The organism is Halorarum salinum (assembly GCF_013402875.1).
GTDB lineage: Archaea > Halobacteriota > Halobacteria > Halobacteriales > Haloferacaceae > Halorarum > Halorarum salinum.
On record NZ_CP058580.1, the window covers coordinates 168,345 to 224,986 of the forward strand.

Genomic DNA, 56,642 nt, shown 5'->3' on the forward strand with positions numbered 1-56,642 from the left:
GCTGTACTCGTGGTCCCGGAAGTCCGCGACCTCGTCGCCGGCCATCGCGACCGCGTACGCCTCGATGGACCGCTCGGTGGCGCCGAAGCACAGCTCCGTGACCGCCGTGTGGTAGCCGTCCCGTTCCCGGAGGACCGCGACCACCTCGAGGAGCCTGCACGCCTTCGTGAGCTGCGTCTCCCAGTCCCCGCCCGGTTCGATCCCCGCCTCGTAGCTCGGGACGCCGTGGCCGACCTCGTCGAAGGCATCCTCGGCCCGTTCGAGCGCGTCGAGCACCGCCCCCGGGTCCGACCCGCTAGGCATCGTCCTCGGCCCCGTTCACGAGCAGTTCCTCGACGGTCCCGAACGCCGTCGTCTCGTACAGGGGGATGCCCGACAGGACGATCTCCCGGACGCTCCCGGCGTACCGCGGAACCGACGAGACGGCCTCGACGTCGACGTCGAAGCCGTACCGCTCGCCCTCGAACTCGCGCTCCTCGAGGTCCCGTTCGAGTTCGTTGACCGTCCGCTGGCTCCCCGCGCGGTCCTCGTCCACGAGCACCCACAGGTCGACGTCGCTCCGGCGGTCGGCCTCCCCGCGCGCCACGCTGCCGTACAGGACGACCCCGAGGAGGCCGTCGAGGCGGTCCCGCAGTTCGTCGACGGCCGCCTTCACCGGCGCCTGAAACTCCCGCTGGGGGATGCGGAGGAACGGGTCGTCCGGAACGAAGAGCCGCCGGCGGTCGATCCGGACGAGCCGTCGGTTCCCGTCGGCCTCCTCGACCACCAGACCGTTCCCGGCCAGCACGTCGACCGCCCGCCCGACCGTCGGTTTCGTGTGCCCGGTTCGTTCGGCCAGCGTCGCGACGGCGAACTCGTCGAACCGGTGGCGCGACAGGAACAGGAGGACGTCGTCGGTGGCCTTGTTCTTGAACAGGTTCGGGTCCCCGGCCGGGACCGGCACGGAGACGGCGACGCCGGTGGACGGGTCCCGCTTCATCTCGCGTTCCATGTAACACGCCACGTAACGGTTATATAAAAAGTTTATAGTGAAACGGAGGGCCGCTTATCTGAACGAGCGGGACGGATCGGCGGCTCCCGACCGGGACGGGCGCGGTCGTTCACATGTTAACCCTGCAGTATTTGCCGGTCCGTTCGAGTGGCAGGGACGTATGAGCCAGCGTATCACGCGACGTCGGGCCATCGAGGCGCTCGGCGCCGCCGGCGTCACCGGCCTCGCCGGCTGTTCGAGCGAGTCCGGCGACGGTACGGGCACGCCGGCGGACGGCGGGAGCACCGACGCGGGAACGGACGGGGAAGGAACGACGATGGGTGACTCAACGAGCGCGTCGGGCACGGTGACGATCGGGGTCCTCCAGCCGATCTCGGGGGACCTCCAGTACTACGGCCAGCAGGGCGTCTGGGGGTTCACCTCGGGGCTCGCGTACAAGGCCGGCGTCGAACCCGGCGCGACCGCCGAGTCGGGGACCCACACCGTGACCGTCGGCGACGTGGACTACGAACTCGTCGTCCGCGACACCGGCTTCTCGGCCGACGAGGCCCAGTCGCTCGCGACGAACCTCGTCACCGACGAGGAGGTCGACATGCTGTTCGGCTGTGCCTCCTCGGGCGCCGCGACGCGCGTGAGCGAGACGGTGGCACAGCAGGCGGGCGTCCCCTACATGATCGGGCCGGCCGCCTCCGCGGCCGCGACCGCCGAGGAGTCGACGTGTAGCGACATCGTGTTCCGGGCCTCCGAGAACACGGCGATGGACGCCCGGTCGGGCGGGAAGTACGTCGCCCAGGAGTCGGACGTCTCCTCGGTGTTCCTGTTCGGCGCCGACTACTCGTTCGGCCGTGCGGTCGTGAACAACTACGAGCAGGTGCTCCAGCAGGAGGGCGTCGACATCGTCGGCAAGCGCTTCGTCCCGCAGGGGTACAGCGAGTGGGAGGGCCTGCTCGACAACGCCGAGGAGGCGGGCGCGGAGGGCATCGTCGGCGGCTTCACGGTCGCGACCCTGCCCGCGCTGTTCACGTCGTTCCTCAACGGCGACTACTCCTACCGGGTGTTCGGCGGCTTCGCCACCGAGATCACGAACGCGGTCGTCGGCTCGACGCTGGAGAACTCGCTCGGCACGCCGCTCTCGGCCGAGGGGATCGCCGACGTGAAGATGGGGCCGTTCACGACCCGCTACCACTGGAACCAGTACGACAACGAGATCAACGACGCGTTCGTCGACGCGTACACGAGCGCCTACGGCAAGGTGCCCGACCTGTTCACTGCCGGCTGTTTCACCGCCGCCTCCGCCATCGTGCAGGCCGTCGAGGCGAGCGGGTCCACCGAGGGTGCCGACGTCGCCGCCGAACTCCGCGGCATGACCGTCGCGGACACGCCGAAGGGGACGGACGCGTACACGTTCCAGGAGTACAACGGGCAGGCGCGCTCGGAGATGACGGTCGCGAACGTCGTGCCGACCGCTGACGAGTGGAGCGACTCGTGGGGGGCGTCCGTCCAGCCCAGCGAACCGGTCGCGCGCATCCCCGCCGACGAGACCACCATCCCGTCCGACGGCGACGGGATGAACTGCTCGCTGTAGATGCTGCGGACCCGAGGGCTCACCAAGCGGTTCGGCGGCCTGACCGCCGTCGACGACGTGGACTTCGCGCTCGGGGAGGACGAACTCTGTTCGCTCATCGGCCCGAACGGCGCCGGCAAGACCACCTTCTTCGACCTCCTCACCGGGGCGCTCGAGCCCACGGCCGGGACGGTCGAACTCCGGACCGACTCCGCGGCCGGCTCGGCCGACGGCGGCGCCGGCAACCGCGACGGTGCCGGCGACGGCGTCGACGGCCGGGCGGACGCCGGTACCCCCGGCGCAACCGGCCCGGACGGCTGGACCGACGTCACCGGCGCCGCCCCCCACGAGGTGGCCTCGATGGGCGTCCACCGCTCCTACCAGGTCACGAACGTCTTCCCCGGGAGCACAGTGCTCGAGAACGTCCGCGTCGCCGCGCAGGCCGCCGGCCCCGACGCCTCCACGTTCTGGCGGAACGCCGGCGAACTCGACCGCTACCTCGAGGAGGCGTACGCCGTCCTCGACCGCGTCGGGCTGGCCGACAGGGCCGAGGAGCCGGCCTCCGCGCTCTCCCACGGCGCCAAGCGGCAACTGGAGGTCGGGATCGCGCTCGCGGGGGACCCGGACGTCCTGCTGCTGGACGAGCCGAACGCCGGCGTCTCCTCCGAGAGCGTGAGCCGCGTCGTCGACCTCGTCGAGGACGTGGCGACCGACCACGCCGTACTGCTGGTCGAGCACAACATGGACATCGTGATGGAGGTGTCCGACCGGGTCGTCGTGCTCAACCAGGGCGCGGTCATCGCCGACGACGAGCCCGCGGCGGTCCGCGCGGACCCCGCGGTGCAGGAGGCGTACCTCGGCGGCTACGAGCCGGGGAGCGCCGGAACCGGCGCGGACGGGTCGGACCGATCGGCCGACGACGGGGGTGAACTCGCGTGAGTTCCGACGCCGGCCCCCCCGACGACGCTACCGCGTCGGCCGTCGGCGGTGCGTCGCCCGCGGTCGACGCCGACGCTCGATCGGCCGACGACGACGTTCGACCGGACGCCGATGACCTCCTCCTCGCGGTCGAGGGGGTCGAGACGTACTACGGCGACAGCCACGTCCTCGAGGGCGTCGACCTCGAGGTGTACGAGGGCGAGGTCGTCGCGCTGATGGGCCGGAACGGCGTCGGCAAGACGACGACGCTCCGGTCGGTGCTCCAGCTCACCCCGCCGCGCGAGGGCTCGGTGCGCCTCCGCGGCGAGGAACTCGTCGGGCGCGGCACCCACGAGGTGGCAGACCGCGGCGTCGGCTGGATCCCCGAGGAGCGACGGATCTTCGCACAGCTCACCGTCGAGGAGAACGTCCGCGTCGCGGTCCCGGACGCGGACGACGCCGGGGCCGGGCTCGAACTCGCGTTCGGGACGTTCCCGGACCTCGCGGAGCGCCGGGACGCCGACGCCGGCGACCTCTCGGGCGGGCAACAGCAGATGCTCGCCATCGCCCGCGGGCTGGTCGGCGACAACGACCTGCTGCTCGTCGACGAGCCGAGCGAGGGGCTCGCCCCGCTGATCGTCGAGGCGGTCGCCGACGCGCTGGCCGACGCCGCCGCCGACACGACGATGCTGCTGGTCGAACAGAACCTCCCGCTCGCGCTCGACGTCGCCGACCGCTTCTACGTCCTCGACCACGGCGCGGTCGTCGACGAGGGCGGGACGGCCGAGGTGGACGCCGACTCCGAGCGGCTCAGGAGGTACCTCTCGGCATGAGCGCCGTCGCCGCCCTCCCCGTCGCCGCGTCGCTGGGCGACGTCGCCGTCGCGCCGCTCCTCCTCGACGCGCTCGTCGAGTTCCTCTCGCCGACGACCCTCGCCGAAGTGCTGCTCCGGGGGCTCGCCGAGGCGGGGCTGTACGTGATGATCGCCGCCGGGCTCACGCTCGTGTTCGGGCTGATGGGCGTGCTCAACTTCGCGCACGGCTCGCTGACGATGCTCGGCGCCTACCTCGGCGGCCTCGCGCTGGTCGCCACCGTGAGCCAGTCCAGCGGGCCGGTCGCCCGACTGCTCACGTTCGGCGTCGCGCTCGTCGTCGCCTTCGGCGCGCTCGCCGCGCTCGGTGGCGCCCTCGAGGTCGGGCTCATCCGGCCGATCTACGATCGGCCGCCGCTGTACCAGATCCTGCTCACCTTCGGGCTCACGCTGATGCTCGACGAACTGGCACGCATCGTGGTGCTGTTCTACGGGCTCCAGCCAACCACCGTCTGGCAGGGCGTGCTCGGGACGAAGCCCGCCTTCCTCGCCGGGTCGGTCGGCCTCGCGGGGGCGTCGGTGCAGGGGCTCGAGCTGTTCCAGATCCTGTTCGGGGCGCTCACCGTCCTCGGCGTCCACCTGTTCCTCACGCGCACGCGCTACGGGCTGTTCGTCCGGGCGGGCAGCGAGGACGGCGAGATGCTGAGCGCGCTCGGCGTCGACGTGCGCCGCGTGTTCACCGTCGTGTTCGCGCTCGGCACCGGCATCGCGGGCGCCGCCGGGGTGCTGCTCGCGTGGGACCCCGCCTGGGGCGCGTCGGTGCCGCTGGCGGCCGAGACCCTGCTGCCGGCGTTCGTCGTCGTCATCATCGGCGGGCTGGGCACCTTCCGCGGCACGGTCGTCGCCGCGCTGCTGGTCGGGTTCGTCGACTCGACGATGACCTGGTGGTTCCAGAACTACGTCGACTTCACCGGACTCCCCGAGATGACCATCTTCCTCATCCTCGTGGCGATGCTCGTCGTGAAACCGCAGGGGCTCTACGGCGTCTCGGAGGTGGGGGGCCATTAGCGACCCCGACCGCGACCCGGCCGGGGACGCGCCGTGCGACGGCCCCTCCGCGACCGACGGCGGCGAACCAGCCGACGGCAACCCGAACGTGACCGACGCCGCGGGCGCGGACGCGGCCGACCCCGCCTCGTCCGCCCGCGCCGAAGTCGGAACCGGCGACGCGGGCGAGGCCAAAACCGGGGCGACGGGCCTGCCGACCGAGGCGGACCCGTGGTACCGGCGGTACGCACGCGATCACCTGGTCCACCTCGCGGTGGTGCTGGCGTTCGCGGCCTACCCCGGACTATACCGCGTGCTCGTGAACTCCCCGCTCTCGGCGGAGTTCGTCGCGCTGCTCCCGCGGGTGGAGACGCTCGTCGTCGTGCTGTTCTTCGCGCTGTTCGCGATGTCGTTCGACTTCGTCAGCGGCTACACGGGCTACCTCTCGTTCGGCCACGCGGCGTTCTACGGCACCGGAGCGTACCTCGTCGTGCTCGCGGCGAACGGCGTCCTCGCGTTCACCGTCCCCGGGACCGGCGTGACGCTCTTCGGCCCCGAGACGCCGTTCATGCTCCTGCTCGTGCTCGCGGGGGTCGCAGCCGCCGCCCTCGCGCTCGCCATCGGGAGCGTCTCGTTCCGCCTGTCGGGGGTGTACTTCGCGATGATCACCCTCGGCTTCTCGCAGGTGCTGTACGTGTTCGTCCGCGACTGGGACTTCGTCGGCTCGGCGCCCCGGGACGGCGTCGCCGTCACCGGGTCGCTAGAGGGGTTCGAGATCGGCGTCCCGTACGTCGACTCCCTGACCGTGTCCATCGGCCAGCTCACCGGGGACTCGGTCGAGGGGCTGTTCGGCTTCGTGAACCTCGGGCCGACGGAGGTGTCCTTCTACGCGGTCGGCGCGGTCGTGCTCGTCTGCTATCTCGCGATGCAGCGGCTCGTCCACTCGCCGTTCGGCAAGGTGATGATCGCCATCCGGGAGAACGAGGAGCGCGCCCGCGCGGTCGGCTACGACACCTACGCGTACAAGCTGGGCGCGTTCGTGATCTCGGGCTTCTTCGCCGGGGTCGCGGGCGCGCTGTTCGCGGGGTTCCGCCGGTCGGTCACCCCCGAGAACGGCTTCTACTTCCTCGTCGCCGGCGACGCGCTGCTGGCCTCCATCATCGGCGGCTTCGGCACGCTCGCCGGGCCGCTGTACGGCCGGCTGTTCGACGAGGGCGTCCGGGAGTTCCTCTCGAAGGAGGGCGGCGGGGGCGGCCTGCTCCCGTACCTCCGCGCGAACCTCGGGGAGGGGACGATGGCGACGGAACTGTACAACGGGCTCACCTTCGGCGAGGCCATCGACACGTTCCTCAACGGCCACGCAGCGCTGTACGTCGGCCTGCTGTTCGTCCTGTTCGTCCTCTACGTGCCGAACGGCCTGCTCGGGACCGTCCGCGATCGGCTCGGCGGCCGAGTGGCGACGGTCGCACCCGCCCACGTCCGGCGGTGGTTGAAGTGAACGGGCCAGGCCGGACGGCACGCGGGCGGGACCGGATTCGGCTCCGCGACGTCGGCCTCACGGGGCTCGGGACGTACGTCCCCGAACGGACCGTCACCGGCGCGGAGATCGCGGCCGAGAGCGGGGTTCCGGAGGACGTCGTCGTGGACAAGATGGGCGTCCGCGAGAAGCACGTCTGTCCCCCCGACGGGGACCACGTCACCGACATGTGCGTGAAGGCGGCGGAAGCAGCCCTCGAGGACGCCGGAACCGACGCAGCCGACCTCGATCTCGTGCTCTACCACGGGAGCGAGTACAAGGACCACGTCGTCTGGTCGGCCGCGGCCGACGTCTGCGACCGGGTCGGCGCCGAGGACGCCTACGCCCACGAGTCGTACGCGCTCTGTGGCGGCGCGCCGGTCGCCGTCCGACAGACGACCGCACAGCTCCGGGTCGGCGACGTCGACCGCGCGCTGCTGGTCACGGCGAGCCGCGAGGAGGACCTCGTGGACTACGGCGACGAGGACGCGAGCTTCACGTTCAACTTCGGCTCCGGGGCCGCGGCGACGGTGCTGGAGGCCGACCCCGCGCCCGACCGCACCCGCGCGCTCGTCCGCGGGTCGGCGGCGTACACCGACGGGAGCTTCTCGAGGGACGTGGTGATGCCCGCCGGCGGGTCGGTGCGGCCGGCTTCGGCGGACACGGTCGGCGGGGGGCTCCACTCGCTCACCGTCCCCGACCCGGAGGACATGAAGGAGCGACTCGCGGAGGTGAGCGCCCCGGCGTTCCTCCGCGTCGCCGACGAGAGCCTGAGGAAGTCCGGCTACGACCGGTCGGACGTCGACTTCGTCGCGCTCACCCACATGAAGCGCTCGTTCCACGACCACCTCGTCTCGGAACTCGGCCTCGACGAGGACGGCCACCGCTACCTGGACGGCTACGGCCACGTCCAGAGCGCCGACCAGGCGCTCGCGCTCCGGGAGGGGCTCGACCGCGGCCTCGTTCGAGCGGGCGACGTGGTACTGCTTCTCGCGGCCGGCACCGGCTACACGTGGGCGGCGACCGTGCTGGAGTGGCGGGACTGATCGGGTTCGCCGGTCGACACGGAAGGGTGGAACCCCCTCGACGATCCCCGCCGAAAGCACTCGAAAACCGGTGTGTTCGCGTCGGGCTATCCTCCGCTCTCAACCGCTCGACCGCCCGTTACCTCGTTATCGTCGTCGTCCGCGACGGCGCCGTCGACCGGCACCGCCCGCGTCGCCGTCGCCTTGAAGCTCGCGACGACCTCCCGGCCGGGTTCGAGCCCGAGGCGGTCGACGCTGTCCCGCGTGACGAGCGCGACGAGGGGGGTCGAGTCGCCCACGTGGACGGTGACGTGGGAGACGGCGACTCCCTCGTCGATGGCCTCCACCCGCCCGACGAACCGGTTTCGGGCGCTCGTCGCCGCGCCGGCCGGGGCGTCGTCCGGGTCGTGGAGCGTGACGGCGCTGGCGCGGACGCTGACCTCCACCCCGACCCCCCCGCCGTTCGTATAGCGCTCTTCGGTGTATCCTTCCGGCCTGACCACGAGCGCGCGAAGCCTGCCGGCGCCGGTCTCGACCGTCCCGAGTTCGCCCGTCGTCCCGACGAGTCGTCCCGGAAGGACGCTCTCGGCGACGCCGGCGGTGCCGTCGAGGTTCGCGCGGAGGCGGTCGAACCGGGCGAGGAGGGCGGTCGCGGCGTCCGTGAGCAGGCTCCCGCCCCCGTCGCTCCCGCCGCGGCGGCGAACGACCAGCTCCCCGAAGGCCGATTCGAGGTCCTGAAGGCGCGTCGTCGCCCGGGCGCGCGACCGTCCGAGCTCGCGCGCGGCGCCACTGACCGACCCCCGAGCAGCGATCGCCCGGAGCAGCGCCGCGTCCTCGCGGCCGAACGCGACGTCGTCCCGCTCGACGACCGCGCTCGCGTCGGCGGCCGACTCCGGGCCCTCCCCTCGTGACATGCCACATCCTCACGCCCGAGTCGGCATAACGATTGGCGACGCCGATCGGACGCACCGTCCGGGCCAACCCGCCGAGATGGTTCGGCAGGTTGGTCCGGACGATACCACCGAATCCGGCGAACTGGATCTCCCTATTGGTATAGTACAACCAGCCGATCCCGCCGAACGATCAAACGGATCCAACTGGTGCGACTCGTCCGAAGTAGGAGAACCCCACTAACCATCTCGTTTGTACAAACTATCCAAATTATCCAAACTATACGATTCCACACAACTGTATAAACAATCCAAACTGTACGAGTGACCCGAACCGTGTGATCCGAATCGCCGTTCAGAGCCGCACGAACCCGGCGATCCGGAAACCCCATGCGAACGACCGGGATCGTACCGACCATCCGAACCGTACAAACCGTCATACTGCGGGAGGATCACCGTCCGCGGCGTGGATCGGCCGGTGAAGTTTTGATGTGTTTCCCGTCCAATCCTCCCCTGACGGCCGAACCGACTCCTCGACTCGAACGAGTTCGACGAGGAGTACCGTGCGAACCGTGAAACCAGGGTCGGCCGGGAGAACCATACAAATGGTCAAAACTCGTTTGTACGGATTTCCCAGTTCGTCTGACGGACGTCTCACAAAGGGCTAAACCGGATGGGCGGGACAAACCGGTTTGTATGACCGATCCGTCCCGGACGCCGACGGTGGCCGTCTCGAACCAGAAGGGGGGCGTGGGCAAGACCACGACGGCGATCAACGTGAGCGGCGCGCTAAACGAGCTGGGCAACGACGTGCTGTTCGTCGACCTCGACCCGCAGGGGAACGCGACCGAGAACCTCGGGATGATGGAGGCGTACGACGCCGAACCGCCGACGCTGTTCGACTGTCTCACGGACCCCGAGCGGCGAGACTCGGTCCACGACATCGTTCACGATCACGCCGAGATGGACGTCCTCCCGTCGAACATCGACATGACGGCCGCGGAGCCGGAACTGACGCTCTCGCGGCGGAGCGGCGAACAGCTCGCGCTGCTCTTGGAGCGCGTCGACGACGACTACGACTTCGTCGTCGTCGACTGCCCGCCGAACCTCGGGAACCTGATGGACAACGCGCTGTACGCCTCGCGGAACCTGCTCATCCCGGCGCTCGCGGAATCCACCAGCAAGCGCGCGTTCGAGCTGCTGTTCGACCACGTCGAGGCGCTGGAGCTCGACTACGACATCACGATCAGCGAGCGGGGCGTGGTCGTGAACCGCATCGACGTGCGGAAGAACCAGGCGACGGAGATGGTCGACTGGATCAACGAGGCGTTCGACGGGGTCCCCGTCTGGGAGGTCCGCGAGCGGGCGGCCGTCCAGAAGGCCCTCGAGAACGGCTCCTCGCTGCTCGAGTACGACCCCGAGTGTGACATGTGCGAGGTGTTCCTCGACGTCGCCGCCGACCTCGAGGAGCAGTTCGCGGCCCGGGAGGTGGAGGCATGAGCGGCGAGGACCGCGCGAGTCGGCTGAGGAACCGCCGTCAGCAGGCGAAGAACAGGGCGACCGGGAGGGACGAGACGGACGAACCGGGCGAAGGAGCCGAACAGGGCGAAACGTCAAAACCGTCCGAACCGTCAGAATCCGACGAACCTGCCGAAACGGGCGAACCGGATAGCCCGAACGAGGCGGACGAACTCGACGGGGAGGGATCGGTCAAGGAGGAGCAGGTCGGGACGTACATGTACCTCCCGCGCCAGCAGAAGAAGGAACTCGAGCGGACGTACAACCTCCTGAAGGCGGAGTACGAGTTCGAGTACGACGAGGAGTTCGAGAAGAACCGCCACTTCTTCCCGCTCGTCGTCCGCCACGGTCTGGACACGCTGGCGGCGGCGGACGCCGAGGACGTCCCGGACCTGCTGGAGGACGCGTAGGCGGCCCCGCCGATCCGCGCGGAACGGGTCGTGATGAACCCTATTTCGCAATACGGACGATTGCTGATCGCGGGCCAGCGTTCGAACCGTCGTTCGGTCCTTCGCGGGGATTCGACGGTCTTCGAGCGCGGCGGGTACGACAAGCGCGACGTGCTCACCATCGCGACCTGCTTCTCGACGGTGAGCATCGGCTTCGTCGACGTCGTCGCGGCCACGGTGGAGATGCTGGCGCTCTTCCCCGTCATCTTCGGCGCGTACTTCGTCTGCGTCGTCGTCACGGCCGCCATCCTCGTCCGGCCGCCGCCGATCAGCACGACCCCCGAGGGGTACATCGCCGAACCGGACCCGGAGGTCCCGTTCACCGGCTCGATCGCCGAGTACCTCCGCTTCGCGGCCAGCGAGGCGGTCGGGAAGGCGGCCGAGGGCGAGACGCTCCTCGGAGCAGCGAAGCGGGGGTTCCTCGACGGGCTGAAGCTCACCGCCCTCATCCTCGGCACCATCCTTGCGGTCGGGCTGGCCGCGACCCTGCTGTCGGCCAACACGCCGACGTTCGACGTCCCCGGCGCGCCGCTGGTCCCCCTCATCGCCGCCCTCGGGATTCCGAACCCCGCGGTCGTCGCCCCGGCGACCATCGTCGGCATCACCGAGATGTACGTCCCCGTCCTGCTCGTCGCGGAGGCGGAACCGATGGCGCGGTTCTTCGTCGCCGTGCTCGCCGTCTCACAGCTCATCTTCTTCTCCAGCGTCGGGCCGGTGACGATGGACATGTTCTCGGACGTGCCCGTCCGGTTCCGGGACCTCGTCGCGCTGTTCGTCATGCGGACGATCATCCTCGTCCCGCTCGTCGCGGCCATCACCCACCGGTCGCGGCGATGGGGCTGCTCTAGGCGACCACGTCGACGAGCGAGTCGACCAGCTTGTTCTCGGCGCGGCGGAGGTGCTCCTCGGCGGTGCGGCGCTCCACGCCGACCGCGTCGGCGATCTCCGCGGTCGTCACGCCCCGCGGGATCTCGTAGTAGCCGTTCTCGTGGGCATACCGGAGGACGGCGGACTGCCGATCGGTCAGGTCCGGGACGACGCCGTGGGGGTCGAGGAGCGGGCTCCGCGGTCGGACGGCGTCGATCTCGCGTTTCGCCTCGACGGTGACGGGCGCGCCCGCCTCGACCAGGTCGTGGAAGCAGTCGGTGAGCGCCCCGGCCGAGAGCGAGAGCACGCGACAGACCTTGTCGCCGCCCTGGTACTCCAGCGGGTACAGGAGGAGACAGCCGTGTCGGTCGAGCACCGACTCGATGAGGTCCCCCTCGTGGTCCCGGAGACAGTCCTCGGTGACGAGCACGGTCTCCCCGCGGCTCCTGAGCCGCTCCCGAACGCCCACCGTCCCCTCGACCCGGGCTTCCACCTCCGCCGCCGCCTCCTCGGTCACGTGGAGCAGGTCGCAGTGGCGGTTACACCAGAGTTCGATGGTTGCGGACGTTCCCGCGGTCGCGTCCGCATACGCGGAGTGGCCGGTGATCCGCAGGGTGGCCTCGTACATGGAGGCAACCGGGGGGCGCTAATTTATAAATGATGCTCCGTACGGAGGGCGGGCTCGTATTGGGCCGCGGGGGCAACTAGCACGAGATGGCAGGCCAGCAGGAGCGCGGCGACGCCGCGCAGCGCATCGGCGAGCCGAGCGAGCAGTGGCGCGAGTACCGGGGCGCGCCCACCGGCACCGACATCGAGTGCGGGGGGTGGCGACAGGAAGCCGCGCTCCGCATGCTGAACAACAACCTCGACCCGGAGGTCGGCGAGGACCCGGAGAACCTCGTCGTCTACGGCGGCACCGGCCGGGCGGCCCGCTCGTGGGACGCCTACGACGCAATCCTCGACCAGCTACGGGACCTCGCGGACGACGAGACCCTCCTGGTCCAGTCCGGAAAGCCGGTCGGTCGGTTCGAGACCCACGAGATGGCCCCGCGGGTGCTCATCGCGAACTCGAACCTGGTGGGCAAGTGGGACGACTGGGAGCACTTCCACGAACTCGAGGCCGAGGGGAAGATCATGTACGGCCAGATGACCGCCGGCTCGTGGGCGTACATCGGCACGCAGGGCATCATCCAGGGCACCTACGAGACGCTCGCGGAACTCGCCCGGCGGGAGTTCGACGGGAGCCTCGCGGGTCGGACCGTCGTCACCGGCGGCCTCGGCGGGATGAGTGGCGCCCAGCCGCTCGCGGTCACGATGAACGGCGGCGTCTGCGTCGTCGCGGAGGTGAAGGGCGACCGAATCGACCGCCGAATCGGGACCGACTACCTGATGGAGCGCGCCGACGACCTCGACGAGGCGATGGCCCGCGCCGCGGAGGCCGCCGAGGCGGGCGAACCGTACAGCGTCGGCGTCGAGGCAAACGTCGTGGACGTGCTGGAGACGATGCGAGCGGAGGGGTTCGTCCCCGACGTCGTCACCGACCAGACGAGCGCCCACGACGAACTGGAGGGGTACTACCCGGCCGGCTACTCGGTCGCGGAGGCGGACGATCTCCGGGAGTCCGACCCCGAGCGGTACGTCGCGGAGAGCCTCGACACGATGGAGCGGCACGTCGACGCCATCCTGGCGATGCAGGCGGACGGCGCTGTCGCGTTCGAGTACGGAAACAACCTCCGCGGGCAGGTGCGCGAGCACCGCGGCCGCGAGGACGCGTTCGACTACCCCGGCTTCGTCCCGGCGTACATCCGCCCCATGTTCTGCCGCGGCCGCGGCCCGTTCCGGTGGGCCGCCCTCTCGGGCGACCCGGCCGACATCCACCGCACGGACGAGGCGGTGAAGGAACTGTTCCCGGACGAGGAGGCGCTCCACCGCTGGATCGACCTCGCCCAGGAGCGGGTGTCGTTCCAGGGGCTTCCCTCACGGGTCTGCTGGCTCGGCTACCAGAGCAACGAGGACGGGCTCACGGAGCGCGCCGAGTTCGCGCTCCGCATCAACGACCTCGTCGGCGAGGGGGAGATCCGGGCGCCGGTCGTCGTCACCCGCGACCACCTCGACGCCGGGTCGGTCGCCAGCCCGAACCGCGAGACCGAGTCGATGAAGGACGGCACCGACGCGGTCGCGGACTGGCCGATCCTCAACGCCCTGCTGAACTGCGCGGCCGGCGCGGACATCGTGTCGGTCCACGACGGCGGCGGCGTCGGCATCGGCAACGCGCTCCACGCGAACAACCACGTCGTCCTCGACGGCACGGATCTCGCGGCCGAGAAGGCCCGCCGGGTGTTCACCACCGACCCCGGGATGGGCGTCGTCCGCCACGCCGACGCGGGCTACGAGGACGCCGTCGACGAGGCCGAGGAATCGGACGTCACGATCCCGATGCGAGGGGGGCGATGAGCCTCCGCGCACCCCCCGACTGGCTCGGCCCGTCGGACGACCCGAACGACGTCCAGTTCGGCGACGTCGTGGAGCCGACGACGCTCGACGACGCCGGCGAGTACGACGCGGTCCTCGTCGGCGAGCCGTACGACGGCGCCGTCATCGGCCGGCCCGGGGCCGCCGAGGCGCCCGCCGCCGTCCGCGACTCGCTCGCCGGCGTGAAGGCCCACCACTACGAGACGGGTCCCGTCGCGGGCGTCGGCGACCTCGGCGACGTGCCGCTTCCCGACGACGAGGAGGACGTCGCGGCGGTCCAGGACGCGGTCGCGGAGACGACTCAGCGGGTCCACGAGGCCGACGCGTTCCCGGTGTTCCTCGGCGGCGACAACTCGCTCACGGTGGCGAACGTCCGGCCGCTGCTGGGCGGAGCCGGCGGCGGCGAGGGGCGAGGCCACCGCCGCGGGGGCGGCGCTAGCGGCGCGGATGGGGGAGGGGATGGTGGGGGAGAGGGGGGTCCAGGGGGGAGAGGGGGAGGACGGGGAGGGGGCGACGGGCGCGTCGGCGTCGTCAGCCTCGACGCCCACCTCGACTGCCGGGAGCCGACCGACGGGCCGACCAGCGGCACCCCGTACCGACGGCTGTTCGAGGCCGGCCTGGACGCGCTCTCGGTCGTCGGCGCCCGCCACTTCGAGACCTCGACCGCCTACGCCGACTTCCTCGCCGAGCGCGGCGGGACCGCGTTCACCCCGGCGGACGTGCGGGCGGACCCCTCCGGAATCGCCGCGGCCGCCGTCGAGGCGCTCGGCGACGTCGACCGCGTGTACGTCAGCCTCGACGTGGACGTGCTCGACGTCGCCGCCGCGCCGGGCGTGAGCGCGCCGACGCCCGGGGGAGTTCGGACGTCCGAACTGTATGAACTGGTTCGGAGCGTACTGCGGGACGAACGCGTCGTCGGGTTCGAGGTCGTGGAGTGTGCGCCGCCGCTGGACCGCGGCGGGCGGACGGTGGCGGCCGCCTCGCGTGCGGTCGCCCACGCGCTCGCGGGGGTGACCGCGCGTGCGTGAGGAACGAGGTTCAGGCGAGCGGGGGTCGGCCGCCGGCGCGTCCGCCGGCGACGGGCCGCGACCCGTGGACGACGGCCCGCCGGGGCTCACGGTCGTCCACGGCGCGTCGGAACTCGTCGTCGGGCCCGACGGCGGGGTCGGCGTCGAGACGATCCCGGACGGCGCGTTCGCCGCCGAGGAGGGCCGGGTCGTCACGGTCGGCGCCGCGGACGAGGTGCTGCGCGAGTACCCGGCCGAGAACGCCGACGTCGCGGTCGACGCCGACGGACGCCTCGTCGCGCCCGGGTTCGTCGACCCCCACACCCACGCCGTCTTCGCGGGCGACCGGACCGACGAGTTCGCTGCCAAACTCCGCGGGAAGTCCTACGAGGACATTCTCGCGGAGGGCGGCGGCATCCTCCGGACCGTCCGGGCCGTGCGGGAGGCCGACGAGGCGACGCTGACCGCGAACCTGCTTGACCACCTCGACGTCATGCTCGCGCACGGGACCACCACCGTCGAGGTGAAGAGCGGCTACGGGCTCTCGACCGAGTCCGAGTTGAAACTGCTCGGCGCCGTCGACGCGGCCGACGAGCGGCACCCGGTCTCGGTGGTTCCGACGTTCATGGGCGCGCACGCGGTGCCCGAGGACGACGACGCCGAGGAGTACGTCCGGGAGGTCGTCGACGAACAACTTCCGGCCGTCGCGGACCAGGGCATCGCCGAGTTCTGCGACGTGTTCTGCGAGCGCGGCGTGTTCTCGGCCGACCAGTCGCGACGTATCCTCCGCGCCGGGGCGGAGGCCGGACTGACGCCGAAGATCCACGCCGACGAGTTCGCGGACGTCGGCGCCACCGGGGTCGCCGCGGACGTCGGCGCCGCCAGCGCCGACCACCTCCTGCGGACCGACGACGAGGGTGCCGACCGCCTCGTCGACGCCGGCGTGACGCCCGTGCTCCTGCCCGGAACGGCGTTCGCGCTCGGGGAGGCGTACGCCGACGCGCGCCGGTTCCTGGACGCGGGGACGCCGGTCGCGGTCGCAACCGACTTCAACCCGAACTGCTTCGCCCGGAGCATGGGCTTCGTCGCCACGCTCGCCTGCGTCGGGATGCGCGCGACGCCGGGCGAGGTGCTCCGCGGGGCAACCCACGCGGCCGCCGCGGCGCTCGATCGGACCGACGGGACGGGGACGCTCCGATCGGGCGCGCCCGCGGACGCGGTCGTCCACGACGTGCGCGAGCACGTCGAGGTCCCGTACACCCTGGACGTGAACACCGCCGACGTCGTCCTGGCGGGCGGGAACCCCGTCGTCGGGGACGGGGGGGCCGTCCATGAGTGAGACCGCCGACGGGCGGCCCGCGGAGGTCGTCCTCGACGGCGAGTCGCTGACCCCGGAGGAGGTCGCCGCCGTCGCGCGGGACGGCGCGACCGTCCGGATCGCCGAGTCGGCGCGCGAGGCGGTCCGGGCGTCCCGCGACCGCGTCGTCGCCGCCGCCGAGTCCGGCGAGGCGGTGTACGGGCTCAACACCGGCTTCGGCCACCTCGTGGACGCTCGCATCGACCCGGAGGACGTGACGGAGCTCCAGACGAACCTCGTCCGGAGCCACGCCACCGGCGCCGGGCGACTGCTGGCGACCGAGGAGGTCCGCGGGATGATGCTCACCCGCGTCAACGCGTTAGTCAAGGGCTACTCGGGCGTCCGCGAGGTCGTCGTCGACCACCTCGTCGCGATGCTCAACGAAGGGGTCCACCCGGTCGTCCCCTCGCGGGGCAGCCTCGGGGCCAGCGGCGACCTGGCGCCGCTCGCACACGTCGCGGTCGTCCTGCTCGGCGAGGGGCGGGCGACGGTGGACGGGCGGCCGGACGGCGGATCGTGGGGCGTCGACGCGGCGGGCGCGGGCGACCGGGAGACGGCGGGCGTCGCCGGAACGAACGCGGGGGTGGACGACGGCCCGAGCGGCGGGGCGGACGAGGCGGTGCCGGGCGACGAGGCGCTCGCGGCCGCTGACCTCGACCCCCTCAGGCTCGCCCCGAAGGAGGGGCTCGCGCTCATCAACGGGACGCAGCTCACCCTCGCGGTCGCCGCCCTGCTCGTCGTCGACGCCGAGCGGGTGCTCGACGCGGCCGACGCGGCCGGCACGCTGACGACCGAGGTGACGATGTCGACGACGGCGAACTGCGACCCGGCGGTGACCGACGTCCGCCCGCACGCGGGCCAGGCGGAGAGCGCCGCGAACGTCCGTCGGTACGCGGCCGGGTCGGAGGTGATCGAGTCCCACCGGAACTGCGACCGGGTGCAGGACGCCTACTCGATACGGTGTCTCCCGCAGGTCCACGGCGCGGTCCGGGACGCCGTCGGGCACCTCCGGGAGGCCGTCGAGGTCGAACTGAACGGCGCGACCGACAACCCGCTCGTCTTCCCGTCCGACGCGGTGGCCGGCCGGGCGAGCGGGGGCGAGGACGCCGCGGTGCTCTCGGCCGGCAACTTCCACGGCGCGCCGCTGGCCCACCGGCTGGACTACGTCGCCGGCGCGCTGACGGACCTGGCGGCGATCTGCGAGCGCCGGGTCGACCGGATGCTCAACCCCGAGATCCAGGAGGAGCACCTGCCGCCGTTCCTCACCGAGCGGAGCGGCCTGCGGTCGGGCTACATGATCGCCCAGTACACCGCGGCCGCGCTCCTCAACGACTGCCGGGCGGCCGGCCGACACGCGACGGACTCGACGCCCGTCAGCGGCAACCAGGAGGACCACGTCAGCATGAGCGGCGGGGCGGCGCTCACCGCCCGGACCGTGCTCGGGAACGTCGCCACGGTCGTCGGCGTCGAACTCGTCTGCGGCGCGCAGGCCGCGGAGTTCCTCGACCCCGACCTGTCGCTCGGCGACGGCACCGCCGCGGCGTACGACGCCGTCCGCGAGGTCGTCCCGAAACTGGTCGAGGACCGGCCGCTGGACGCCGACCTGCGCGCCGGCGAGCGGCTGGTGAGCAGTGGCGCCGTTCGGGACGCGGTGGAGGCGGCGGTCGCCGGGGAGGGGGACTGAACCGAGGGCCGGCCGGTCCCGTCGGTCAGCGATGCGGGAGCGAGAGTTCGGTGTTCCAGCGGAGTTCGCCCTCGTACTCGACGAGGACCGGTTGCAGGTCGAGGAACGACTCCAGGGCGTCGGCGTCGAGAGCGAACTCCGGGGTTTCGCCGACGTTCACGAAGCACTCTGGAACGCCCGCCAAATCAAGCGTGGTAATGCTCCCGATCCCGTACTCGGGCGACCGAAACGGGCGGATTCGGACGCCGTACTCGTCGTCGCCGGCCCTTCGAACGTCCACCACGATGGGGACGCCGCCATCCCGCTGTGTCAGCGTGAAGCGCCCGTCCCCGACGACCGTGTACTGCCCGCCGACCACCGAGAGACTGCGAGCCAGCCGCATCGCGGCGCCGAACGGGAACCCGTCGTTCAGCAGCCGGGCAAGCAGCAGGCCCACGTCGACGGCGTCCCCGTTCTCCACGTCGCTCAGCGCGACCGCTCCCGCGACCGCGCCGTCCTCGACGAGTCGGACGCCCTGCCGGTACGACTGGCAGGCGTTGAGGACGAACGCGCCCACGCCGTGCTCCTCGAGCGAGGCCACGTCGAGGGTCCCGTCGGCACACTCCAGGCCCTCGGGGGTCGCGTGACCGACGAAGTGCAGCAGGTCCACCGTCTCGGCGAGGCGGTCCGCCAGTTCCGTCCGCGTCAGGTCCGTCGCGGTCCACACTGCGAGGTCGGCCGACGAGTCCCGGCCGTACACGGCCTCCACCTGCTCGACCTCGGGCGCCATCGCCGGGTCGTTCGCGACCAGCAGCACCGAGAGCGGGCCGGCGCGCGGCCGACGCGCGTGCCGGTGGACCGCCCCCTCGCGCAGGAACGTGTCCGCGCCGATCGGGATCCCGTCGCCGACGTAGACGACGTTCCCGGCGTCCGCCGGCGGGACGAGCGCGAACGTCTCCTCCTCGGCGAACACCTCGGCCGCCGAGCGGGTCGACTCCCCCGCCGCGGGGGCCGCCGGGGACCCCGGAGTCGTCGCCTGCCCGTCCTCGAGGAACGCGTTCAGCGCGACCGGCCGGGCCGCCTCGCCGCCGACGCGTTCGGGCGACCCGACGCGGACGGCGGCGAGTTCGTCGACGAACGCGGGGAGCGCGGTGACGTGTTCGGGGTCGGGTTCGACGTGCGCGCAGGTGGGCCACGGCGGGGTGACGGCCTCGACCGCCTCGTCCGGGACGTCGACGTACGCCCGCACCCGCTCGGCGAGCGGTCGCTCGTACAGGTCCGCGGGGTCCAGCGCGTCGGGCGCGGCCCCCTCGAACCGTCGGCGGAGCGATAGCTCGATTGGATAGATCCCCTCCGTCCTGACGACGCAGTCGAGCAGGAACGTCCGGGCGAGGAGGTCCGTCACCGCGTCCGCGTAGCCGGCCCCCGTCGGGAACTCGACGAGCGGATCCGACTCGTCGACGACCGAAAGCAGGGGCGACTCCCCGGGGACCGTGCGTGCGCCGAGGTAGGCTGCCAGCGGCGCCGCCGGGAACGCGTACTCCGGCGTCGGCGGGAGCGTCAACCGGAGGCCGGTGTCCGGAAGCGAGAGCCCGTCGGGCGGCCGGAACGAGTCGCCGAGTTCGACCGACGGCGGGTGGCCCCGAAGCGTCGGCCACGCGCGTTCGGGCGACCCGGTGACGAACGGGGCGCCGAGCCACTCGATCGCCCGGAGGAGGTCCGGCCCGTCGGTCGTGGTGCGGAGCGTCTCGTGGGGCTCCCGTCGGCGGGCGCGGCCCCCGACCGTGAGCGCCGTCGACCCGTCGAACGTGACCTCGGTCCGCCCGTCGACGGTGACGAGATCCAGGGAGGCGGTCGCCGTGAGGTACACCTTCAGGTCGGCGTCGACCTCGATCACGTACGCGTCGCGCGGGAGCGTCGCGTCCACGTCGAAATCGAACCGGTCCACGAACGAGTAGTCGGCCTCGCGGACGCAGATCAGCACCTCGCCGGGGAGGCTGACGCGGTCGGTGTGCACCCGGACCGCCCGTTCGACGGGGAGCGTGCCCACGTCGGGGGTGCCGGGGGCCACCGTCGCGTCCGACGGGAGGCCGACGAGCACCGACTCGGACCGGACGTTGTCGACGAGCTCGAGCCCGTCCGGCGTCCGGCCGATTCCCATCGCATCCATCACCGGCGGGTGGTCGGGGGGACCCTTGAATGGTGCGACCGTCGCGGCGGTTGCGCCGGCGAACGGGGTTCCCGAGGGCGGGTGGTCCGTCGGAAGTGGGAGGGTATTTGTGGTCGGCCCCCCGAGAGGTTGGAAATGACCCTCGAGACGGCCGCCGGGCCCCTCGACGAACTGCTTCACGCCGCCGTCGGGCGGTCGGGGGACGGGACCCTCGTCGTCTCCGGACACCAGGACGTCCTCCGCGAGGCCGTTCTCGCAGTGGCGGACGCCGGGGGGGACGCTCCCGGACGCGTTCGGCTGCTCGGGACCGAACCGGCCCTCGAGGAGGCGACCGACGACTTCCTCGTCGCCTCCAACGCCGCGGACCTCGTCCGTGACGGCTCGCTCGTGCTCCGGGCGAGCGACGAGGACTACCTCCCGGCGATGGTCGTGGGGTTCGGGGAGGGCGACGACTCGGTCACGACCGTCTCCCCGCTTCCCGGCGGCGACGCGGTGGCGGTGCGGACCGACGCCGCGGAGTCCGTGACGACCGTTCGGGAGGCGCTCGAGCGGTCGTTCGAGCGGGCAGCGCCCTACGAGGTGACCGCGCCGGGGTACGATCGCCTGCTGTCGTCGCTCGAGTCGGCCGTCGGCGACGGCGTCGGTTCCGACGTGGCGGCCGTCCTCGAGGCCGAGGTGACCGTCAGGAGCTCCGACTCGACGCTTGACGAGCTCGACACGGTGCTGCTGATGGGCGGGCGGAACGGCGCTCAGCTGTACGAGCTCTCCGCGTGGGCCGAGGAGCTCGGGCTCGCCAGTCGGGCGACGATGTCCGCGCGAAAGCGTCGGCTGGAGTCGGCCGGCCTGCTCGCGACCGAGAAGGTCAGCACGGACGTCGGGCGTCCCCGCCAGCGCCTGCTCCTCGCCGCCGAGGGGCTCCGGGACGCCCCGCCCGCGGACCTCGTCCGCGCGGCCCGGAGCGTCCTCGTCGGAGAGTGATCGGCCGGCCGGAGGGCGGCGGGTAGCCGGCGGGGACGCGACGGGGGCGGCAGGAACGCGAACGGGGAGCGGGACGCCTGCCGCGCACGGAATCCCCCGAGCGCTGCCGGTGGGCGACGATTTATGCGCCGACGACGACGCCCGTTTCCCGTGACCGACTCCCCGCCCCCCACCGACCGCCGGCCCGTCACGGAGACCCTCCACGGCCACGAGGTCGCGGACCCGTCGCGACGGGAGCGACCGGTACACTCAAGTCGATTTTGGCCCGATTCCACCCGAACAGGGACCTACTGATGGATGTTTCCGAGGAGATACGCTGCTTGTTCGCCGCCAGAGTGGAGGAACGCCGCGACTCGTTCGTCGTCGAGGTGCCGAAACGGGAGGTGGAGATCGGGGACGTGGAGGTCGGGGAGGTGTACCGCGTCCCGTTGCTCGCCGCACGCGACGCGTCCGGGGCCGGAAGCGGAGGGGACGCTGCCGGAGGGGAACCCGGGCGGACGTCGGCCGGGGGCGACGGATCGAACTCCGGCCGAACGGCGGAGTGGTCGGCCGGACGCGACTCCGGTCGGGGGGCAGGTCGGTCGGGGGGCGCGCCAGACCAGCCCGTCGAGGTGGGCGAACGGCGCACCGTCGAGATCGAGGACATCGGCGAGCAGGGCGACGGGATCGCCCGCGTCGACCGGGGGTTCGTCGTCATCGTCCCCGACACCGAGGTGAGCGAACGCGTCACCATCGAGATCACGGACGTCGGGGGGACGGTCGGGTTCGGCGAGGTCGTCGAGCGGAAGGACTACTACGAGTGAGTCGGGGACCCGTTCCGCGCGCCGTCGGCGAGCCCCGCCCCGGGTCGGTGGAACGTCGCCGCGGCTACTCGTGGCTGTGGACGTTGGTGCTCCCGCACTCCGGGCACCGCGTGAGCGTCCCCAGCGGCGGGTGAGCGACCCGGTCCCACGCCTCGCCTACCGGGGCCGCGAACCCACAGCCGAGACAGGTCAACCGCGTCGCGTCGACGGATTCGTCGGCCATCGACTGCTTCCACTCACGCACGGGTAAAAGAAGTTTCCCGGGAATCGTGCCGCCCGAGAATCGTGCCGCCCGAGGAACCCTGCTCCCCGGGGGAGTCGTGCCGGCGATCGGGGGTACCCGGCGGCGAGGGATACACGAAACCGGCGTGTGGGACGGGCGTATCGAACTGGTACGCACGCGCGGACGATCGGCCAACGTTTCCGTTACCTGCAAAGGAAGGCAGGGTACCCATGCCGTCGACGGTCGAACTTGCTCCGGAGGCACCATGAGCGAACGCGACAGGAACGACGAACGCGATAGAACCGTGGACGGCTCCGGCCGGGGGGTGGACGACGACCGCTCCCCGTCGCGCGATCCGAACGTGACCGGCGAGCGCGACCCGGCCGAGGGTCGGGACAGGGCCGGCGAGGGCGACGTCGCCGGCAGCCGGAACACGACCCACGAACGGGACGTGACCGATGACCCCGACCGGACTGGCGGTTCCAGCACGTCCGGGAGCGCTGGCCGGACCGGCGACCGGGACCCCGCCGCCGGCTCGACGACGACCGACGACCCCGACGTGGCGGACGACGCCGCCACGGCCGACGACCCCGGTATGGGGGGCGACCCCGACACGACCGGCGGGTACGACGCGAACCCCGGCGGGCGCGGCAAGTGGATCTCGGCGATCATCGGCCTCCTCGGGCTCTGGATGATCCTCCAGGCCGTCCTGTTCGAACTCACGCCGGGACAGTTCTGGAACGACGTCATCGTGGGCGCGCTCCTGCTCGCGGTCGGCGGGTACAACTACTACCGCCGCGCGGACGAGCGCCTGGGGAACATCGGCGCCGCCGCGCTCGCAGCGCTGATCGGCCTGTGGCTCGTCGCGTCCCCGTTCGTCTTCGGGGCCGGCGACACGGCGAGCGGGTTCGCCTTCTGGAACGACGTCCTCGTCGGCCTGTCGGCGCTCGTTCTCGGCGCCTACAGCGCCTACAAGGGCCGCTCCCGGCGCCGTGCGACGGCCAGAACCGCGTGAGGTGATGAACGGCCGGGCGGTCGGCCCGTCCGCCTTTCCGTTTTTTTTTTTTCGCGCAATCGACCCCCGAGAAACGTTCTACCGACGGCGTTCGGGGCGCGTCACCAGTCGCTCGCGAGGTCGCGCGACATCGTCTCGCGCCGGTAGGCGGCGACGTGGTACCTCGTGATCAGTACCGAGTACGCCGTCACTAGCACCGAGAAGAGGCCGATGTACGGAAGCGAGCCGTCGTGAACGAGCCCGTTCACCAGTTGGAGTAGCGCGAACGCCGGGAGGCCGAAGGTGAAGATGCCGGTTCGCACGGGGAACTCGCTGGCCATCCGCAGGAACGTCTCCCTCTCGTCCGCCGCGTGTGTGCCCGGTATGCTCATCGTATCTGCTCTTGTAGAGTGCCTACCGAGCACAGGTATAGGGGCTTCGAAACTGGGCGACCGACCGTGCCGTCGCCGAGCCCGGCAGGTGGTCGCCGACGGTCGACTGCCGTCGGCGGTCGACGGCGATTACAGCCCCGTCGGGAACAGTTCGGGGACGCGGTCGCGGTCAGGGTGGACTTCGACCGGGTGAAGCGCCGTCGTCCGGTCGAGATGCACGAGCGCGTCGTACCGGTCGGGAAGGTCCGTCGGGACGTAGTTCCCGACCTCCCGGTCCGGGTGGTAGACGACGCCGATGGCCCGGTGGCCGCGGGGTTCCGCGAGCCGGTCGTCCTCGTCGACGGCGTCGGTGAGGAGGAGCCGATCCGCCCCGCCCGCGCGACGGAAGACGTCCTCGAGGCTCCCCTCGACCGCCGCCGGAACGGTCATCTCCTCCGTCGGCGCGCCCCACTCGTCGCCGGCGACGGCGCTCCCGGCGTGGGAACCGAATCCGACCAGTTCGACGTCCTCCGGGGGGTTGTCCTCCCGGACGAGTTGCCCGACGTTGAGCCGACCCCTCGCCTCCATGTCGGTCGCCCGAGCGTCGCCGACGTGGGTGTTGAGCGCCCAGACGACCGCCTTCGCGTCCCCGCCGTATGGTTCGAAACACCGGTACGCCTCCCGGGCGTGCTCGGCCGCCTCCGGGTCCTCGTCCGACAGGTAATCGACGACCGCTCCCATCGACTCGAACAGGCCGTACACGTGGAGCCCGTAGACGCCGACCGCGTCGGACGGTCCCCGTTCGTGCTCGGACGACTCCCGGTTGTGCCGTTCGAGCCACTCCAGGAACTGCGCGGTCTCCCAGTTGGCCCACATCCACGTCGGCCAGCGATCGAACGAGTCGAGGACCTCCCGGACGGTCCCGTCCGCGCCCGGCAGGCCCTTCACGAGGCGGTTCGGCTCGTAACGGCTCGTCCAGTCGCCCTCGACGGCGACGAAGTCGAAACCGTGGTCCCGAACGAGGCGTGCGGTCAGGTGCGCGCGCCACCGGTAGGACTCCGAGGTCCCGTGGGGCGCCTCTCCGAGGAGGACGAACCGCGCGTCGGCGCACCGATCGAGGAGCGCGTCCGCGTCGGCCGGCCCGTCGACCCGCATCGCGTACCGTTCGACCTCCCGTGCGGCCCGATCGACGGCTCCCGGTTCGTTCCGGGTGGTGCGGTCGCTCAGCGACATCCGTGTGAACGGATGGCACGTGGACGGGGTAAGTACTGGCGGCTCGGCCGTCGACGTGGCCACCCGTTCGCCCTCGAGCCGTCCACTCCGAGCGTGAACGACCACGGCCGGGCGGCGAGGACGGTCGAAAAAATCCCGGCGAAGTGTCCGTGGCTTCCCTCGGGGTCCCGCTGGACCGCGTGGGAACCGGGTACAGCGTCTCCGGGTGAGCGGAGTTCGAAAGGTGCCGGATGGGGTGGATGCCGGGTTCGGCACCTGGTGTGGGGTCGTCGACGGTACAGGGGGGAACGACCGTCGAATCTCGCTCCGCAGGTCGCCACCGAGCCCTCGGGTGATCGCGTCGCGTTCCGGGCCAGGCACGCGACGCCCTCCGACGGCCGGTAGCAACTACTCGTACACGGGATTCTTCCATTGTTATTCAGGTGGTACCAGAACGTAAGCAGTACCCATAGCCGGGGGCGTTTCCCGCCGGGAGACCCCACGGTCGGTCCCGCGCGTTCGGTCGGCCCGCCGATGCCGGCGACGGGGACACCGGTTTGCGAGTGCTCGGCCGACGTCGATAGCGCGCGGATCGACGATCGCGAACCTGCGGAGCACTCGCAAACCGGTGTGTGTTCCCGGCGAGCGCGTCCGTTCCTGTTGGCGATTCTACCCGACACACCGGTTTGCGAGTGCTCGCGCCGGCGCTGTCTCGAGTAGGGGATCCGTACCGGGAGATAATCGATCGCTACCGTCCGGTAAGCACTCGAAAACTGGTGTGTCCGGAGCCCCTTCGTCCCGGCCCCATACCGGAGTACGGAGTGTGGCTCGCCGAGCACGGCCCACCGTCCGTCGGGTACGGCCCGCGGTTCGCCGAAGGACGGAACTCGGAGAAACGTGGAGCGGCCGCCGGGCCCGTCAGTCCTCCGAGAGACCCGCCCGAACCAGAATGCTGTCGAGGTCGAGTTCGACGTCGGCGGTCGGGAGTTCGGAACTGTCGATCGCGTCCTCGACCTGCCTGACGGTGAGCGCCTCCGAGAGCTCGTAGGTGTTGTACTGGCCGCCGCGGAGCCCCTCGTTGTTCTGGAACGACTGGAGGAACCCCAGCATGTCGAGCCGGGTGAGGTGGTTGTACATCCCCCGCTGGCTCAGTGGGTCGTCGCCGGCCGCCGAGGCGAGCTGCTCGTAGATGGCGTGGATGGCCTTCGTCCGGACCGGCGTCCGGCCGTCCGTCTCCAGCCTGGCGACCGCGTCGATGATGAGCTGTTTGTGCTGGTCCTGGTCGATGATGGACTCGACCATGTCGCCGTAGTCGAGTTCCTCCTTCGCGGCGTACACGTCGCTCGGCTTGATCGGCATGTTCCCGACGTTCTCGGCGTGTTCGGCGGCCTGCTTCAGCAGGTCCATCGCGCGCCGGGCGCTCCCCGAGGAGTTGCGCATCGCGAGCGCGGCACACAGCGACAGCACCTCCTTGTCGTACGTCTCGTCGTGGAGCGCGTTGTTCGCGCGGGCGGCGATGATCTCCTCGAGTTCGTCGGCGCTGTAGGCGGGGAACTTGATCTCCGTCTCACAGAGCGTGTCGCGGACCTTCGGCGAGAGGTTCGACCGGAAGGTGTAGTCGTTGCTGATGCCGATGAGACCGATCCGCGTGTCCTCGACGTAGCCGATGTCGCGGGCCCGCGGGAGGTCGTACAGCAGCGTGTCGCTCTCGCCGACGCGATCGACCTCGTCGAGCACGATGAGCACGGTGCCGCCGATCTCGTCGAGCTCCTCGTACAGCATCGAGTACACCTCGCGGGAGGCGTAGCCGGTCGAGGCGATCTGGTCGTCGCGGAACTCGTTGACCAGCGCGATCGCCACTTGGTAGGACGAGGCCGTGCCGTCCGAGGGCGCGATGTTCTGACAGTTGATGCGGACGTGGGTGAACGTGCGCTGCTCGTCCGGTCCGCGGTCGGCGTTGCGCTCGCGGATGTCCCCCTCCAGTTCGCGCAGGAGGTACTTCGTGGCCGCGGTCTTCCCGACCCCGGTGTCACCGTAGAGGAAGGCGTTCCGCGGCGGTCGGCCCTTGTACACGGGTTTGAGCGCGTTCACGTAGTCCTGCATCACGTCGTCGCGGCACAGGATCTTCTCGGGGGTGTGCTCCTCCGTGAAGAGGTCGGCGTCGCGGATGATCTCCACGTCGTCCTCGAAGATGGAGTTCGACCCCATTGGAAACGGTGTCGTGGACCGGGGGGATAAAGCTAGGCTTTCGAGTGCTTTCCAGTGCTTTCGAGTGCTACACCGGTCGGCTTCGAGTGCTCTGCAAGTGGCTGCGAATGACTGCGAGTGATTGCAACTGCTTCCGCAGCTACCCCCGATCGGGGGGTCGAGCCCCCGAAACGGACACCGGTTTGCGAGTGCTTTCGTGGATCTGACGCGGGTGAGAGGGAGGTGAACGGCGATCCGGCACGATGGGAAGCGAACGGTCCTGCCCGACCGCCGGCGGTCGGGACGGCTCGACCGCGGACGAGGGGTGAGAAGGGCTCGAACGACGGGTGATGCCTGGCCTGTAGCGGTGACGATCGAGCCGGTGTCGACCCCGAGGCCGTTTCGGCGGGAGTGAGCGTCGTCAGCGGCGGGATCCGTGGTCGATCGTCCGCCGGCTCCGTCCGGTCCCACACACCACTTTTCGAGTGTTACGTTCGACGGTTTCGAGCGTCACGCTCCACGGAGCGGCGTGGTACCGCCTGCCGTCGACGGATCGACTCGCTCCCCGGGCGGTGGGGATTCGCTGAGACGAGGGCTCCGGAGGGTGGAGATGTCGAAGTTCGGACTCCACGAGGAAGGCGAGAGGTCCACGAGGAAGGCGGAGGGGACGAACCTGCTCGACGGCAGAAGTCGAACTGAATCGACAGCGAGAGTCGAACCGAACACGCCGTTGCGGCCGTGTCGTTGCGGCGGGTCGCTCCGGCGACACCGAGTACTCGGCGACTCGGTGGTTCGCCGATTCGGAGCAGTACCGGTCGAAGGGGGACACCGGTGGAAGCGCTTCCTCGGAAACGAGAGACCGGACGGGGATCGTCGACACCCCCACACCAGTTTGCGAGTGCTATCTCGAGCGGTCGGTGCCGGTCCTCGGTCGGGAGGCGCGGCGCAGGTTTAAAGAGCGGTTCTCGTGCACGTTAGGTTAACTCCTGATTCACCCGGAACCACCAGAAGTAGGAGCGACGTTTGAACGACGACACTATACTACTACTACACTAGTAGAAAAGCATATAATATAATAAACGGGGCGCGACAGTCCAGTCGAACGGCTCCTCGAGAAATCCGCCGTCTCTCCCGTCCGAGTTCCCTGCCGTCCGCGGATCCCGACCCCGCCTTCGAGAGGAAAAGCACTCGCAAACCGGTGTGAGGGGGTGGCCGACCCGCCAGGCTCGGATCGTCCGAACGCGGGTTCGTTCGGGGCGAGACGAAATCCGTCCGAGCCGCGGTGAACGAGGACGGCGCGAGGTCCGTGAACGCCGACGAACGGGCGTTCGTGGCCGAACGAGCGGGCCCGTGACGTGGTTCGACGGGAGGGCGCCGTCGATCGGCCCTCCGTGACGCGGCTGGTCCGCCGGTCCGCCGGTCCGCCGGTTCGACCGCCTCCCGCGGCCGACGAACGGCGGCGACGGCTTCTCGAACACACCGGTTTTCGAGTGCTTTTGCCCTCCGTGGCTCGTCGCCCCCCACGCCACCCACCCCGCTCACGCTGTCCACGCCCCCCACGCCACCGCGATCGCGACGGACCGGAACCACCCGTCCGGAGCGGGTGGCCGACGGTAGCGGGCCGGTACCGTCGGTACCGAACTGGTAACGAAGTCCGCTCCCGGAATGGGGATACTCACCGGACCCGTCTCCTCGACGGGGATCCGTTCGAGGACACGTTCCTGTCGCGTGGCTCGCGGGTCCGGGTACTGGTTGGGACCCACGTCACGGGTCGGGGGACGTCCCTCGACCCGCGTCTTCCGGGACGGTACCGGTCGACCCCTTCGGGACGTCACCCCGCGGGGGTTCGCATCCGGTCGTCATCGGACCGTCCCGGATTTCACGACGACGGACCTCGTTCTCGATGGAACCTCCTCGCCGTTCGACGATGGCCTCCGCGAGTTCGGACGACCCTCGACCAGCGCGTCCTAGATGAGTGGTCCTGGCAACGATTGGGCCTTGGAGAACGGATGAGTGGGCCCGAGCACCCCGGACGGGGTGCCCGGGAGGGGGAATGCGGTCGATTCCGGTGCGTACGGTCGAGTCTCACCGATCACGAGGAACGACGACCGACGGTCCGTCCGTTCCCGGAACCGGGGCGTGCGCACGCCCTCGATCGTCGGGGGCGTAGCCCTGTTGACCGCAAGGGGGGTTGCTCGCCGAGAAGAATAAACGTTGCCGGCGTGCCTGCGTGTTGTCCGCGTACCCGAGGCGGAAACCGCGGAGCGGCGAGAACCCGGGAACGAACTCGCTCGACGCGGGAGGGGGACGACCCCGACGCCGTGACCGGAAGCCGTGCGTGGGACCGTGAGGATGCGCCGTCCGGGAGAACGCGATCCCGTTCGAGGACCGTCCCCTCGATCTACTGACTCCATTCCGGCGTCGCCTCCGTCTACCTGGCGTCCGTCAGCCCGGCGGCCGACGATCCGAACGCGTCGGTGAGGAGGCTCTGGAGGCCGCGGCGGAGGCGCTCGGAGACGGCCTGCTTGGAGACGTCCAGGTCGGTCGCGATGGTCTCGAGCGTTGCCCGTCGCGGGACGTCGAAGTAGCCGCGCTCGACGGCGACGCGGAGCGTCTCCGCCTGTGCACCCGTGAGTTCGTACGCCGGGCCGACGTGGCTGCTGTCGGTGGCCTGGACCGCGCGGACCCTGGGCCGCATTCCGTCGGCCTCGCAGCGACGCGTGAACATGGAAACCGCCGCCCGGTCGGGAAACAGCAGTCTGACGTGCCACCCGGCGGCGTGTACGCGTGCGGCGACGAGGTGCCCGTCGAGCTGGACCGCGTGGCGGTAGGCGCGCACGGCCAGCCGATCGGCGCCGACCTGGACCCGGTACAGGTGCTCGCCGTCGCCGCTTGCGACGTGTGTCCACCCGGCGACGGTCTCGTCCTCGCCGAGCGTCGCCTCGAACGCCGTCTCGTCGACGAGCGGCACCCGGACGAGCACCCGATACGTCGCGCCGTCGACCGGTCCGACGTCCACGAGCGTCCCGCTCGTACCTTGCGACTCGCTGAACGATTCGGTGAGCAGCGGCACCGCGAGTTCGACGCGCAGCGTCGTCATCGAGCGGCCCGGCCGTGGTCGAGTCGTCGTTCGAACCGTCGACGTTGGGTGGACCCGGAACGGCCGCGGACCGGAGGTCCGAGGATCGCCGCGGGACCGTCGGCCGGGTACCGTTCGTGAGTCATGGCAGGGTCGAGTGCTCCTGCCTGCGGGTCCGCCCGAGGGTAATTAACTATGCGCCGGATTACAGGTCCGGTGGCCCCCGCTCGGACGGTGGCCCGTCGTCGGGGTCGGTCACCCCTCCCCCGTTCGGATCGAACGGGACCCCCTCGTCGGACGAACGGGCGGCGATGCCGCTGTTCAGTTCGGTCTGTGTCTTGCAGTTGTCACAGCCTCGAATCTGCCCGTCGTTGCCCCCGAACACCCGGACGAACGACGGCGTGACGAAGCTCCCGCAGTTGGTACATGTTGGCATTGTTCGTACTCCCACCGGCCCGTGGGGCCGACGGGTTGGTGGATGGGGGAATCCGGCGTCACTGTTGGGCTTGACATATCACGGTCTTAAACCGGGGGTTCGGGCCGAACCGGACCACGGCACGCCGGACCCCCGTCCGAGCGGGCCCACCTCTGGACGGCCGGCGGGTTCGTCGAACCGAACGCCCCGACCTCCGCATCTCCGTGCCGACCATCGTTCCCCGTACCGACTCCCGTTCTCTGGACTGGCTCCCGTACCGGGCGGTGCCCACGACGGCGCGGACGTCGACGTCCTTCGACCCACTGGGGTGATCGGTGAGTACTGTCAGGTCGGGAGAGTCAGGAGACGAATACCGGCACGTATCCGGGTAAATGCAGCGTTAACTGCGAGTATGTCGATCATACGAACCGAAACACGTCAGACCGATGGGTTTACGGCGATACCGTCGTAATGGTCGAATCCGGAACCCGTTCCCCGTAAAGGGAGCATTAACGGGGGATTCGGCCGGCTACGCCGATCGAACGACGGTCGGCTCGCCGATGCACCGTGCGGATCCCAGAGCGCTCCGCGCGGATCTCCGAAGACGGCCGGAAGGCCGCCGCCGCCCCTCAACGACGCGGGCGCGTACGCATACACCGACCTACATCGGAACTTCTATGGACGAGCTATGGTGATATTACGCAAGCGATGGTCGAAGACGGGGCCGACACGACGGAGGGGGCCAACGTGCTCGAGCGGTCGGTACACGACCCGGTCGAGGGCGAATCCACCGGCACCGCGGTCGCGCTGGCGGTCGGCCGAGCCAAGGACGTCCCGCCGACGGAGCTTCCCAAGCTCGAGCGCACGCTCGACACGGACGCGCTCGACCGCCTGGTCGCCTCGCTGGCGACGCGCGAGTCCGACGTCCCCGGGCAGGTGTCGTTCAGGTACGCCGGAACCGGCGTCGTCGTCGAGAGCACCGGAGAAGTCGTCGTCAGGGCGGACGGGTGAACCGGCCGACGCCGCGCGTGACCGGGTAACGGGACGCTGAAACCCCCGTCGACGGTCGCCCCCGACGTTCCCGTCGTCGTCCCCCGAACCCCTCCGACACCGTCAGCGGTCGAGGGAGATCGACGTACGAACCCGACGCCCGCGAGTCACTCCTCCTCGTCCTCGGTGGCCTCCGGGACGAGCATCTCCGGCCCCCGTTCGTACTTCGGCGTGCTCGCGAACTCGTGCATCCGTTGCTTCTCGTCATCGGTGATTCTCCCCGACATCTATAGCGCCTTGAGTGGGACTGCACAAAAGTAATTTCGAGTATAACGGGACACATAAAGAAAGGAACGGGCGTTATCGTGGCGTTACCTGTTTCGCGAGCGTCGACCGGCCCGGACGGCCCGGACCGCGATCGATCTCACTCCGATTCGTCGGTGGATCGACCGGGGGAGACGCCGGCAACGCGGGCCAGGAGAGCCAGTGAGCCGACGACCACCACGACCGAGAGCAGTTTTCGTGACATCTGCGTTCGACCTTACGAGCAGGGACCGCTTCGTTATCCGCGCGGTACCACGGCCCGAACCCGGCGGGTCGAAAGCGACCCGGACGCCCGGTCCGGGTAACCGAGTCCTTCGCCGGCACATGTGCCGAATTACTATCCCGCTCACGCGTGTGCGGTACGTCGTGATTACGCAGAGTACGGTGAACGTACGGACGACCGATGGGGGACGGGCCCACGGAGCGCCGTTCGACCCCGCGACCCGCACGCCGGGCCCACGACCGCGGTCCAGTTCGGGATGACCTCCGCCAGATCGGCCATCCTCGTGGTCGACGCCGTCACGGGGCTGTTCCTGGGGAACGCGCTCGCGATGGTGCTGGTCGTGACCCACCCGGTCCAGATGCCGTTCGGACTGCTCCTCAGGAACGTGTTCGTGGCCGGGCTGGTGACTGGCGTCCTCATCACGGTGCTCATCACGGGCGCCCGCGACGCGCATCGGCTCGGGCTGTTGAGCCACCGATGAGCTCGGGCCGTCGAGCCACCGACGGTGGTCGTTCGTCGAGCAACCGACGAGGCTGATCGTCCGAGCGATCGGCGAACGCGACCGCGCCGGCCCGTCCGCTGCGGCTGCCCGCCGACCTGCCGCCGCGATCCGCGCGTCGCTACCGGGGGCCTAACAACGTGTCTCGACCGCCCGTTGGCGTCCGTGACACGAACCGACCCGACCACGATCGAGGGCGTCGCGCCGTCGCGCTTCCCGGGCCTCCTCGCGGCGCTCTGGCGCCGACAGGGCTGGACCGTCGCGCCGACGGGGCTCGAGGACGACGTCTACGTCGCCAGCCGGAGGACGGAGACGGGGGGCGAGGAACGCCGTGCGCTGTTCGCGGCGTACCGGTCCCCGGGCGACGCCGTCGACGCGGCGACCGTCCGGGACCGGGCCGCGGTCGATCTCGGGCCCGACGGGACGACGCTCGCGACGAACGCCGGCTTCTCGCCGGACGCGACGGGGATGGCCGCCGCCCACGGGGTCGACCTCGTGGGGCCGGACGACCTCGCGCGGCTCGTGGACGCCCTCGATGCGCGGGCGCTGCTCGGCCGACCGGACGCGACGTCGGAACCGTCCTGACCGCCGACGGGAGCGATGAGGATCCTCTCTGACCGCCGGCCGGGGACCTCGGGAACGGCGGAAACGCGCGGCTTACGAACTCACCTGGACGCGAAGGTTCGGGCGTGAACGTCGAGTTTCCGCGGGGGGTCCGCGAGCGCGTCGGGTTCGGCCGACTCACGCCCCGCGTCGCCGCGGGCGCGCTCGCCGCCACGCAGGCGGCGGACCTCCTCGTCACGCTCGTCGCGCTGCGGTTCGTCCCGGGGGTCCGGGAGGCGAACGTCGTCGCCGCGGCCGCCATCGCGTCGTTCGGACCCGCCGTCGGCCTCACCGCCGTGGCAGCCGTCGCGGTCGGCGGCCTGATCCTCGTGACCGAACGCGCCGCGTCGTTCGTCGGGTCACACCCCGACGGATCGCCGGAGGCCGTGACGGCGGTCAGGCTCGTCGGCTACGGACCGATGACCGCCCTGAACGTCGTCGTCGTGGTTCACAACGCGCTGTTGATCGCGAGCGTCCACCGGCCGGGCTGATTCGGGGACCGCCGACTGACTGGCTCGAGGAATAGTCGGGCGAGGTTCGACCCCGAGTCCGTCGAGGGGACCGAACCACCGGGACGCGGTCGAGGGGGTCCGCTCGGGAACGATAGAGCGGATCCGGATCGAGGTCAGTCGAGGAGGTCCTGCGCCTGGATGAGGTCCCAGGTCTCCCTGCCGTCCTCCGTGATCCCGTACACGCGCCCCTTCCGCCGCTCCTCGGGGACGAGAAGCTCGACCAGCCCCCGCTCGCGGAGGCCGCGGAGCGCCCGCGAGACGTGCGTGACCGCGAGGTCCTCGTCGTCGGCGATGCCCGAGGGCGTCGCCGGGCTGTCCGAGAGCCGTCCGAGCACGGCCACCCGGTAGCGCGAACTGATGACGTAGCCGACGACGTCCCAGTCGTCGCTCATGACCCCCTCACCTCCCTCCGCCGCACCGTCCAGTCACCCCGTTCGAGTGTGTGTCCTGAGAGCATCTTCCTTCCCCGTCGGCCCGCGGAACGGGCCGTGATGGTACCCCGCCGCCGCGGCGTAGTCGGACCCCGTCGCCGGAGCGTCGTCGGTTCGTGCCCCGTCATCGCCTCCCCCGGTCGACGAGGGTCGCCTCGCGCCCCGGCGCCACGTACCGGGTGTACACGTACTGTGCAACGGTCACGGCCAGGAAGGCCGTGACGACCGCGATCCCCGCGGCCGCGTCCCCGATCGCCCCGAAGACCGGCGTGTCGAACACGACGAGCAGGTAGAAGATGCCGCCCAGGATCGCGGTGCCGATGTAGATCGACTGCCAGGGCGGCTCGCGCTCCTCCTCCTCGGGCAGGTACCGTTCGAGCTGGCCGACGGTTCCCATGAGCCGGATCTCGCCGTCGTCCGAGTCGTACTCGACGATGCCGGCGTTGCGTAGCTTCGGGATGTGCGTCTGGTAAAGCGAGACGTACACCCGCTTCTCCTGCTGGTCGGTGAGCTCCTCGGCGGGCACGTCGTTCTCCCACGCCGCGACCTCGCGCGCGAGGGCGGTCAGCTCGATCGGGCGGCCGTGCTCCCTGAGGTACGAGATGACGAAACGACGCCTGGGGTTACTCAGGAGGTCGTACACCTCGTTTTGCGACAGCCTACGGTGCTCTGACTCGGACATCAGTCGGGGCTCGTGTGGTCTGGGTCCGCCGCCCACCGCTGCCCATACAGCGGACGCTCGGACACTTTGTTACTCCCCGGTTACGTGCTGTAGGCGACGTAACCGCCCGTAGCACGCGGATACCAGGGGGGGTTGTATCACTCTCGACCCCGTTCATTCTACCGTCACGCTCTTGGCGAGGTTACGCGGCTTGTCGATCGCACGACCGAGGAGGTCGGCGACGTGGTACGATACGAGCTGGAGCTGTACGTTCGCCAGCACGCCGGTCGCGTCCGGGTGCGTGTCGGGAACCGGGAGGAACTCGTCGGCGATCTCCCGGACCTTTCGCGACCCTTCACCCGCGACGGCGATCACCGGCGCGCCGCGAGCGCGGACCTCCTCGACGTTCGCCAGCGCCTTCTCCCCGTGGCGCCCGTCGAACACGGCGACGACCGGCGTGTCCTCCGTGACGAGCGCGAGCGGTCCGTGCTTCAGCTCGGCCGAGCCGAACCCCTCGGCGTGCTCGTACGTTATCTCCTTGAACTTAAGCGCCCCCTCCAGCGCGACCGGGTGGCCGACGCCGCGCCCGATGAAGAAGTACGCGTCGCGGCCGCGGTACTCGTCGGCGAGCTTGGCGACCGGCGAGTCCTCGAGGACCCGCTGGACGTCCGCGGGGAGCCGCCGGAGCGCCGCGCCACGCTCGGCGCGGTCCGGGCTCGGTTCGCCGGTCACGTCCTCGACGAGCCGCTCGCCGAGCAACGACAGCGCGGCCACCTGCGAGGAGAACGTCTTGGTCGCCGCCACGCCGATCTCCGGGCCGGCGCGGATGAACAGCGCGTCGTCACACTCCCTGGACGCGGTGGACCCGACGACGTTCGTGACGGCGAGCGTGCGAGCGCCCGCGTCGCGTGCGTGCCTGACCGACTGGAGCGTGTCGGCCGTCTCACCGCTCTGTGTGACGGCGACGACGAGCGTGTCCTCGTCCGCCGGCGCGGGCGCGGTCGCGTACTCGCCGGCGCGGAACGTGTACGCCGGGACGCCCATCTCGATCAGGTGCTCCCTGGCGTACATCGCGGCGTGGTACGAGGTGCCGCACGCGACGAACTGGACGTCCCGCACGTCCGCGAACGTCCCGGGGGGGAACGACGAGAGCGAGACGCTCCCGTCGTTCCCGATGCGGCCGCTGACGGTCCGGTCGAGCGCGTTCGGCTGTTCGTTTATCTCCTTGAGCATGTAGTGCTCGTAGCCGTCGCGCTCGGCGTCCTCCGGGCGCCAGTCCACGGTCGACGGCTCCCGCGTGACGCGCTCGCCGTCGGCATCGGTGACCGCGTACCCCGTCGGCCCGACCGCCACGACGTCCCCGTCCTCCAGGTGGACGACTCGGTCCGTGTACTCGAGGAACGACGGGACGTCGCTCGCGAGGAACCGTCGGTCACCGTCGAGACCGAGCACCAGGGGCGAGCCACGCCGGGTCGCGTACAGCGTCTCCTCGCCGTCGACGAGCATGACGACGGCGAAGCCTCCCTCGAGCCGTCCGATCGCCCACCGGAACGCCTCGTCCGGGTCGAGCCCGTCGGCGAGCCCCTCCTCGACGAGGTGGGGGATGACCTCGGTGTCGGTGTCGCTGGAGAACCGGTGGCCGCGCTCGCTCAGCTCCGTGCGCAGCTCCTCGTGGTTCTCGATGATGCCGTTGTGGACGACCGACACCGAGCCGGTACAGTCGATGTGGGGATGGGCGTTCTCGTCGGTCGGCGGGCCGTGAGTGCTCCACCGCGTGTGGCCGATCCCGATGCCGCCGCTGGGGGGCTCCTCCTCGACGGTGGCCCGGAGCGTCGAGATCTCGCCCGACCGCTTCAGCACCGAGAGCCCGTCCGCGCCCCCGTCGATCGCGATGCCGCTCGAGTCGTAGCCGCGATACTCGAGGTTGGCCAGCCCCGTGAGGAGCTCGTCGACCACGTCGCCGTCCGCGATGCAGGCCGTTATCCCACACATGGAAGGCGCTCCGTTCGCGTATGGTCGTGCGCCTGTGCGGGGTGTCGTGGCGGAGTGACCGCCGGTAATATTTCGTTCATTGATATTTTCCCGGATGGGCGCGGCCATCCGCGGTGACGGTGGCCAATGGCCCGATTCGTCCATTGTTATTCGCGTGCTGTGGCTTCCGCCCGCGTGGTTAGCCGACCCCACGTTTCTCCCGCTCTCCGGGGCGGAGACGGCGGAATTACGGCCCGATATCGGGCGATACCGACCGGTAGCGAACTGATAACAAAGGGGATAGCTGGTCCGAGAACGGACGCCACATGTTAGTCATCCTCTGTGCGGCGGACGACACGGTCCGACGTGTCACGTCGTCGCCGCCGCCCGATCTCCCCCCGATCGGACCGGAGCGGACCCCCGGACGCCCCGCGACCGCCGCGGTGCGCGGGGAAGCGACGGCACCGCCCGCCGTCGGCCGCGCCGCCCCCGACGACGGCCGCTCGCGGCCGGCCGACCGTACGCCAGCGGTCGGCACGTCGACGGACCCCGCTGGGACCCCTCGGGCGACCGATCGGAACGTCCTCGCTCCCGGAGTCGACCGCGACGGGGACGGACCGCGGGGACGACGCGGCCCGCGAGGACGACGCGGCTCCCGGCGGCCCTCGGTCCGCCGCGCGCGAGCCGCCGGGGAGCGGATCCGCGGTCGGTTCGACCACGACCGCGCACGGAGCCGGCGGCCCGCGTGTGGCCCCGGAACCGGGACACGGCTCGCCGTCGAAGCCGCCGCCACCGGCGGCGAGACGGTCCGGTTCGGATCGGCGCCGCCCCGCGGCCGGGGGAAGCCGTGACTTACCGCGTACTCACCCGATCTGCCGCTCCCACCCGCGGCCCGTCGGGCGGTTACGACCGCTCCAGCCGTATCGAATCACGAACGACCAAAGCACCGGCGAGCAGGAGTCACATAAATCCAGCATTACGTATAAGTAAGGTGGGTACACACATTGTATTCGCCCGAGATGCGATGGGTGGGAATCAGGAGTGTCGGGGTGGACGTGACTCATCACACCCCAGCGGACTGGACGAACGACCGAGGTCGCCGGAGCGGACACGTGGAACGAACCATGTCAACGGAAGCACGAACCCACAAACAGATGGACAGTAGCGAGCGGACGGAGCGAGACGAACCCGCGTCCTCGGACGCGGACTCGCTCGAGGAGGGGGACGACTCCCCGTCGCCGCCCCCAGTCGAAGAGGAGTTGCCGCTCGACGTCGTGTTCGAGGTGCTGAAGAACGAACGACGCAGACTCGTGCTCGAGTACCTCCGGCGCACGGAGGGCTCGGTGACGATCGGCGAACTCGCGGAGCACATCGCGGCCTACGAGAACGACATCACCCCCGCGGAGCTGAACGCGCAGCAGCGGAAACGGGTGTACATCGGCCTGTATCAGTGCCACCTCCCGAAGATGGACGACGCCGACGCCGTCGCCTTCAACCAGGGGCGCGGCATCGTCGAACTCGGCGACAGCGCAGAGGTGTTGTACGAGTATCTCGACTCCGACGGGGCGATCGACGACGGCGGGCGGATCAGACAGTACACGGCGTTCTCGCTCGGCGGCGGGCTCGCGTTCCTGTTCGCGCACGCCACCGGCGCGCCGATGCTGCCGGAGCTCGTCGTGTTCGCGCTACTGATCGGAATCCCCGCGGTCGCCTACTACACCGAGCGCCCCGAGTAGCGGACGCCTTCCGGCGTCGGAATTCCGGTCGACACCTTTCTCACCGCGCTTCGGCCCCTCGATCCGTTCCCGAGACGTCCCCCGGTCGGGCAGTCGTCCCCCCGCCAGGGACCGACTACGTTACGCCGCCGACTGCGTTACGCGGACGAGGACCGCGCTTCAGGCCGAACGACCACTTCCCCGTCGCCGTGGACGGTGACCTCACACCCATCCAGAAGGAAGAAGACGCCGCCGCCCGTCCGCTTCTCGCCGTTCAGTCGCGGTCGGAACAGCGCGTTCAGCGCGTCGGCGTCGACCACGGAGTTCAGCGGTTCGACGGACGTCGGTTCCACGCCGGTCGCCTCGCTGACCGTGCGGACGACCGCCTCGGCGACCGACTCGTCGTCCCCACGAACCCGGCTGTGCCCGCGCGCCCCCGTTCGCCCCTGATCGGAGTCGACGTACGTCGGGTCCGCCGCGGTCATCGACTGGCCCTCCCGTATCGAAGCGTCGATCGAGCTAGTACTACTGACATGTGCGTAGAGTACGCGTGGTGCTCGGGAGTTACGCTACTAAACGTTTTCGAGAACGAGCGGAAGCGTCACGCCGCGAAACCGCCGTGCGAATCGGACCGCCTGGTCAGTACGGGAGTCCGCCGGCCGACGGGGAGGGGGCGACGAGCGACGCCGGTTCCCAGGAGGCGTTCTCGCGGTCCCCGGAGACGTCGGTCCCCGGCGCGAGCCCGCACCCGGGCGCCAGGACGGCGTCCTCGAGGTGGACGTCGCGCTCCACCGTGGCCCCCGGCAGGAGCACGGCGTTCCGGAGGGTCGCGCCGGACCCGACGGTCGCGCCGGCGCCGACGACGACGGGGCCGCGGAGCGTCGCGTCCCGGCTCACGGTCGCGCCGGCGCCGACGAGTACCGCTCCCCGGAGGGTCGCGCCGGACCCGACGGCCGCGCCCTCGGCGACGGCACTGCCGTCCGAGACCGTCGCGTCGGGCGCGAGCTCGCCCTCGACGTCCCCCCGGCGGTCGGCCAGCGCCAGTTCGTTCGCCCGCAGGAGGTCGGCGGGGCGGGCCACGTCGAGCCAGCGGTCCGTCTCGACGGCCGAGACGTCGACGTGGTCGACCGCGCGGGCGAGCACGTCGGTGATCTCGTGCTCGCCGCGCTCGCTCTCGCCGACGTCGAGCCAGTCGCGGGCGGCCGCCGGGAACACGTACGCACCGGCGTTCGCGAGGTTCGTCGGGGGGTCGTCGGGCTTCTCGACGACGCCCGTCACGAGCGAGCCCTCCGTCGAGAGCACGCCGTACTCGCTCGGGTTCTCGACGCGGTGGGCGGCGACGGCCGGCGCACGGTCGAACAGCGTCGAGATCGAGCGGGGGTCGTAGAGGTTGTCGCCGTTCAGCACGGCGAACGGGCCGTCGAGGTACGGGCGGGCGGCGTCGACCGCGTCGGCGGTGCCCTCCGGGACCGGCTGGTTCGCGTAGTGGACCGGGACGCCGCCGTACCGGTCGCCGAAGAACGACCGGACGTGTGACGCCTTGTACCCGACGACGAACACGAGCGCGTCCGCGCCGCCCGCGACGGCGGCGTCGGCCGCGTGCGCGGCGAGCGGACGGTCGGCGACCGGGAGCATCGGCTTCGGCGTCACCGTCGAGAGGGGGCGCATCCGGGTCCCCATTCCGGCGGCGAGGATGACTGCCTGCATACGCCACCATTCGAGGGCGGACGCCTACCTTGTAATGCGACGGCTATTCGGCGCCGGTCGAGCTCCGCGGGGCCCCGCCCGGCCTACGGTCGGCCGCCGTCCGCCCGCGCGTCCGGCGCGTCCGGCCGTTCGCCCTCGACCAGTTCGAGCGCGTCCTCGACGAGTCCGGCAGCCTCGGAGAACAGTTCCGCAGTCCGCCCCTCCTCCTCCGCCTCGGCGGTGACGCGAACCAGGGGTTCGGTTCCGCTCGCGCGCACCAGGAACCACCCGTCGTCGACGTCCACCCGCACGCCGTCGATGGCGGTAACCGCGTCGTACCGGTCCCCCACGGCGTCGACCACGGCGTCGGCGACCTCGCCGTTGCGCCCGGTCCGGACGCTCTCGCGCCGGAGCGGCGTCGTCTCGACGGTCGAGAGCTGGTCCGAGAGCGACCCGCGCTGGGCCACCATCGAGGCGAGTCGGACGGCGGCGAGCGGGCCGTCCGGCGCGCGGACGGCGTCCGGCCAGATCCACGCGCCCGAGGGCTCGCCGCCGAAGGCGACCGACGGGTCGGCCGCCCGCTCCGCGACGTGGCCGTCGCCGACCGCGGTGAGCGTGAGCGAGGCGCCCACGTCCTCCAGCGCCCGGCGGACTGCCATGCTGGTGTTGATGGGCGCGGCGACGCGCTCGCCCGGTTCGACCGCGTCGCGCGCGAACAGGGCGAGCAGCGCGTCGCCGGTCACGAACTCGCCCGTGCCGGTGACCGCGAGCATCCGGTCGGCGTCGCCGTCGTGGGCGATCCCGAGGTCGGCGTCGGTGGCCCCGGTGAACAGGCAGAGCGACCGGCAGTTCTCCGCGGTCGGCTCGCTGGGGCGCCCGGGGAACGAGCCGTCCGGCTCGGCGTTCAGCGTCTCCACGTTCGCGCCGAGCCGGTGGAGGGCGGTCGCGGTCAGCCGCCCGCTCCCGTTGCCCGGGTCGACCGCGACGGTGAGCCCGTCGAGCGGCTCGCCGGCCGCGACCAGCTCCCCGACGTGACGGTCGGCGGCGTCCTCGACCCGCTCGACCCCGCCGATGCCGTCCCAGGGCTCGAGGGCGAACTCGCCCGACCGGACGCGCTCCGCGACGGCCTCCTGCCGGGCCCCGACGTACGCCGCCCCGTCGTCGTCCCAGAGTTTCAGGCCGTTGTCGGCCGGCGGGTTGTGCGAGGCGGTGACCGTGACCCCGGCGTCGGCGTCGTACCAGCCGACCGCGCGGGCGACGGTGGGCGTCGACACCTCGCCGAGGCGGACCGCGTCCGCGCCGCACTCGCGGAGCCCCGCGACGAGCGCGTCCGTCAGAACCGTGCCGCTCTCGCGCGGGTCGCGGCCCACCACCACCCGTTCCGCGCCCTCCGTGGCGACCGCACGACCGACTCCCAGCGCCGTGGCCGCCGTGACGTCGACGCCGACCTCGCCCCTGATCCCGCTCGTTCCGAACATGGGTGTCGGTAGCCGAGTCCGGCCATTGTTATGGGGAGTGTACCCCGGCGGACGTGCGGGTGCGGCCGGCGTCGTCGGACCGGTCGGCGTCCTCTCCCCGGGCGGCGGCCCGGGCCCGGCGGCCCCGCCGGCCGGCGACCGCGGGCGGAAACCCGTCGCTAACAAAGCCGACGCGGGCGGGAGCGAACCCATCACGGACGGCCCGCCACGGGCCGCCGGGGTCCAAGCATGATTCGATCACTCGAACGGGCGCTGTTCGACAATCCGCTCACGTATCGTCTTCTGTTCAACGGGGTGACCGGTTCGGTCGCGGCGTACGTCGAGGCGGCGCGCAAGCGCGGCCGCTACGCCCGGTACTACGGGCGGTACGACGTCGACCCTGGGTTCGAGTTCAACGGCCCCGGCATCACGCTGTACGGGGACGGGGAGATCTCGCTCGGCGCCGGTTCGTACGTGGGACGGCACTCGCGGATCCAGTCGAAGGCGGGGAACGCCGTCCGGATCGGCGAGAACACGGCCGTGAGCCACTTCGTCTTCTGTTACACCCAGAACCGCGTCGCCGACCAGGACATGGGCGTCGCGCCGAACCGGAACGAGCACCTCGCGGTGCGGGAGGGCGACGTGACGGTCGGGGACGACTGCTGGATCGGGGCGTTCACGTTCCTCACCGAGGGGACGACTGTCGGGGACGACACGGTCGTCGGCGCGAACTCGGTCGTCACGGGGGACCTCCCGCCCCACTGCATCGCCGCCGGGGCCCCCGCCCGCGTGCGCCGGTTCAAGTCCCACCTCGACGAGGGGGAGGCGCGCGAGCTGGCGGCGGCCCACGCGGACGTGCTCGCGGACGACGTGGCGGAATCGTACGACCTCCGCTGACGCCGGCCGCGTACGGTGCCCGTCCGAAGCCTCACGGCCGGTTCACGCGGCGGCACGCCCGCGCTCGAGCCGACCGACGTCCCGCGGGCCCGCTCACTGCCTGCCGTCGCCCGCGGCGGACCGCACGCTCCCGCCGGTCGTCGCGTCCCTCCCGTCGTCCCCCTCGTCCGTCCCGGACCGTCGGCCGACGCCCCGCACGTTCCCGAGGCGGACGGCGCCGAGCCTGACGGCGTCCCCGAGCGCGGCGACGGTCGGGAGGGGATCCGACGTCGAGACGAACACCTGGTCGGCCGTCACGAGCGCGCGGAGGAACGGACCGAACGCCCGGAGCTTCCCCTCCTCGAGCTGTTCGTGGAGCCACTTCAGGTCGCCGTACAGCAGCCGCTGCTGGACGACGTCGTCCCGGTAGGCGTCCGGCATCGCCGGCGTATACCCCGCGAGCTGACAGTAGTGGAGCCACGGGACGTCCACGCCGGAGGCGACCGCCAGCGGAGTCGAGCCCCAGTACCGGCCGTTCATCTCGACGAGGTAGAACTCGCCGTCCGGCGTCCACATGAACTCGACCTGTGCGGGCCCCGTCCACTCGAGCGCGGCGAGCAGTTCGGCGGCGTACTCGGCCATCTCCGGCTCGCGGATGCCCCGGATGAGCGTCGACGCCCCCCCGGACGCGGGGGTGGTCCGCAGCCGGAGCTCCTGGAAGTACGCGAGCAGCTCCCCGTCCTCGGCGACGCCGACGGTCGTGACCGTCCGCCCGTCGACGTACTCCTGGACCAGCGGCGGGTTCTCGCGGAACTCCTCGTTCCGCGCGAGCAGGTCCCGGTAGGTGTCGACGAGTTCGTCGGGGCCGTCGACGTAGTCCCCGTCCTCGACGAGGTGCTCGACGAGCGGCCCCCCGTCCGTCCAGACGGTCTTGTTGCGCGATTTCACGACGGCGGGGTAGGTGACCCCGTCGGCGATCCGCTCGAGGTCCGAGAGCGAGTCGGGCGCGAAGGTGTCGGGCGTCGGGATCGAGAGCCCCTCGGCGAGTTCGAACGTGCGCCGCTTGTCGTAGACGCGCTCGAACCGCTCCCAGTCCTCGACGCCGACGAGCGTGCCGGTGTCGGCGACGCGACGCTTGTGCCGGGAGAGCACCGCCGAGGTGGCGTCGTTCGTCGGAACGACGGCGAAGTGGTCGTTTCCGTCGAGATACGAGACCAGTCGGTCCACGAACGCGCCCGGGTCCTCCTCCACCGGCGGGTAGCGCATCGACGCGTCCGAGCGTCGCGACAGCCCCCCCAGCGAGTACCGCCGGTCGCTCCCTGCCGTGACGGATACCCCGTGGCGGGCGAGCGAGCGGACGACACTGAGCGACGCCTGGCCGTCCGCGTCGAGAACGAGCACCCGACCCCCCGCGTCGGCCGGTCCTGACATACGTAGGCTACCGTCGGGAAACGGGCATGAAGTAAGTCTCACCGTACGTTCGGTCGAATGTTTCACCCGTCGGACCGGTTCGCCACCCCGGTCGGCCGGCGTCACCGGCGCGTGGGAGGTACCAACTGGGGGGACGGTCCCGGACGTAGGCGGGGCGTACGGCCGAACTGGCGGCCGGTAACGGCGTCGACGTGTCGGGGGCCGTGACGGTCAGGGCCGCGTCCCGCCCCCGCGGTCGCGTCACTTCGCGTCCGGGCGGTCGACGGCGGGCCGGTCGCCGTTCCCCGCGAGCCCGTCCGGGTACCCGCCCTGCTCCGGCCGGTCCCCGGACCCTCGCCCGTTACGGCTCGGGTGGACGTCGTGAGCCCCCGCGTCGTCCCCGACCCCGTCGTCGCGGGCGCCGGGCCGGTCGGCGTCGACGCGGTCCTCCCGGTCCCGCCGCCCGCCGGTGCCGGGGTCGACCCGCCGGTCGACGCCGTTCAGGGACTCGTTGGCCCTCATGTCGAGCGTCATCGCCCAGAGGAGCGAGACCACGCCGCCGAGTCCGACGAGGACGCCGGTGCCGCCGGTCCTCGCGTTCGTCCCCGCGCCCGGATCGGCGTCGTCCCGCCCGGACCCGCCGCGGACCGCCGCGGCGAGCGTCGTCACCAGGCCGGCGAGCGTCGCGAGCGCGCCGACCGCGTACGCGACCGCCACCGGGTGGAAGTCGAACAGGAGGTACTTCGTCCGCAGGCGCCACAGGAAGTTGCGGAGCAGCATGCCGGACACCCGCGGGATGTACGTGGAGTAGCGGATGTGGCTCTCCTCGTCGCCGTAGGTGACCGGCCGGGGGACGTCGAGGACGCGCAGGCCGGCGACGTTCAGCTTGACGAGCAGGTCGTTGCAGTAGCCGTAGAACTCGTACATCCCCTCGACGTCGGCCCGCTCCAGCGCCTCGTGGGAGATGGCGGTGTAGCCGCTCTGGGGGTCGCCGGTCCGCCAGTAGCCGCTCGCGATCTTCGTCAGCCCGGAGAGGATGGCGTTGCCGACGAACCGGAACGCGGGCATGTCCTCCCGGTCGGTCCGGTTCAGGAACCGGTTCCCCTTGGTGTAGTCAGCGCGCCCCTCGACGATGGGGTCGAGCAGGCGGTCGAGCATCTCGGGCTCCATCTGCCCGTCCCCGCCCATCACCGTCGTCACGTCGATGCCCTCCTCGCGCGCGCGAAGGTACCCGGTCTTGATGGCGCCGCCGACGCCGCGGTTCTCCCCGTGCTGGATCGGCACCACGCGCCGCGAGAACCGACGCGGCCCGTCCGGTTCGGGCTCGAACTCGTCCTCGAGCCGTTCGGCGGTTTCGGTTATCTCCGCCCAGGTGCCGTCCGACGAGCCGTCGTCGACGGCGTACACGCGGTCGACGTACGACGGGACCGCCTCCAGCGTCTCACCCACGAACCCCTCCTCGTTGTATGCCGGGATGACGACCCCGACGGTGTGTCCTCGGTACATGGTCGTCGCCGGGCGACACCCGGCGTCTCGTGGCGGCTTAGGCCCACCGCGGGTTTTGTTACCCGGAGCCTGCATCGGCCGACCGGATCCGACCCGCCCCCGCGCTCCCCGGGGTACAGGGTTCGCTTACTTCCCCCGAAGACCCCCGTTACGCCCGTCGGTTGTACGCCACGGGTCCGTCCGCCGGGCCCGGAAAACGGCTCCATAACAAAGCCTCCGGGTTGGCCACCGAGGAGCAATGTTCGGAAACGCCGCAGGTGAACGAACGACGGCGCTCGCGCTCGCGCTCGTCGTCCTGGCCAGCGCAGTCACGGCCGTGCCCGGCCTCGTGCTCCTCGCACCGCCGGCCGCCGCGGACACGCCGTCGACGGTCGCGGTCGCGCAGGGCTCGAACTGTTACACGGTCACGCCGGTGGTCGACGAGAGCCAGACGGTCGAGGAGTTCTACGACTACCGGAACCCGGAGACCGACCCGTCCGGCGACTACAGCTCCTACGGGACGGACGAGTATCAGGAGCCCCGGAGCTCCTCGATGTTCTTCTACACCGGGTCGGAGGGGACGAGCCTCGTCGTCGTCCACGGCCAGCGGGGCGATCAGGGGAACGGCAGCACCGTCAGCTGGGACGTGTCGGGGCTCCCGTCGGACTGGGACCTCGCCGTGCAGGACGACGAGTACGAGAACGACACCCAGGACGACAACTTCGATACCGGCGATACGACCGCCGACATCGATTGGATGTACAACAATCTGCGCAACGACGGTGCGGCGTTCCGCGGACTCGAGAGCGAGGAGTTCGACACGATCACCATCGAGCCCCGATACAACGAGGAGGCCGACGCCTGGGGCGACTGGTTCTACTCCGGGTCGGACCAGTACCACGTCGAGAGCTGGACGCTGATGGAGGAGGGCGGCGAGACGGTCGGCGAACTCGCGCTCGACCAGGAGGTGACCATCACCGCCGGGCCCTGTCCCGGCGACGAACTCACGGCGGACATCGACGCCCCCGGCACGCCGGCCGCCGGCGAGGAGGTCACCTTCGACGCCTCGGGGTCGACGCCCGAGGATCGCATCGTCGAGTACCGGTGGGACCTGGGCGACGGAACGAACGCGACCGGCGAGTCCGTCGACCACGCATACGACGAGCCCGGCAACTACACCGTCTCGTTGACCGTTGAGGACGCCGCCGGCGAGACGAACTCGACGTCGACGGAGGTCACGGTCACCGAAGCGACGAACGCCCCGCCGACGGCGTCGCTCTCGGTCCCGCCGAACGCGACCGTGAACGAGTCAGTGCAACTGGACGCGGGCGGCTCCACCGACGACGAGGGAATCGTGGAGTACCGCTGGGACTTCGATGACGACGGCACCGTGGACCGGGGGACCGACTCACCGGAAACCCGCTACGCGTTCGACTCCGTCGGCGAGGCGACCGTGAACCTCACCGTCGTCGACACGGCGAACGCGACCGACTCCACGACCGCGACGCTCACCGTCGAGGAACGGACGAACGAACCGCCGACCGCCGACCTCTCGGCTCCGTCGAACGGGACCGTCGGCGAGGACGTGCGGTTCGACGCGAGCGGCTCCTCCGACGACGTCGGAGTCGAGGAGTATCGCTGGGACTTCGATGACGACGGCACCGTGGACCGGACGATCAACGCCTCGGTAGTCCAGCACCCGTTCGACGCCGCCGGCGAGTTCACGGCGAACGTCACGGTCGTCGACGCCGAGGGCGCGACCGACAGCGACACAGCGACCGTGACCGTGTCCGAGTCCGCCGCGCTCTCGGCGGTCATCGACGCCTCGACGACCGAAGCGACGCCCGGCGACGTGATCTCCTTCGACGGCGGCGCCTCGACGCCCGCGGACGGGATCACCGACTACCGGTGGGAGTTCGGCGACGGGGAGAACGGGACCGGGGTGACCGCCGAACACGCCTACGAGGACCCCGGAACCTACACCGTCACGCTCCGGGTGAACGGGACCGATAACGCGACCGCCACGGCGGAGATGGAGGTGACCGTCGCGGAGGACGGCGGCGGGGACGGCGGGGACGGCGGTAACGGAGGGAACGACGGTGACGACGATAACGGGGACAACAGCAGTCCCCCGCCGTCCAGCGGAGGCGGCGGGGGCGGAGGCGGCGCCCCGCCCGCGCCGGACCCCGAGCCCTCGTTCGAACTCGGCGGCGTGAACGCCACGAACGGGGAACTCCTCGCGGGCGAGGAGGCCGAGTTCTCGATCCGCGTCGAGAACGTCGGCGACGCGGCCGGCACGCGGGAGGTCGAGTTCGCCGTCGACGGGACGACGACGGCCGGCCGGAGCGTCGACCTCGCGCCGGGCGAGGCCGAGACGGTCACCTTCACCCACCGGTTCGCCGAGGCCGGGACCCACACGGTCGAACTCGGCGGCGCCGAGCCGACCGAGGTGCGCGTGCTCCCGGCCGAACCCGACCTCTCCGTGACCGACGTCTCGCTCGCGGACGACACGGTGACGACCGAGGAGGACGTCCGGATCGACGCCACCGTCCGGAACGACGGCTACGTGGAGGGCTCGATGGAGCTCGAACTGGTGCTGTTCGACGAGGTCGTCGCCGTCGAGTCGGTCTCCGTCCCGCGGGGCGAGGCACGGACCGTGACGTTCACCCGCCGGGTGAGCGCGCCCGGCACCTACACCGCGAGCGTCGCCGGTCGGAACGTCACCGTCGAGGTCGTGGGGACCGACGGGGCCCCGACGCGGGGGGAGGATCGCACGTCCGAGACGGCGGCGCCCGGATTCACCCCGCTCGCGACGCTGCTCGCGCTGCTCTCGCTGGTCGCGTGCGCGGTCGTGCGGTCGAGGGGCGGCCGCTAACCTCTCCGCCCCGCGGAGGCCCCTCCCGGGGGACCGGCCGGTCCGCAGCCCCACGGATCCGTCCGCCGTCCCACGAACCCGGCCGCCCGCCCCCGGCCCTGCCCGGAAAATCACGATCGGCTAACCTGTCGCCCCGAGTCAGGAAGGGTGCGCCAAAATCCCCCGTCCGTGCGCGATACGCCGATTAACAAAGACGTTCAGGGGTCCACCGGCTGACATGCGACTCAGACACGTGAAGTCGTCGACCGTCATCGTCGAGGACGGTGACATCTCCGTCCTCTGTGACCCGTGGATGCTCGACGGGGCGTTCTACGGCTCGTGGGCCCACTACCCCCCGCCGGCGATCGAACCGGAGGACGTCGACGTCGACTACATCTACGTCTCGCACATCCACCCCGACCACTTCCACCGGGAGACGATGCAGCGGCTCGACGCCGACACGCCGGTGCTCATCCACGACTACGCGACCGACTTCCTCCGGCAGAACGTCGAGCGGCTCGGGTTCGACGTGCAGGAACTCCCGCACGACGAGCGGATCCACCTCGGCGGCGACCTCCACCTCAACGTCCTCGGGGCGGACAACTGCGACCCGGAGGTCTGTGGCAACTACTTCGGCTGCGGCTGGTGGATGGAGGGCGCCAGCGACCGCACCACCGACGGCTCGACCCAGATCGACTCGATGGGCGTGTTCGACGACGGGGAGAACGTGCTCGTCAACGCCAACGACTGCCGGTGGCCCCTCTCCGAGCGCGCCTGCAACGTCGTGAAGGAGCGCTACGGTGAGATCGACATGCTGCTGATGCAGTACTCCGCGGCCAACTTCTACCCGCAGTGCATGGACGACTACACGCCCAAGGAGAAGCGCGAGGCGCGCGAGGAGGTCATCCGGGAGATGTACGGCGACGCCGAGGGGTTCATCAACGCCCTCGAGCCGCGGTACGTCATGCCGTTCGCCGGGAGCTACACGCTCTCCGGGGCGCTCACCGACAGGAACGAGTACGTCGCCTCGCCGAGCAGGCAGGAGGCGCGGGACCACTTCGCGACCAGCGACACCGTCGAACCCGACCACACGGAGGCGGTGCTCGTCAACAGCGGCGAGTGGTTCGACGTCGATACCGGCGAGCAGTCGGCCCCGTACACGCCCGTCGACCCGACCCAGAAGCTCCAGTACATCCAGAACGTGCTCAGCGAGGCGTCGTTCCCGCACGAGGGCGACGAGATGCCGACGGTCGCTGACTTCGAGGAACTGCTCGACCCCGCCTACGAGCACTTCGATCAGAAGCGCCGCGACATCCAGTGGGAGAGCGACACGACGGTCCTCCTCGAACTCGTCGACGGCGCGGTCGCGTCCCTCTCCATGGAGGGCGACGGCTGGGAGGTCATCTCCGAGCGCGAGGCCCGGCAGGTGGACGAGTACGTCCGGATGAACATGGACCCGCGCCTGCTCCACCGCATCCTCAAGGGACCGAAGTACGCCCACTTCAACAACGCCCAGATCGGCTCGCACATCGGCTTCGAGAAGGACCCGGACGTGTACGAACGGCCGCTGTACTACTCGATGAGCTTCCTCCACGCGTGAGCGAGTAGCGCGCTCCACGCGCGAGGGTACGGGGGCGCTTTCCACCCCGTATACGCTCCATAACAATGCCCACGTACGGCCACGTGAAGACGATTCGATGGTTTACGCGACGGCATTCAGGGGAACGTACCGCCCGGCGTGGTGGACCCGAGCGGACGGGGGCCACGCCGTGACCGCGGCGGCCGGCCGGCGGTCGGGGCCGGACGCGGGAGACGGACGCCACGGGACCGGCGTGGGCCCCGGCCGGACCGACCCGGACCGCGGCCACGTCGGCGTGGGCCGGGAGCCGGACGAACAACGGTCCGGAGGAGCATGACCACCCGCGAGGCGCGGCTGGGGACCGCTCGACGGGCGGTCCCGCTGGACGCGCTGCTCGCCGTCGTCTACGCGGTCGGGATCGCGGCGCTCGTGTACGTCTCGCCCGTCTGGTTCGCCGGCCCGGTCCGCGTCGCGGTCGCGCTGCCGCTAGTGCTCTTCCTCCCGGGGTACGCCATCCTGGCGGTGCTGTACCCGGGACGCTGGCGCGACCCGGACGCGGCGACGGCGCGGGAGGTCGGGCCCCTCGGCCACGAGGGGCTCACCTGGGGCGAGCGCGCGGCGGTCTCGTTCGCGGCGAGCCTCGCGCTCGTCCCGCTGCTGGCGGTCCTGCTCTCGGTCGCGCGGGTACCGCTCGACCCGGGCCCGATCGCGATCAGCCTCGCGGCCGTCACGGCGATCGGCGGCGTCGTCGGCGCGCTCCGCCGTCTCCAGCTCCCGGCGGACCAGCGGCTCGGGCTGCCGGTCGCACGGTGGGGCGAGGAGCTCCACGGGGCGACCGTCGGGGCGCCCACCTACCGCGAGGCGCTGTTGAACGTGCTGCTGTTGCTCGCGGTGGTCGCGGCGCTGACGGGGCTCGCCTACGGGCTCGTCGCGCCCCCCTCGGGGGCCGGCTACACGGAGGTCGCCCTGCTGACGGACGGGGGCGAGGAACTGGTGGCGGGCAACTACACCACGGAGTTCGCCGCCGGCGAGTCGGCGCCGCTGGTCCTGACCGTGGAGAACCGGGAGGGCGACCGTCGGGCGTACACCGCGATCGTCTCGCTGGAGCGGGTCCGCGGCTCCGGCGACGAGTTCGCGGTCGTCGAGCGCGCCGAACTGACCCGCCTCTCGATGGAGGTCGACGACGGCGTGACCGCGCGGGAACCCCACACGATCGAACCCTCGCTCCGCGGGGACGATCTCCGGCTCAGCTACTACGTTTACGAGGGCGACGCGCCGTCCGACCCCTCGGAGGACGTCCCGAAGGAGCACCTCTACCTCTGGATCGACGTCGGCCAGGGGGCCGAGGATGACGGAAGCGACGCCGCCGGGGCGAACTCCGACGGCGACGACTCGGGCGGAGCGGACTCGGGCGCGGACGACGCGAGCGGGGCGGACGCGGGCGAGGGTGACGCGGACGAAGCGGACTCGAGCGGGACCGAGTCGGCCGGAAACGAGACCGCGGGGACCGAGTCAGCCGGCGACCAGACTGCGGGAAACGAGACGGACGGGAACGGAACCGCCGGTAACGAGACGGACGGGAACGGAACCGCCGGTAACGAGACGGACGGGAACGGAACCGCCGGTAACGAGACGGACGGGAACGGAACCGCCGGTAACGAGACGGACGGGAACGGAACCGCCGGTAACGAGACGGACGGGAACGGAACCGCCGGGGACGACGGCTCGTCCGCCCTCCGCCCGCCGCGGTCCGGCGGGGCCGCCTGAGATGTGGCCGTGGGAGCACCTCGTCGTGGGGTACCTGCTGTACACGCTGTACACCCACGCGAGGGGGAACGGCTCGCCGACGACGCTCGCCGTGCTCGTGCTCGTGCTCGCCACCCAGATGCCGGACCTGATCGACAAGCCGCTGGCGTGGGGGCTCGGCGTCCTGCCGTCGGGGCGGTCGTTCGCGCACTCCCTGCTGTTCGCGCTCCCCGCCATCGTCGCGGTGACGGTCGCCGGCGTCCTCGCCCGCGTCCCCCGCATCGCGCCGGCGTTCGCGCTCGGCTACCTCTCCCACCTGGCGGGCGACGTGGCGTACCCGTTCCTCGTCGACGGCGACGTCGTGCTCGGCTTCCTGCTCTGGCCGCTCGTGCCCGCTTCCGACTCCGACCCGCCGGACGGGCTCCCGCACCTGCAGGAGCTTGTGGCGGACTTCCTCGGGTTCCTGCTCACCCCGCGCGGGACGACGTACCTGCTGTTCGAGGGGGGGCTGCTCGCGTTCGCCCTCCTCGTGTGGGTGTGGGACGGGATGCCGGGGGTACGCCCGGTCATCGACGCCGTGTTCCCCCGATCGCGACCCGACGGGCGGTGACGGGGTTAAGTACGCCCCAATCCCGGAGAGGCTGTCCATAACAATGACCGAACGGCCGGCAGGGAAGGCCGATGACGTTACGAACTGCGGTCGTCGGCGGCGGAACCGTCTCGGGGGTTCACCTCTCGGGACTCTCGCGGAACCCGCGAACGGAACTGGTCGCCATCTGTGACCTCGACGAGGACCGCGCGCGCGAGATCGCGTCCGAGTACGACATCGAGGCGTACTTCGACGTCGAGGAACTGGTCGCGGAGGCCGACCTGGACTGGCTGCACGTCTGCACGCCCGTCCAGACGCACCTCGCGGTGGCCCGGACGGCCATCGAGGCCGGCATCCCGATCCAGATCGAGAAGCCGACGACCGAGACGTTCGAGGAGTTCGAGGAGCTGGAGGCGCTCGCGGAGCGCCACGGCGTCACCGTCTCCGCGAAGCACAACCACAACTTCGACCCGGTGATGCGCGAGGCGATGGGGAAGGTCGACGCCGGCGAACTCGGCCAGGTGAAGGGCGTCGACGTGGTGTACACCGGCTCCAGCCTCGCCGACGACCCGAACCGCGGCGACTGGAACTTCGAGCTCTCCGGCGGCGAGTTCGAGGAGGGGATCCCCCACCCGATCTACCTCACGCTGCGGGCCGGCGGCTACCCCCGCGACGAGTCGGAGATCCAGGCGCTCACCGGGCTGTTCGGCACCTACGACCGCACGTTCGACTACGACGCCGCGCAGGTGAGCTACGTCAGCGAGGACGGCGTGCTCTGTACGACGAAGATGCTCGGCGGGACCATCCCGAACCGGGTGATCCTGATCCACGGCGAGGAGATGTCGCTCACGGTCGACCTGATCTCCCAGACGCTCGAGAAGCACGACCGGAACTACAAGTCGTCGGCGCTAAACCGCGCGCTCAACAACGTCGACCGGGCCGGCGACCGCCTGATCGGTACGGCCCGGAACGCCCACTCGGTGGTCCGGCGCGCCCGCGACGACAGCTGGGACGTCGCCAGGCAGCTCAACGCCCACTACTACCAGAACGACGCCGAGTCGAAGGCGCTGCTGGGCGAGGGCGAGATGCCCGTCCCGCTGGAGGAGGCGCGGTGGACGATCCTGCTGATGGACGAGATACGGAACGCGGCACGGGGCGGCGAAGGGGCCGAGGAGGACGCCCACCCCGTCGAACCGGCGGTCGCCCGGGACGGTGAGTGAACAGCTGGGAACGGCGCGGCTCGCCCGGGCGGTCGCCGCCGCCGACGACTCGATCCGCCGGGCCGGCAGGCGGCTCCTCGAACGCGAACCGGCGCTCGAGCCGCACCTGCTGGCCGCCCGCGACGCGTACGCTCGCGGCTACGTCCGGGCGCGCGCGAAGGCGAACGCCGTCCGGTACGACGCGCCGGTCGTGCCGTACCGGCTCGTCCACGTCGACCCCGCCGACGTCGAGTCGGCCCGGGAGTTCACGCTCGCCAAGTTCCGGCTGGCCGGCACCGTCGTCGGCGGCGACTGGGACCTGACCGACGCCCGGTTCGCCGACATGGACGTCTATCGGGCGTACGTCGCCCACTTCGAGGAGGGCGTCCCCTGGGAGGAGACGGCGTTCTACGACCGCGTCGTCCGGGAGATGGAGGCGGGACGCGTCATGTGGGACTGCACCTCGGAGGCTGAGTTCCGCGAGCGGTGTCGGCGGCTCGACGAACTGTACGACTGCATCGCGGAGCACGGCTACCGGTCCCAGGAGGAACTGAGCGGGGGCGGCCTGGCGGATCCGATCAGCTCCGGCCCCCGGCTCAAGATCGAGCGGCTGAACGACGAGATCGCGGTCCACGTCGCCCGCGACGGCGAGCTGCTGTTCGAGGACGGCCGGAACCGCCTCTCCATCGCGAAGGTCCAGGGGCTCGAGACGGTCCCCGTCCGCATCCTCCGCCGGCACGAGCGGTGGCAGGCGATCAGGGACGCGTACGTGCGGGGCGACCCCGCCGTGCGCGAGTACGGCGACCACCCCGACGTCCGCTATCTCGACTTCGGCGGCGGCTGACGCCGCCGCCGCCGCCGCCGCCGGCGCGCCGGCCCTCGTCCCGCCGGTCCCCCGCTTCGGCCCTACCTGCGACCCGCCCGGACCCCGCTCCGGGCTGCGCCGCCCGACCGTTTTTGGCCCTGCTCCACCAACGCCCGTCCGTGACCTCAGCACTGTTCGTCGTCAGCGAGGAAGGCTACTGGGCCGAGGAGTGTATCGAACCGCTAACGACGCTCGACGACGCCGACGTGGACGTGGCCGTCGCGACGCCGTCGGGCGGCCCGGCGCTCGTCGACGAGCGTTCGACCGACCCGGAGAACGTCGGGGAGGAGACCGCCGAGTTCGTCCAGGAGGTCGCCGAGAACGACGAGCGACTGAACGACCCCGAGCCGGTCGCGACCGTGTCGGCGGCCGACTACGACGCGGTCGTCTTCCCGGGCGGCCACGGCACGGAGTGGGACGTCAACCAGGACCGCCACGCCCGCGCGCTGCTTCGGGACGCGGTCGAGTCCGACGAGGGGACGGCGCTGGTCGTCTGCCACGCCGTCGGCCTGCTCGCGTTCACCCGCGGCTCCGACGGGGGGTTCCTGGTCGACGGGCGCGACGTGACCGGCTTCCCGAACGAGTGGGAGGAGGGAATCGTCGACGGGAACGACCTGATGCCCGACGGTCGAAAGCTCCCCTACTGGGTCGAGGACGAGGTCGAGGCGGCGGGCGGGAACTGGGACGCCGAACTCGACGAGGACGCCTCCGTGACGGTGGACGGCGACCTCGTCACCGCGCGCGGACCCGAGTCCTCCACCGCGGCCGCCGAGACGCTGCTCGGCGAACTCGGCGTCCAGCAGCCGGCGGACTAGGCTCGCCGGGAACCGACCGACGGCTCACTCCGGCACGCCGAGCACCGCGACGTCGTAGGTGGCGACGTCCGCGGGCGAGGTGAGGACGAGCACCTCGAACCCCCACTCCGTCCCGCCGGCGAGGTCGCCGGCGGTGGCGAGGTAGCGGCCGAGCATGGCGCCGTCGGCGTCGTACGCCCGCACGCGGACCTCGACGTACGAGACGGTCCGCTCGCTCACGTTCGCGACGGTCCCCCGGACCGTCGCCCCCTTGTACCCCGACTGGACGACGAACTCGTGGCCCTCGAGCGAGAGCGCGTCGAGCGAACTCGCCGCGCCGTTCGTCCCGCTCGGCGCGAGCGCCGCCGCCGCGGACATCTCGCTCGCGTTGCGCGGGTCGCCCCCCGCCGTCCCGACCTCCCCCTCCTCGTAGGTCGGGTCGTCGCTCGCCCCGGTACAGCCGGCGAGGGCGGCCGTCGCCCCCGCCCCCAGCGAGACGAGGACGCCACGGCGGGTCGCCCGCCGGGAGCGGCCGCTCGCGCCCGACCCGTCCCCGTCGCCGCGGTCGCGGTCGACCATCACGCACGAACCGTCGCGCGGAACGCATTTCAGTATACTCCCCGGACCGGGCGGCGACCCCCACGGCGGCCGGCCGTCCCCGGCTCCCGGGCGGGGAGACGGCTCCGTTCCCGGGAAAACGCTCTTTGCGCCGTTGGCCGACGTCCACACCATGGATTCTGCGGGGGACGTCGGAGCCGGCGACTCGCCGGCGGTGGACGACGAGGGGTCGACGGCGCGGACCCGGGCGGTCGAGTGGGTGCTGGTCGGCGGCGACCGGGTACGCCTCGAGCCGGGTATCTCGGCCGCGGTCCCCGTGCTGTTGCTCGCGCTCGACGCGGCCGGGCTGATCGCGTTCACGAAGGCGAACTCGGTCACGCGGATGGCGAGCGGGATGATCGCCGGCACGTTCTCGCTCGTCACGCTGGTCGTCTCGATCAACCAGCTCATCCTCTCGCGGGAGTTCTCCACGGCCGGGGAGTTCCGCGACCGGCTCTCGGGCGTCGCGGAGTTCCGGGGGGACGTCGCGGACGTGACGGGCGCGCCCGCGTCCCCGGCGGTGCCCACCCGGCTGCTCGAACTGCTCGTCGACGCCATCCGGCGGCGCGCGGACGCCCTGGCCGACGCAGTCGACGACGGCGACGGGGAGTACTGGGACCGCGTCGAGGGGTACGCCGAGGAGGTCGCGGGCGACGCCGCGCGGGTCGACGGGACGCTGGAGGGCTCGGGGAGCAGGCGTTCGACGCCCTCGCGGCGGCCGTCGAGTACGACGACACTCGGCAGCTCCACGCCGCCGAACGCCTCCGGAACGACGCCCCCGCGCCTTCGGGGGAGGCCGCGGCCGCGTTCGACGACCTCGTCGAGGCGCTGCGGCTGTCCGCCGCGGTCCAGGAACACTTCAAGACGATCCACCTCCAGCGCGAGCTGACCCGGTTCTCCCAGCTGACGGTGTACAGCGGGCTGCCGTCGGTGCTCGGGGCCGTCCTGATCGCCCTGCTGTACGGCGATCTCGGCGGGGCGATCCTCGGCACGGAGTACGTCCCGTACGCGGTCTCGCTGCTCGCGGCGGTCGTCTCGCTCCCGCTCGC

Annotated in this window: 50 protein-coding genes and 1 pseudogene (2 of these 51 cut by a window edge); 31 read left to right on the forward strand and 20 right to left on the reverse strand. The window is 71.2% G+C overall.

Annotated features, from left to right (window positions below):
* Together HUG12_RS21080 and HUG12_RS21085 are read right to left on the reverse strand one after the other, a co-directional pair.
* Positions 1 to 303: the 5' portion of a DNA-binding protein gene (locus HUG12_RS21080; RefSeq protein WP_179270861.1), read on the reverse strand. The gene continues 207 nt to the left of window position 1, outside the view; 303 of the gene's 510 nt are visible here — the first part of the coding sequence; it begins with the start codon at positions 301 to 303; the stop codon falls past the left edge of the window.
* Positions 296 to 991: a nucleotidyltransferase domain-containing protein gene (locus HUG12_RS21085; protein WP_179270862.1), complete on the reverse strand. Its 696-nt coding sequence runs from the start codon at positions 989 to 991 to the stop codon at positions 296 to 298. The genes HUG12_RS21080 and HUG12_RS21085 overlap by 8 nt, the downstream gene beginning before the upstream one ends.
* Positions 992 to 1,151: 160 nt before the next feature.
* Here HUG12_RS21085 and HUG12_RS21090 point away from each other — a divergent pair, with 160 nt between their 5' ends.
* The 6 genes from HUG12_RS21090 (at position 1,152) to HUG12_RS21115 (ending at position 7,893) form a co-directional block, all read left to right on the forward strand.
* Complete coding sequence (locus tag HUG12_RS21090) at positions 1,152 to 2,576, forward strand: ABC transporter substrate-binding protein (RefSeq protein ID WP_179270863.1); 1,425 nt, start codon at positions 1,152 to 1,154, stop codon at positions 2,574 to 2,576.
* Positions 2,577 to 3,494 carry an ABC transporter ATP-binding protein gene (locus HUG12_RS21095; RefSeq protein WP_179270864.1) on the forward strand — a complete coding sequence of 306 codons (918 nt, stop codon included), beginning with the start codon at positions 2,577 to 2,579 and terminating at the stop codon, positions 3,492 to 3,494. It abuts the gene before it with no gap.
* A complete protein-coding gene (locus HUG12_RS21100) occupies positions 3,491 to 4,306 on the forward strand; it encodes an ABC transporter ATP-binding protein (protein ID WP_179270865.1) in 816 nt (271 codons plus the stop codon). Before HUG12_RS21095 ends, HUG12_RS21100 begins: the two co-directional genes overlap by 4 nt.
* Positions 4,303 to 5,352, forward strand: a complete 1,050-nt coding sequence (locus HUG12_RS21105) for a branched-chain amino acid ABC transporter permease (protein WP_179270866.1) — start codon at positions 4,303 to 4,305, stop codon at positions 5,350 to 5,352. The genes HUG12_RS21100 and HUG12_RS21105 overlap by 4 nt, the downstream gene beginning before the upstream one ends.
* 253 nt (positions 5,353 to 5,605) lie before the next feature.
* On the forward strand, positions 5,606 to 6,829 hold the full coding sequence (locus tag HUG12_RS21110) for a branched-chain amino acid ABC transporter permease (protein WP_179270927.1): 1,224 nt from the start codon (positions 5,606 to 5,608) through the stop codon (positions 6,827 to 6,829).
* A complete protein-coding gene (locus HUG12_RS21115; RefSeq protein WP_246308221.1) occupies positions 6,826 to 7,893 on the forward strand; it encodes a 3-oxoacyl-ACP synthase in 1,068 nt (355 codons plus the stop codon). Before HUG12_RS21110 ends, HUG12_RS21115 begins: the two co-directional genes overlap by 4 nt.
* 86 nt (positions 7,894 to 7,979) lie before the next feature.
* Here the strand turns inward: HUG12_RS21115 and HUG12_RS21120 are convergent, their stop codons facing one another.
* Positions 7,980 to 8,786 (reverse strand): TOBE domain-containing protein, encoded by an 807-nt coding sequence (locus HUG12_RS21120; protein WP_179270867.1) that lies wholly within the window; start codon positions 8,784 to 8,786, stop codon positions 7,980 to 7,982.
* A 672-nt stretch (positions 8,787 to 9,458) separates the two neighbouring features.
* Between HUG12_RS21120 and HUG12_RS21125 the strand changes: the two genes are divergently transcribed.
* The 3 genes and pseudogenes from HUG12_RS21125 to HUG12_RS21810 all read left to right on the forward strand — a co-directional run.
* A complete protein-coding gene (locus tag HUG12_RS21125) occupies positions 9,459 to 10,262 on the forward strand; it encodes a ParA family protein (protein WP_179270868.1) in 804 nt (267 codons plus the stop codon).
* Positions 10,259 to 10,690 carry a hypothetical protein gene (locus HUG12_RS21130; RefSeq protein WP_179270869.1) on the forward strand — a complete coding sequence of 144 codons (432 nt, stop codon included), beginning with the start codon at positions 10,259 to 10,261 and terminating at the stop codon, positions 10,688 to 10,690. The genes HUG12_RS21125 and HUG12_RS21130 overlap by 4 nt, the downstream gene beginning before the upstream one ends.
* Before the next feature lie 117 nt (positions 10,691 to 10,807).
* Positions 10,808 to 11,577, forward strand: a pseudogene (locus tag HUG12_RS21810) (YjiH family protein); the annotation flags it as partial.
* Here HUG12_RS21810 and HUG12_RS21135 read toward each other — a convergent pair.
* Positions 11,574 to 12,224 (reverse strand): helix-turn-helix domain-containing protein, encoded by a 651-nt coding sequence (locus tag HUG12_RS21135; RefSeq protein WP_179270870.1) that lies wholly within the window; start codon positions 12,222 to 12,224, stop codon positions 11,574 to 11,576. The pseudogene HUG12_RS21810 and the gene HUG12_RS21135 sit on opposite strands and share 4 nt — an antisense overlap.
* An 86-nt stretch (positions 12,225 to 12,310) precedes the next feature.
* On the opposite strand from HUG12_RS21135, the gene hutU reads away from it, so the two are divergent.
* From hutU to HUG12_RS21155, 4 genes are all read left to right on the forward strand, one after another.
* On the forward strand, positions 12,311 to 14,050 hold the full coding sequence (hutU, locus tag HUG12_RS21140) for a urocanate hydratase (protein ID WP_179270871.1): 1,740 nt from the start codon (positions 12,311 to 12,313) through the stop codon (positions 14,048 to 14,050).
* On the forward strand, positions 14,047 to 15,096 hold the full coding sequence (locus HUG12_RS21145) for an arginase family protein (RefSeq protein ID WP_179270872.1): 1,050 nt from the start codon (positions 14,047 to 14,049) through the stop codon (positions 15,094 to 15,096). The genes hutU and HUG12_RS21145 overlap by 4 nt, the downstream gene beginning before the upstream one ends.
* Before the next feature lie 64 nt (positions 15,097 to 15,160).
* Entirely contained in the window at positions 15,161 to 16,414 is a 1,254-nt protein-coding gene (gene hutI, locus HUG12_RS21150) for an imidazolonepropionase (RefSeq protein WP_179270929.1), read from the forward strand.
* Positions 16,407 to 18,116 carry an HAL/PAL/TAL family ammonia-lyase gene (locus HUG12_RS21155; protein ID WP_179270873.1) on the forward strand — a complete coding sequence of 570 codons (1,710 nt, stop codon included), beginning with the start codon at positions 16,407 to 16,409 and terminating at the stop codon, positions 18,114 to 18,116. Before hutI ends, HUG12_RS21155 begins: the two co-directional genes overlap by 8 nt.
* 25 nt (positions 18,117 to 18,141) lie before the next feature.
* Here the strand turns inward: HUG12_RS21155 and HUG12_RS21160 are convergent, their stop codons facing one another.
* Complete coding sequence (locus HUG12_RS21160) at positions 18,142 to 20,265, reverse strand: hypothetical protein (RefSeq protein ID WP_179270874.1); 2,124 nt, start codon at positions 20,263 to 20,265, stop codon at positions 18,142 to 18,144.
* 135 nt (positions 20,266 to 20,400) lie between these two features.
* Between HUG12_RS21160 and HUG12_RS21165 the strand changes: the two genes are divergently transcribed.
* Both HUG12_RS21165 and HUG12_RS21170 read left to right on the forward strand, forming a co-directional pair.
* A complete protein-coding gene (locus tag HUG12_RS21165; protein ID WP_179270875.1) occupies positions 20,401 to 21,243 on the forward strand; it encodes a transcriptional regulator TbsP domain-containing protein in 843 nt (280 codons plus the stop codon).
* A gap of 293 nt (positions 21,244 to 21,536) precedes the next feature.
* On the forward strand, positions 21,537 to 22,046 hold the full coding sequence (locus HUG12_RS21170; RefSeq protein WP_179270876.1) for a TRAM domain-containing protein: 510 nt from the start codon (positions 21,537 to 21,539) through the stop codon (positions 22,044 to 22,046).
* 64 nt (positions 22,047 to 22,110) lie between these two features.
* On the opposite strand, the gene HUG12_RS21175 is transcribed toward HUG12_RS21170, so the two are convergent.
* Positions 22,111 to 22,269 carry a hypothetical protein gene (locus HUG12_RS21175; protein ID WP_179270877.1) on the reverse strand — a complete coding sequence of 53 codons (159 nt, stop codon included), beginning with the start codon at positions 22,267 to 22,269 and terminating at the stop codon, positions 22,111 to 22,113.
* A 265-nt stretch (positions 22,270 to 22,534) separates the two neighbouring features.
* On the opposite strand from HUG12_RS21175, the gene HUG12_RS21815 reads away from it, so the two are divergent.
* On the forward strand, positions 22,535 to 23,284 hold the full coding sequence (locus tag HUG12_RS21815; protein WP_246308222.1) for an SPW repeat protein: 750 nt from the start codon (positions 22,535 to 22,537) through the stop codon (positions 23,282 to 23,284).
* Positions 23,285 to 23,385: 101 nt separating this feature from the next.
* Here the strand turns inward: HUG12_RS21815 and HUG12_RS21185 are convergent, their stop codons facing one another.
* From HUG12_RS21185 to HUG12_RS21205, 5 genes are all read right to left on the reverse strand, one after another.
* Complete coding sequence (locus HUG12_RS21185; RefSeq protein WP_179270878.1) at positions 23,386 to 23,655, reverse strand: hypothetical protein; 270 nt, start codon at positions 23,653 to 23,655, stop codon at positions 23,386 to 23,388.
* A gap of 129 nt (positions 23,656 to 23,784) precedes the next feature.
* Positions 23,785 to 24,867 carry an erythromycin esterase family protein gene (locus HUG12_RS21190; RefSeq protein ID WP_179270879.1) on the reverse strand — a complete coding sequence of 361 codons (1,083 nt, stop codon included), beginning with the start codon at positions 24,865 to 24,867 and terminating at the stop codon, positions 23,785 to 23,787.
* Positions 24,868 to 25,764: 897 nt separating this feature from the next.
* A complete protein-coding gene (locus HUG12_RS21195) occupies positions 25,765 to 27,054 on the reverse strand; it encodes a Cdc6/Cdc18 family protein (protein WP_179270880.1) in 1,290 nt (429 codons plus the stop codon).
* Positions 27,055 to 29,464: 2,410 nt separating this feature from the next.
* Positions 29,465 to 30,133 (reverse strand): helix-turn-helix domain-containing protein, encoded by a 669-nt coding sequence (locus HUG12_RS21200; RefSeq protein ID WP_179270881.1) that lies wholly within the window; start codon positions 30,131 to 30,133, stop codon positions 29,465 to 29,467.
* Between the two features lie 184 nt (positions 30,134 to 30,317).
* On the reverse strand, positions 30,318 to 30,548 hold the full coding sequence (locus tag HUG12_RS21205) for a DUF7563 family protein (protein WP_179270882.1): 231 nt from the start codon (positions 30,546 to 30,548) through the stop codon (positions 30,318 to 30,320).
* A gap of 687 nt (positions 30,549 to 31,235) precedes the next feature.
* Between HUG12_RS21205 and HUG12_RS21210 the strand changes: the two genes are divergently transcribed.
* The 4 genes from HUG12_RS21210 (at position 31,236) to HUG12_RS21225 (ending at position 33,657) form a co-directional block, all read left to right on the forward strand.
* Positions 31,236 to 31,538, forward strand: coding sequence for a HalOD1 output domain-containing protein (locus tag HUG12_RS21210; protein WP_179270883.1), 303 nt, complete (start codon positions 31,236 to 31,238; stop codon positions 31,536 to 31,538).
* A gap of 782 nt (positions 31,539 to 32,320) precedes the next feature.
* Positions 32,321 to 32,545: a hypothetical protein gene (locus HUG12_RS21215; RefSeq protein WP_179270884.1), complete on the forward strand. Its 225-nt coding sequence runs from the start codon at positions 32,321 to 32,323 to the stop codon at positions 32,543 to 32,545.
* Between the two features lie 183 nt (positions 32,546 to 32,728).
* Complete coding sequence (locus tag HUG12_RS21220) at positions 32,729 to 33,148, forward strand: restriction endonuclease (protein WP_179270885.1); 420 nt, start codon at positions 32,729 to 32,731, stop codon at positions 33,146 to 33,148.
* A gap of 104 nt (positions 33,149 to 33,252) precedes the next feature.
* The gene (locus HUG12_RS21225) at positions 33,253 to 33,657 is read left to right on the forward strand and encodes a hypothetical protein (protein ID WP_179270886.1); all 405 of its coding nucleotides are present in this window, start codon (positions 33,253 to 33,255) and stop codon (positions 33,655 to 33,657) included.
* A gap of 134 nt (positions 33,658 to 33,791) precedes the next feature.
* On the opposite strand, the gene HUG12_RS21230 is transcribed toward HUG12_RS21225, so the two are convergent.
* The 3 genes from HUG12_RS21230 to glmS form a co-directional block, all read right to left on the reverse strand.
* Positions 33,792 to 34,070, reverse strand: coding sequence for a winged helix-turn-helix domain-containing protein (locus tag HUG12_RS21230; protein ID WP_179270887.1), 279 nt, complete (start codon positions 34,068 to 34,070; stop codon positions 33,792 to 33,794).
* Positions 34,071 to 34,233: 163 nt separating this feature from the next.
* Positions 34,234 to 34,791, reverse strand: a complete 558-nt coding sequence (locus HUG12_RS21235; protein WP_179270888.1) for a DUF7344 domain-containing protein — start codon at positions 34,789 to 34,791, stop codon at positions 34,234 to 34,236.
* A gap of 153 nt (positions 34,792 to 34,944) precedes the next feature.
* The gene (gene glmS, locus HUG12_RS21240; RefSeq protein WP_179270889.1) at positions 34,945 to 36,762 is read right to left on the reverse strand and encodes a glutamine--fructose-6-phosphate transaminase (isomerizing); all 1,818 of its coding nucleotides are present in this window, start codon (positions 36,760 to 36,762) and stop codon (positions 34,945 to 34,947) included.
* A gap of 1,133 nt (positions 36,763 to 37,895) precedes the next feature.
* On the opposite strand from glmS, the gene HUG12_RS21245 reads away from it, so the two are divergent.
* Positions 37,896 to 38,477: a DUF7344 domain-containing protein gene (locus HUG12_RS21245; RefSeq protein ID WP_179270890.1), complete on the forward strand. Its 582-nt coding sequence runs from the start codon at positions 37,896 to 37,898 to the stop codon at positions 38,475 to 38,477.
* A gap of 137 nt (positions 38,478 to 38,614) precedes the next feature.
* Here the strand turns inward: HUG12_RS21245 and HUG12_RS21250 are convergent, their stop codons facing one another.
* From HUG12_RS21250 to glmM, 3 genes are all read right to left on the reverse strand, one after another.
* The gene (locus tag HUG12_RS21250) at positions 38,615 to 38,941 is read right to left on the reverse strand and encodes a HalOD1 output domain-containing protein (RefSeq protein ID WP_179270891.1); all 327 of its coding nucleotides are present in this window, start codon (positions 38,939 to 38,941) and stop codon (positions 38,615 to 38,617) included.
* A gap of 154 nt (positions 38,942 to 39,095) precedes the next feature.
* Entirely contained in the window at positions 39,096 to 40,163 is a 1,068-nt protein-coding gene (glmU, locus tag HUG12_RS21255; RefSeq protein ID WP_179270892.1) for a bifunctional sugar-1-phosphate nucleotidylyltransferase/acetyltransferase, read from the reverse strand.
* An 83-nt stretch (positions 40,164 to 40,246) separates the two neighbouring features.
* Positions 40,247 to 41,620 (reverse strand): phosphoglucosamine mutase, encoded by a 1,374-nt coding sequence (gene glmM, locus HUG12_RS21260; protein ID WP_179270893.1) that lies wholly within the window; start codon positions 41,618 to 41,620, stop codon positions 40,247 to 40,249.
* Between the two features lie 228 nt (positions 41,621 to 41,848).
* Here glmM and HUG12_RS21265 point away from each other — a divergent pair, with 228 nt between their 5' ends.
* Positions 41,849 to 42,496 (forward strand): acyltransferase, encoded by a 648-nt coding sequence (locus tag HUG12_RS21265; RefSeq protein ID WP_179270894.1) that lies wholly within the window; start codon positions 41,849 to 41,851, stop codon positions 42,494 to 42,496.
* 93 nt (positions 42,497 to 42,589) lie between these two features.
* Here the strand turns inward: HUG12_RS21265 and HUG12_RS21270 are convergent, their stop codons facing one another.
* Both HUG12_RS21270 and HUG12_RS21275 read right to left on the reverse strand, forming a co-directional pair.
* Positions 42,590 to 43,906, reverse strand: coding sequence for a carboxylate--amine ligase (locus HUG12_RS21270; RefSeq protein ID WP_179270895.1), 1,317 nt, complete (start codon positions 43,904 to 43,906; stop codon positions 42,590 to 42,592).
* Between the two features lie 240 nt (positions 43,907 to 44,146).
* The gene (locus HUG12_RS21275; protein WP_179270896.1) at positions 44,147 to 45,391 is read right to left on the reverse strand and encodes a glycosyltransferase family 2 protein; all 1,245 of its coding nucleotides are present in this window, start codon (positions 45,389 to 45,391) and stop codon (positions 44,147 to 44,149) included.
* A 238-nt stretch (positions 45,392 to 45,629) separates the two neighbouring features.
* On the opposite strand from HUG12_RS21275, the gene HUG12_RS21280 reads away from it, so the two are divergent.
* From HUG12_RS21280 to HUG12_RS21310, 7 genes are all read left to right on the forward strand, one after another.
* Positions 45,630 to 48,245, forward strand: a complete 2,616-nt coding sequence (locus HUG12_RS21280; protein WP_179270897.1) for a PKD domain-containing protein — start codon at positions 45,630 to 45,632, stop codon at positions 48,243 to 48,245.
* Positions 48,246 to 48,462: 217 nt separating this feature from the next.
* Entirely contained in the window at positions 48,463 to 49,824 is a 1,362-nt protein-coding gene (locus HUG12_RS21285) for an MBL fold metallo-hydrolase (protein WP_179270898.1), read from the forward strand.
* A 312-nt stretch (positions 49,825 to 50,136) separates the two neighbouring features.
* Positions 50,137 to 51,570: a DUF1616 domain-containing protein gene (locus HUG12_RS21290; protein ID WP_179270899.1), complete on the forward strand. Its 1,434-nt coding sequence runs from the start codon at positions 50,137 to 50,139 to the stop codon at positions 51,568 to 51,570.
* A 1-nt stretch (position 51,571) separates the two neighbouring features.
* Positions 51,572 to 52,159 (forward strand): metal-dependent hydrolase, encoded by a 588-nt coding sequence (locus tag HUG12_RS21295; protein WP_179270900.1) that lies wholly within the window; start codon positions 51,572 to 51,574, stop codon positions 52,157 to 52,159.
* A 71-nt stretch (positions 52,160 to 52,230) separates the two neighbouring features.
* Positions 52,231 to 53,358 (forward strand): Gfo/Idh/MocA family protein, encoded by a 1,128-nt coding sequence (locus tag HUG12_RS21300; protein WP_179270901.1) that lies wholly within the window; start codon positions 52,231 to 52,233, stop codon positions 53,356 to 53,358.
* Entirely contained in the window at positions 53,351 to 54,181 is an 831-nt protein-coding gene (locus HUG12_RS21305) for a ParB N-terminal domain-containing protein (RefSeq protein WP_179270902.1), read from the forward strand. The genes HUG12_RS21300 and HUG12_RS21305 overlap by 8 nt, the downstream gene beginning before the upstream one ends.
* Before the next feature lie 140 nt (positions 54,182 to 54,321).
* Positions 54,322 to 55,017 carry a DJ-1/PfpI family protein gene (locus HUG12_RS21310; protein WP_179270903.1) on the forward strand — a complete coding sequence of 232 codons (696 nt, stop codon included), beginning with the start codon at positions 54,322 to 54,324 and terminating at the stop codon, positions 55,015 to 55,017.
* 24 nt (positions 55,018 to 55,041) lie between these two features.
* Here the strand turns inward: HUG12_RS21310 and HUG12_RS21315 are convergent, their stop codons facing one another.
* Complete coding sequence (locus HUG12_RS21315; RefSeq protein WP_218836500.1) at positions 55,042 to 55,575, reverse strand: FxLYD domain-containing protein; 534 nt, start codon at positions 55,573 to 55,575, stop codon at positions 55,042 to 55,044.
* A 151-nt stretch (positions 55,576 to 55,726) separates the two neighbouring features.
* On the opposite strand from HUG12_RS21315, the gene HUG12_RS21320 reads away from it, so the two are divergent.
* Entirely contained in the window at positions 55,727 to 56,482 is a 756-nt protein-coding gene (locus HUG12_RS21320; RefSeq protein WP_246308223.1) for a hypothetical protein, read from the forward strand.
* 20 nt (positions 56,483 to 56,502) lie between these two features.
* Positions 56,503 to 56,642, forward strand: partial view of a hypothetical protein gene (locus HUG12_RS21820; RefSeq protein WP_246308224.1) — the 5' portion only. 127 nt of this gene lie beyond the right edge of the window; 140 of the gene's 267 nt are visible here — the first part of the coding sequence; its start codon is at positions 56,503 to 56,505; its stop codon lies off the right edge, out of view.

What these genes read in the sequence shown, in the direction of transcription:
- HUG12_RS21085 (WP_179270862.1), bottom strand. Translation starts at nt 991, where the DNA reads ATGGAACGCGAGATGAAGCGGGACCCGTCCACCGGCGTCGCCGTCTCC.
- HUG12_RS21090 (WP_179270863.1), top strand. Translation starts at nt 1,152, where the DNA reads ATGAGCCAGCGTATCACGCGACGTCGGGCCATCGAGGCGCTCGGCGCC.
- HUG12_RS21095 (WP_179270864.1), top strand. Translation starts at nt 2,577, where the DNA reads ATGCTGCGGACCCGAGGGCTCACCAAGCGGTTCGGCGGCCTGACCGCC.
- HUG12_RS21105 (WP_179270866.1), top strand. Translation starts at nt 4,303, where the DNA reads ATGAGCGCCGTCGCCGCCCTCCCCGTCGCCGCGTCGCTGGGCGACGTC.
- HUG12_RS21120 (WP_179270867.1), bottom strand. Translation starts at nt 8,786, where the DNA reads ATGTCACGAGGGGAGGGCCCGGAGTCGGCCGCCGACGCGAGCGCGGTC.
- HUG12_RS21125 (WP_179270868.1), top strand. Translation starts at nt 9,459, where the DNA reads ATGACCGATCCGTCCCGGACGCCGACGGTGGCCGTCTCGAACCAGAAG.
- HUG12_RS21130 (WP_179270869.1), top strand. Translation starts at nt 10,259, where the DNA reads ATGAGCGGCGAGGACCGCGCGAGTCGGCTGAGGAACCGCCGTCAGCAG.
- HUG12_RS21135 (WP_179270870.1), bottom strand. Translation starts at nt 12,224, where the DNA reads ATGTACGAGGCCACCCTGCGGATCACCGGCCACTCCGCGTATGCGGAC.
- hutU (WP_179270871.1), top strand. Translation starts at nt 12,311, where the DNA reads ATGGCAGGCCAGCAGGAGCGCGGCGACGCCGCGCAGCGCATCGGCGAG.
- HUG12_RS21145 (WP_179270872.1), top strand. Translation starts at nt 14,047, where the DNA reads ATGAGCCTCCGCGCACCCCCCGACTGGCTCGGCCCGTCGGACGACCCG.
- HUG12_RS21155 (WP_179270873.1), top strand. Translation starts at nt 16,407, where the DNA reads ATGAGTGAGACCGCCGACGGGCGGCCCGCGGAGGTCGTCCTCGACGGC.
- HUG12_RS21160 (WP_179270874.1), bottom strand. Translation starts at nt 20,265, where the DNA reads ATGGATGCGATGGGAATCGGCCGGACGCCGGACGGGCTCGAGCTCGTC.
- HUG12_RS21165 (WP_179270875.1), top strand. Translation starts at nt 20,401, where the DNA reads ATGACCCTCGAGACGGCCGCCGGGCCCCTCGACGAACTGCTTCACGCC.
- HUG12_RS21170 (WP_179270876.1), top strand. Translation starts at nt 21,537, where the DNA reads ATGGATGTTTCCGAGGAGATACGCTGCTTGTTCGCCGCCAGAGTGGAG.
- HUG12_RS21175 (WP_179270877.1), bottom strand. Translation starts at nt 22,269, where the DNA reads ATGGCCGACGAATCCGTCGACGCGACGCGGTTGACCTGTCTCGGCTGT.
- HUG12_RS21815 (WP_246308222.1), top strand. Translation starts at nt 22,535, where the DNA reads ATGAGCGAACGCGACAGGAACGACGAACGCGATAGAACCGTGGACGGC.
- HUG12_RS21185 (WP_179270878.1), bottom strand. Translation starts at nt 23,655, where the DNA reads ATGAGCATACCGGGCACACACGCGGCGGACGAGAGGGAGACGTTCCTG.
- HUG12_RS21190 (WP_179270879.1), bottom strand. Translation starts at nt 24,867, where the DNA reads ATGTCGCTGAGCGACCGCACCACCCGGAACGAACCGGGAGCCGTCGAT.
- HUG12_RS21195 (WP_179270880.1), bottom strand. Translation starts at nt 27,054, where the DNA reads ATGGGGTCGAACTCCATCTTCGAGGACGACGTGGAGATCATCCGCGAC.
- HUG12_RS21200 (WP_179270881.1), bottom strand. Translation starts at nt 30,133, where the DNA reads ATGACGACGCTGCGCGTCGAACTCGCGGTGCCGCTGCTCACCGAATCG.
- HUG12_RS21205 (WP_179270882.1), bottom strand. Translation starts at nt 30,548, where the DNA reads ATGCCAACATGTACCAACTGCGGGAGCTTCGTCACGCCGTCGTTCGTC.
- HUG12_RS21210 (WP_179270883.1), top strand. Translation starts at nt 31,236, where the DNA reads ATGGTCGAAGACGGGGCCGACACGACGGAGGGGGCCAACGTGCTCGAG.
- HUG12_RS21215 (WP_179270884.1), top strand. Translation starts at nt 32,321, where the DNA reads ATGACCTCCGCCAGATCGGCCATCCTCGTGGTCGACGCCGTCACGGGG.
- HUG12_RS21230 (WP_179270887.1), bottom strand. Translation starts at nt 34,070, where the DNA reads ATGAGCGACGACTGGGACGTCGTCGGCTACGTCATCAGTTCGCGCTAC.
- HUG12_RS21235 (WP_179270888.1), bottom strand. Translation starts at nt 34,791, where the DNA reads ATGTCCGAGTCAGAGCACCGTAGGCTGTCGCAAAACGAGGTGTACGAC.
- glmS (WP_179270889.1), bottom strand. Translation starts at nt 36,762, where the DNA reads ATGTGTGGGATAACGGCCTGCATCGCGGACGGCGACGTGGTCGACGAG.
- HUG12_RS21245 (WP_179270890.1), top strand. Translation starts at nt 37,896, where the DNA reads ATGGACAGTAGCGAGCGGACGGAGCGAGACGAACCCGCGTCCTCGGAC.
- HUG12_RS21250 (WP_179270891.1), bottom strand. Translation starts at nt 38,941, where the DNA reads ATGACCGCGGCGGACCCGACGTACGTCGACTCCGATCAGGGGCGAACG.
- glmU (WP_179270892.1), bottom strand. Translation starts at nt 40,163, where the DNA reads ATGCAGGCAGTCATCCTCGCCGCCGGAATGGGGACCCGGATGCGCCCC.
- glmM (WP_179270893.1), bottom strand. Translation starts at nt 41,620, where the DNA reads ATGTTCGGAACGAGCGGGATCAGGGGCGAGGTCGGCGTCGACGTCACG.
- HUG12_RS21265 (WP_179270894.1), top strand. Translation starts at nt 41,849, where the DNA reads ATGATTCGATCACTCGAACGGGCGCTGTTCGACAATCCGCTCACGTAT.
- HUG12_RS21270 (WP_179270895.1), bottom strand. Translation starts at nt 43,906, where the DNA reads ATGTCAGGACCGGCCGACGCGGGGGGTCGGGTGCTCGTTCTCGACGCG.
- HUG12_RS21275 (WP_179270896.1), bottom strand. Translation starts at nt 45,391, where the DNA reads ATGTACCGAGGACACACCGTCGGGGTCGTCATCCCGGCATACAACGAG.
- HUG12_RS21280 (WP_179270897.1), top strand. Translation starts at nt 45,630, where the DNA reads ATGTTCGGAAACGCCGCAGGTGAACGAACGACGGCGCTCGCGCTCGCG.
- HUG12_RS21285 (WP_179270898.1), top strand. Translation starts at nt 48,463, where the DNA reads ATGCGACTCAGACACGTGAAGTCGTCGACCGTCATCGTCGAGGACGGT.
- HUG12_RS21290 (WP_179270899.1), top strand. Translation starts at nt 50,137, where the DNA reads ATGACCACCCGCGAGGCGCGGCTGGGGACCGCTCGACGGGCGGTCCCG.
- HUG12_RS21295 (WP_179270900.1), top strand. Translation starts at nt 51,572, where the DNA reads ATGTGGCCGTGGGAGCACCTCGTCGTGGGGTACCTGCTGTACACGCTG.
- HUG12_RS21300 (WP_179270901.1), top strand. Translation starts at nt 52,231, where the DNA reads ATGACGTTACGAACTGCGGTCGTCGGCGGCGGAACCGTCTCGGGGGTT.
- HUG12_RS21315 (WP_218836500.1), bottom strand. Translation starts at nt 55,575, where the DNA reads ATGGTCGACCGCGACCGCGGCGACGGGGACGGGTCGGGCGCGAGCGGC.
- HUG12_RS21320 (WP_246308223.1), top strand. Translation starts at nt 55,727, where the DNA reads ATGGATTCTGCGGGGGACGTCGGAGCCGGCGACTCGCCGGCGGTGGAC.